Raw genomic sequence first — 51,815 nt, forward strand, 5'->3', positions numbered from 1 at the left:
CTTTTAGGCGCTTTTGGTCTTCGGGTGTCATTTTTTTCCCTCATCTTTTTTCACAGTTTTACTAGCTTTTTCATTTTCGCGCTTTTTTCATATATTTGCAAAAGTGAGATGCACCCATCATAACAATCTACAATTGCCCCTCTAACACCTAGGTGCAAATTAGATTCAGGGAATGTTACTAACAATTCGACTACATCAAATAATTCTGGCACGATCGTGCTTACCTCCTAACGAATGATGAAGAGATTCAATGTATCGCTCAATTTCCTCATCCGTGCAACTAATTCCATTCTGCCAAAGTTCATATTCACTGATATCGATATCTTCATTCCAAACCAGTGCATAACCACCAGGTTCAATTTTAAAATTTCTGAAAAATCCAGGATTGCGTAACGTCGCAAACATCGGATTGTCTAATAACTTAGAGATGTCGTATTTCTTGATTTCAAGATTTGTAAATTTGACCATCAAGGTGCGATCGTCAATAGCTTTAGCAGAAACAATGCGCTCAGGTTTCATAAAAAAAATCACAGTTATTTTAAGGGCGGAAGTTTACTAAATTCTTGGCTATTCCACATATCCAGCAGTTCTTTCTGGTACAACGTAGCCCATTCTATAACCAGCTTTTGGGCCCGATTCGGTAAATCTCCTTCAATAATCTCTAAAGATTCAATGCCGATCAAAGCATTGTACTCACCGTAAACTGCGTGAAAATGAGGAGGTGGGTGATCCCCAAAGAAAATTTTGATGATTATTCCGTAAAATCGTGCAACTTCTGGCATAAAGCTTTTCTAAACGACGATATGAAGATTATTGTATATAACCACGAAGAAGAATGACCAATAACTCATCACTACCACTGCGGCTCAGAAGCCATCAAAGCAGTCGCAGCCTCGCTCGGTAACGGCTTAGCAAAAAAATAACCCTGACCGTATTCGCAGCCGATCGACCTCAACTTAGCTAATTGTGCCGCCGTCTCCACACCCTCAGCAATCACATCCATGCCCAAAGCGTGAGCCAGCGCCACAATCGTCCGCACGATCGCCACATTCTCCCCCTCGCTTTCGAGCTCCATCCGCCCCACAAACGACTTATCAACCTTCAAAGTATCCGTAGGAAACCGACTCAAATAACTCAACGACGAATAACCCGTGCCAAAATCATCAATTCCCAACTTGACATTTAACGCTTTCATCTGCTTCAAAACCGCGATCGCCGACTCCACATCATCCATCACCACACTCTCAGTAATCTCCAACTTCAAACTCTCCGGACTCAAACCAGTTGTTTCCAAAATCACCTGAATACGATCGACCAAATCCGGCTGGGCAAACTGCTTTCCCGACAAATTTACACTCATAATCAAAGGTTGATCGAAATCAAACATTCCCTCCCAAAGCCCCAACTGCCGGCAAGCCTCCTCCAACACCCACTCACCCAGCGGCACAATTGCCCCCGTTTCCTCAGCCACCGGAATAAACTTCATGGGCGGAATCAAACCCCGCAGCGGGTGTTGCCAACGCACCAAAGCCTCAAACCCAATAATCCTCCCGCTTGCCAAAGATACAAACGGCTGGTAGTGCAGCAAAAACTCCTGACGCTTGAGGGCCATCCGCAAATCAGTTTCCAACTGCAACCTCTCCACCGCCAAAGCGTGCATCGAAGCATTAAACACCTGATACCTTCCCGTTCCCAAAGCCTTCGCCCGGTACATCGCCGTGTGGGCATCCCGTAGCAAGTGTTCGGGCTGTTCCCTGACAGTAGCAGCGGGTTCGCCCCCCAGCGCAATTCCGATGCTCGCAGTGACAAACACCTCCTGCCCCTTCAACTCAAAAGGCACAATTAAAGCTTGGTGAATTCGAGCGGCCAAATCCACAGCACTGTCAACATCAATATTCCTCACCAAAATCGCAAAATCGTCGCCCCCCACCCGCGCCACAGTATCCCCGGGGCCAATAATCGCCCTCAACCGCAGCACCACCGCCATCAGCAGTTCATCCCCCACCAAATGACCCAAAGAATCATTAATCACCTTAAACCTGTCTAAATCCAGAAACAGCACCGCAAACAGATAGCTGCGGCGGCCCCTAGTATTGGCGATCGCCCGCCCCAGGCAATCCACGAACAAATCCCGGTTGGGCAAACCCGTCAGAGAATCGTGAAAAGCATCGTAAAGCTTCCTGTAAGCGCTGACACCCACACCAGTCACCACCAAACCCAAAGTCGGCGACACTAACGGTACCCACCCACCCCCAGTAAAAATCCCATAACTAATCCCCAACAGTCCGATCAATCCCGCACCCCCAGCCAATCCCGCCCTCGCAGGATGGTGAATCCGCCAAGCCAAAACCCCGCCAACCATCGCCCAAGCACCGTTCCACAAAATTTCCGCCCATTCCGGCCACACCCAAAAGAGCGCTCGCCCATCCAAAACCGCGCTCAATATTTGGCTGAGCATTTGCGCGTGCAGCAGCACCCCCGGCATTTTCGGACTTTGCTTTTTAACCGGGCTGTAGGGCGTCAGAAACACGTCTCTGCTACTCGGTGCCGTCGTCCCGATCAACACAATCTTGTCCTTAACCCAGCTTGGGTCAATTTCTCCCTTCAATACCTGCCGGATACTGACTTGTCGCGCCACCTCCTTCCCAGACCGGTATTTGAGCAGAATTTGGTAGCCTTTGGCGTCGAGATTTGCATAGCCCCCGCTGTTAGCAGTTAAAGGCAGAAATTCTGCCTTTCCCCAGTTGATTTGGTGGGGATGAACAGGGCTATTTTCCGGCTGCACTCTGTCTTTGAGATACAACAAAGCCACTTGCACAGAAAAAGAGAAAGCAGTATTCTTCTGTGCTTGGGAGACGGAAAGCAAATTGCGGCGCACAACGCCATCAGGATCGAGCACGAAGTCGTTAAAACCGAGCCGAGCGGGCGGTATCCCCGGGGGCGCAGGCACTCCCGGACTTTCTGAATCGTTCAATTTATAGATCGCCACCACATTCGGTGCTTTCAGCGCGGCCAGCAATTCTTCGTGTCCCGGCGCTTGAGGCAAATCCCGGTACAAATCCAAACCGATGACTTTTGGCTGATACTTTTGCAGTTTTGCCAAGGTTTGAGCGATCGCGCCGTCGGAAATCGGAAATCTCCCCAAAGCTTGAATATCGGCCTCAGAAATTCCCACTACCAGCAGTCGCGGATCGGGGCCGGAATCTGGCTGCAAGCGCACTAACGAGTCAAAACTCCCCAATTCCAAGCTTTGCAGGCCTCCCAACTGCCGAACTCCCATACTCAGCAGAGTTACAGTCGCGCCCGCAAGCATTGCAGGCAAAATCCTGACGCGTCGGTTTTGATAACTCAGGTTGAGACCAGTTGCGACAGACATGACATATCGAAGATTTCGAGAGAATTTGGCAGTCACAGAAAAAATATGTCGGTGCAAATTAGCTTTGCACAAGTCTGTTCTTACAGAATTGAGCTTAATATGAGATTGAATGTAATTTTTTCAGAACTTGTGCCACAACCGAGTTTCTTTAAGCTAATTACTCGATTTGGCAAAGTATTTCTCGAATGGGAACCGGGTTTTTGAAGATTTGCCGACAACTCCTGTCTTTCATTCCTTGTTTCCCCAAATTCGTACAAGCGTTAAAATTTAGTCGATCAAACTTTCAGGATATTTTTGAGATGATGGCGAATCAACTTCCGATTCCGGTGATTGTTAACGGTGCTGCAGGCAAAATGGGCCGCGAAGTAATTAAGGCGATCGCCCATGCTAGTGACATGACCTTATTTGGGGCTGTAGACCGCTCTCCTGAGTGCCTCAACGCCGATGCCGGCGAATTAGCCGGATGCGGCCCGTTAGAAGTTCCCATCACAGACGACTTGCAAGGAATGCTGGTATTAGCAGCTCAGGAAAAGCAGTTAGGGGTGATGGTAGATTTTACGCACCCTTCGTCTGTTTATGAAAACGTGCGATCGGCCATAGCTTACGGAGTTCGCCCAGTAGTCGGCACTACCGGATTGAGCAGCAAGCAAATTGAAAACTTAGCTGAATTCGCTGATAAAGCTAGCACTGGGTGTTTGATCGTACCCAATTTCTCGATCGGCATGGTTTTGCTCCAACAAGCCGCCGTCACGGCATCTCAGTATTTTGAACACGTAGAGATTATCGAGCTGCACCACAATCAAAAAGCCGACGCCCCCAGCGGTACGGCAATTCAAACTGCCCAAATGCTAGCAGAAATGGGAAAAACTTTCAATCCGCCAGAAGTTGAGGAAACCGAAAAATTAGCCGGAGCGCGAGGTTCAGTGGCGGATGAAGGGATTCGCATTCACAGCATCCGTTTACCCGGTTTAATTGCCCACCAAGAGGTAATTTTTGGCGGCGCCGGTCAAGTCTATACTTTACGACACGATACGAGCGATCGCGCTTGTTATATGCCAGGAGTCTTGCTGTCTATACGCAAAGTCCTTGAATTGCAATCGCTCGTTTACGGCCTGGAAAAAATCTTGTAGTCATTAATCATTAGTCATTAGTCATTAGTAAGGTGGAATTAATCTAACTTCTAACTTTTGACTTCTAACTTATGATTTTTGACTTCAACATCAATCCGTTAAATCTGTTAAATCCCTTAATCTAATCCGCTTCCGAACAGACAGCCGTTGCATCCCGTACATTGCTCGTTGCCGAACTTCCTATGCTAATTCCCTTAACCCGTGAAACATTTCAAGAACTAATTCCCGCCGTCGCCACAGGAGCGCAATACAAATATATCTGGGGAAAACCGCCCGATTTTTTGAGGCGAATGTTAATCTCTGCAGTCAGCGTAGTTTTCCTCCTGGTAGTTTACAACTTCGCCGGTTCCGATGTCGGGCCGCTAGTTTTAATCACCGGATTGATAGCTGGTTTGTACTGGCTGTGGGGGCCTATTTTGTGGGCGAGTTTGCGGAATGCAGAATGCCGCAAATATAAATACTGCGGTTTTTGGCAAGGACGAGTTTTGGATATATATATTACAGATGAAATCACCAGTCAAGAAGAAACAGTCAATCAAAAAGGACAACTCGTAATAGTTGACAACCTAGAACCGCGCATCAACTTGGAAGTTGGCGACAAAACCGGATTTACTACTACACTTCGAGCTCCATTGCGGAAAGATCACCAAGGAATTGCCCCCGGCCAAGCTGCTTTAATGTTAATTATGTCAAATCAAGAAGATTTAGGCAGAATTGCCAAAGTTTCAGATATTTATATTCCCAGCCGTGACGTGTGGGTGAGCGACTATCCTTATCTGCGTAGGGATTTGTTTGTAGAAATGAGCCAGCAAATTAAAAAAGGCAGAAAAAAAGACCGCGATCGCACTAATCAAAGCAGAGATGTAAAAAGGCGATCGCCCGCTGATTATTAATAAATAAGCGCCACTTGTAAGAGCGATGGCAAGTTAAACCCGGGCAAAAACTTAATTTCTGGAGATGTCTAATAATAGTTAAGCGTCATTGCGAGATTTTCAAGAAATATACCAATTTAGAGAAATCCCTCCTAGAGCTTTTTCGTCATAAACACGCTATTCGGGTCATCAATGTATTCCGCGAAGGGGCCTCGGTACTTGAACCCATACCGTATATACAAGGCTCGTGCGGGGGCGAACTCAGGCAAAGCCCCTGTTTCCAAATTCAGGCAATCGTAAGCACGCCGTTCGGCTTCTTTGATGATGTGTTCAAGAATCTTCGAGGCGATACCTTTACGGCGGTGAGTCTTGGCGGTACGCATTGATTTGACTTCACCACTTCTTGAATCTAGTTCTTTCAGTGCTCCGCATCCGAGTAATTCATCACCCTCCCAAGCCGTCCAGAAAGTAATATCGGGCGATCGCAATGCTTCTAAATCAAGAGCATGAATGCTTCCAGGTGGTGTAATCTCATTCATATTTTCGAGATGTTCGCACAGAAAGTCAGCGATCTTTCTACCTCTGAGGTCATCTTCGCGAATTTGCAATCGACTCATTTCCTTAATTTGCTAGAGAATTCTACTCTATCAAGACTTACGAACTCCCACAAAAAAACCGGGTTTAGACTTCGCTCAATCAGCAGGTTTTTTACCGAATCTGTGGCTGCAACCTGTGTATTTTCGCCCATCAAACCCGGTTTCTGGACTCTCATGCGTCCAGGACGATCTATGATGGTTCACAGAATCCCGCGTTATAAAAAGTAACTTAATTTGTTCACAAAATTCGGAAAAAACCTATTGTGAAAGTAGAGGGTGCCGAAAGCGGGATCTAAAATCTAAAATCCCAGGACTCATGACAATTAACTTATCGATCAACTGTTCCCCTCTTGGCCGTAAGCTTGCCAAGCCAAATCCACCAGCCCGTTAACAATAGCCACAGCTACCACCGCAGAGCCCTTGCGGCCCTCAATCCGAATGTGAGGAATCATCGAATCGTGCAGCCGGGACTTAGCCACGTCCACCCCTACAAACCCAGAAGGCGTCCCAATCACCAAAGCCGGCCGAATTTCCTCAGATTCAATCAAATCTACGATCGCCGACAAAGCAGTTTGAGCCTGGCCCACCACAAAAATCCCCTCAGGATAGCGTTTTGCCAAAGTTTCAATCCCCCAAGCCGCCCGCGTCCTTTCCTTTTGGGGGCGCGTCAAAGCCTCCATCGAACAGTAAACCGGATTCGCAAAGGTATTTTGAATTAGGGGCGTAATGCCCACCTGCACCATCGGCACATCTACCACGATCGTAGTCCGAGCAGCCAAAGCTGCCGCCCCAGCCTGCAAAGCCTGATCGGAAAAACTAATTAAAGACTTGTACTCAAAATCAGCAGTCGCATAAATCACGCGGCGGACTATTTCGTACTCCGCCGCTGAAAAACCGTGGTCGCCAATTTCGTTATCGATTAATCCCAGACTCTGGGCATCGCTTACGTGCCATTCCATTTGTTGGATAGCTGTCGCCTGTGAGTTGTCAGGTATCAGCTTACCAGCTTTTAGTCATTTGTTGACTGTTGACTGTTGACTGTTGACTGATAACTGATGACTGCTTACTGTTGACTGGCAACTGCCAACTGACAACTGCCAACTGACAACTAAGTTTCCGACGACGGAGAAGATTTGCCCAGCACCGGAGTCAGGAATGCCACCAAAGCTCCGATCGCAAAACCCGCCACATTCCGAACCACAGGCAACCAGTCAGAAGTCCGAGTCACCACCGGCCCAAGTCCGAAAGCAAAAAACAGAATGCCCCACAGCGGCGAAAAAATCAGCGCCCACTGCCAAGCCACAACCTGTCCCGGCTTCCGAGGCTGAGCCGCAAACCCGCAGATGACGCCGCCAACCACCGACGTAATTAACGTCAGAACCCACTGTTCCCTCGGCAAACCGGGAACCACGCGGCATCCGCCCTGACGCAAACAGCCTTCTATAGACTCCAAAGATTCAATAATCGCTCGATCTTCGCCATTGTCCCGCACAAAAAATTGATTACCGTAGCGGGTTTGCAGTTCCACCCAAAAAGTGCGCGGCAGCAGTGGATACAGCGAGTCGCCCACATTAAAATTGAGCAAATTGCCCCCTCGGGGGTCAGCAACTAGCAACACACTCTTGTCATCTAGCCCCCAATAACTTTTGACAGCCAAACCGGGCGTGCGATCGTACTGAGTCAGCACTCGCAATTTCCAGCCGGTTTCGGTTTCAAAGGCGTTTAAATTTTTTGCCAAACTTTCTTCTTCAATATCCGTAAGGGCTTTAGCTAAATCAATGATCGGCGTCTGAGTTGACGGCAATAAATCTGGATTATTGAAAGCGTGGGCTACTGGTGCGATCGCCCACACGGACAAAGCCAGAAAAAATGCGGCAACAGAGGCTAGAAATTTTCGCGGGAAAAGCTGTGACATAGGAACTTATAATCCGGTTCTTAATTGTGAATGCTAGCTGGCGGTCTTAACCAGAGGATAAGAGAAAACTCATATTTCTTTACAATTATTTACTTTACAGGAAGCCGAGACCAAGGGGAAGAGGAAAATAGTTTTGAGTTTTGAGTTTTGATACCACACCCGGGCTTTTTAGCCGCTTGATTCTTGAGTCCCTCTCAGTTAAGACTTAGTTTGACTTTATGCGGCGCTTAAAACCGCTGCATAGAGTCAAGGGGATTTCTAGGAGGGACACTCAAGAAATTACCCATTACCTTAAAATTGAGATTTTGCCCCAACCCCCTCACAGAGACGCCGATCGCGATGGCTCACATTAGGATTAGTTCTCAGATAATCTCCCACCCAGTCACAGCCCCTCACCAGCAAATCGTCAAGATCCAAATTCCACAAAATCACCCGATTATCCCGGCCCGCAGAAGCCAGAACCTTCCCATCCGGGCTAAAACTCACACTCATCACGCTATCCTTGTGACCCGTCAAAGTTTTCAGCAAAGTCCCGCTGCGACTCCACAACTTCACCTTATGGTCATAACTGCCCGAAGCAACCAACAAACCATCCGGGCTAAAACCCACGCTAGTCACGCTGTCGCTAGAACCCTTCAGCAGCGTCGCCACCAAAGTCCCGTCTACCTTCCACAGCTTCACGGAATTGTCGTAACCAGCCGAAGCCAGCATTTTGCCATCAGGGCTAAAAGCAACCCCCAACACAAAACTGTTGTGAGCTCCTTCAAAAGTTCTTAGCAAACGACCATCCCGATTCCAGAGTTTGAGAGTACCGTCATCGCTTGCAGAAGCCAGCATCGAGCCGTCGGGACTGAAAGTCACCCCAGTCACCCAGCCTGTGTGTCCCGTCAAAGTCTTAATCAGCCTGCCGTTTCTAGTCCAGAGTTTCACAGTCTTATCCTTGCTCCCGGAAGCCAGAATCTCGCTGTTGGGGCTAAAACTCACGCTCATCACGCTGTCGGCGTGGCCGTCGAGAGTGAACAGCACAGAAGGCGAACACGGGAATAGCGGAGCCGAAGGACAAGGGAGAATATTATTCATGCCATCTTCTGTCAAACTCCAGACTTTCACCGTTTTGTCGTAACTCCCAGAAGCAAGTAGCTGGCCGTCGGGGCTGAAACTGACGCTGGCGACTCTCTGAGTGTGTCCTTCCAAGGTTTCTAGCAAAACTCCCGTGCGGCTCCAGAGTTTGATAGTTTTGTCCGTAGAAGCAGAGGCCAGCCTTTGGCCGTCGGGGCTAAAAGTAACGCCTTGCACCCGGTTTTGGTGTCCGTCGAGAGTTTTGAGCGGCACGTCATCGAGTCGCCACAGCCTGACAGTTTTGTCAAAACTTGCCGAAGCCAAGGTTTTGCCTTCCGGGCTAAAACTCACCTGAGTAACTCGATCAGCGTGTCCCTCAAAAGTTCTCAGTAAGCGACTCTCTGGTTTAATGTTGCTAGCATCGGTTGGGCGCTTGTCGCCAACACCAGCAAGACTCCAGAGTTTGACAGTCCCGTCTGCACTTCCAGAAGCAAGTGTTTGACCGTCGGGGGAGAAACTGACACCAAATACCCACTTGCTGTGTCCCCGTAAAGTTGTTAGCAGTTCACCTTTTTTTGCTTGTCTTGAATTTTCTGTTGGTGGGTGTTTGAGTGCAGCGATGCTCCAGATTTTCACCGTTTTATCTTCACCCGCACTGGCGATCGTTTCACCATCGGGGGAGAAACTGACGGTGTAAATTTTCGAGGGTTGTCTGTTTTCGCTGTGCCACAAATTAGCGATTAACCTGCCGTCAGAACTCCACAGTTTCACAGTACCGTCATGGCTCGCCACAGCAATTATTTTGCCGTCGCGGCTGAAGCTTAACCAATTTACGGGAGCAAATTGTTCGATCGTTCTCAGCAGCGTGCCGTCGGTTTTCCAAAGTTTGATAGTTTTATCTGTAGAGCCACTGGCGATCGTTTGACCGTCAGGGCTAAAAGCAACGCTGGTAACGCTATTAGTATGCCCGTTGAAAGTTGCCAGCAAACTGCCGTCTGTTTGCCAAATTTTGACAGTTTTATCTAAACTTGCCGAGGCTATGGTTTTGTTGTCGGGACTGAACGTGACACAGGAGACGCTGTTAGTGTGGTCCTTTAAAGTGGCCAATAAACTGCCGTCGCGTCGCCAAAGTTTGACGGTTTTATCTACACTGGAAGAAGCTATTGTTTCGCCATCTGGACTGAAGCTAAGACCCCAAACTACATCGCCGTGTCCTTCCAAGCGGTTGCGTTCTTTGACTCCATAAACTGCCTGCTGGAGGGCAGCAGAAATCAGAATTTCGGTGTCTTTGAGAGTATACATTTGTTGGGAGTTTTCGATCTGTTTCCACTTTTTACCAGCTCTCAAACTTTCCATCATGGCGTCAAATTTGTTGTTTGAGAAATAAAGTGCTTCCGAAGCTGCTGTCAGGGTACTGATTTCGGCTCGCTGAGTTTGAGCGACAGCTAGCTGTTTTTGACCTACAGCCCGCCACCAAAAGTTGACGGCGGCGATGGTGGAACTGGTTAACAGCATGACGCCGATCACTGCTAATCCCAGGAGTTGTTTGAGAAAAGTATTGGCTTGGTAGAGCTGTGCTTGACTCATTTTTTTGTCTGCTTCTGCTTTGTGCAGTCTGGCTTCTAAGCCGAATCTTTGGCGGATAGGTCGCACTAAATAGTCGTGTACCAATTGATAGCGGTCTTCGGGCGCTTCCCGTAGCAGAAATAGCAAACCGTGACCAACTAAAATGTCTAAAATTAAGTCGAGGTTGTCGGTTTTCTTTTGTCGGCTTTCAGGGTCTTTTGCGAACTGTCGCTGTAGGGAAATTCTGTTTCTGCTGATCGCCGATAATTCGGTTTCGCGGGCATCTGCTGGCTGCGGACCTGTAACTAACGAGAGTTCGTGTTTGGTTTTTATCAGGCGAACGCCTCTTTCATCTGTCAGGGAAAACAAGATTTTCCAAGCTGCGTCTTCGTTAACCAGGCCACAGTCAGAGATGACTCTTTCGAGCGATCGTTTCACTAATTCCGCTTTGGGATTGTCCCCCAATTGCTGGTATTGGGCTAGACTGGTAATACCTTCTTCTTGCAGTTGCGCTCCTACTACCTGCAATTCGATCGGTCGCACTTCTTGCAGTTCGTCTGCTAAATCTTCTACGAAGGCATCGATCAGTGCCGGCTCTAAATAAAATTCCGCCCGTTCTGTTAAGTGTCCGATGACAGCCCGCGCGTCTTTGATAGAAAAACTCCGCAGTTGGTAGCGGATACTTTTGTCGAGAATATTATTGTTAATAGCGTCAAGATTTGGGAAGCGATCGCAATCTAGTAAGTAGTGCAAATAATCTTCCCGCAAGCAGAGAATTATCTTGACATAAGGCAAATTCAAAAACAAACCCAAAAAATTATAAAAAAGTTGTCTTTGTTCCACTGAAGTCGAAACAAAGAAAAACTCTTCAAATTGATCGAAAATCAACACAGTTAACAAATTATTTGTGCCATTTTCGCGCAACTGATCTATAATAAAAGAAGAGACTTCCGAGCTGCGAGCAGGAATAACCGAGCAACTTTTTTTGTGGATTCCCTGTAGTCCTTTCGATATTAATTTACTTTCCTCTTCGGCTTGTTTGTCGTACAGGGCGCTGTTCAAAGCATTTTCTAACTCTACCAGCCAGTCGGTGTAAACTTTGACTACTACGGGCAATGTATCCCGCGCCCCCGGAGTAATATTTTTTAAAGCTGGTACTAAGCCGGCATTGACTAGAGAACTTTTCCCGACTCCGCTGGGCCCATGAATAATAGTTAATTTATGGTCGTCCCTGCTAATTCTTTCTAGCAAGCTATTTATATCTGTTTGGCGCGAGTAAGCTGTCATGGACGCTGCGATGGCAGCTTGGTTTTGAGCTGAGGGACCTGAAGGATTGACCGCTTGGCGCTGCTGCTGCAATTGGCTGGCTCCGATAAAAGCTCTAAATCCGTATTGATATTCGATCGAACGCTGGGTTTTTTTAATCCGAAACGCTTTAAGATACTCTCCCTGCTCGAAATAAACCGCTTGCAGTTCCGTCAAAATATCGATGTAAAGTCGAGGGTCGTACTTTGGCTCGCTTTGAGATTGAGCCAACTCCAAAGAATGAACCGCCGCTTCCCACTGCCCTAGCTGTCGTAAACTTCGGGCTAAAAGTAAAAGATACGAACTCCTGTCGGATTTAGGATGTTGGATTTTAGATTTGGGTTCATTACTTAACTCGTTAGGGCCCACCAATTCTGGATAATTTCCCTCAAACCCCAATCTCAAATCTTCAATCAGCAATCTCAAATCATGAGGCGTTTGATCCAAAATCGCCAAAGCCAACTCGGCTAGCTGGCGGGCTTGACTCCACCTCGACTGTTGCAGGGCAACTTCAGCCAAAAAGCCGTAATCTTGAGCTAGTTGGCTGGGAGTACCGTAAGTGAAGTGCAACTGCAAAGAATTTTCAGCTAATGCTTGCAACTCTCCCCAAGCTTTCAGGCGCTGCAGCACTTCTCCGAGGTGTGCTGTCACCTCAGCTACCAATTCCGGGCGTGAGGCAAGGGAGAAAGCGTTTCTAGATTGTTCCAGGCTAATCCAAGCTTGTTCCCAGTGCTGGCGGTTGGCTACCGGGTTTCTGGCTGCTTGCAAGCGGTGACACAGGGCTATGTGAAACAGCACTATGCCTTCTCTCTCTAAAAATAAAATTTTGGGGACAGGATTCGACAAGGAGGAGAAGGTTTCTGGGTTTTCGGAATTTTCCAAGTTTGCCAGTTCCCAGTTGCCCGTTTTCTGCTGCCAAAATACTAAACTTTCTTGGTAGTGAATTAAGGCAGTTTCGGTTTGGTCGCTGACATAGTAATCTCGACCGAGAACGAATTGCAGGCTGGCTTTGAGCGCGGGTTCTAATTCTTCACCGCGATTTTGTAAATCTCTTAAAGCTAATTCTAGTTCTCGGCGTGGCAAAGAGCCGATCGCCAAATCGAAGGTATTGCCCGGACTCAATGGGGAATACGAGTGGACATCTGATTGTCGTCGGTTTTGGGGTCCTGAATTAAAAGTTAGAAAGCGTTCTCCAGGGCTGATTTCGCGCTCCAGGCCGCGTTTTTCGCACGGGGTTTCGCAGGTTTCACAATTAGCAATGGTGCTGACGTTGCTGCTGGCGACTTCTTGATTGAGTTCGCCTATTTTAAATATAGTATCGGCCCGCCTAGCGAGGAAATTAATTAATTCGTCAACACCCATTTCAAATTTAATTGTGGCGGCGGCCCAACTTTTGAAATCCGGGGCCAGACGAATCATTTTGGTCACGATGTCATCTGTTACCCACAAAATCACTGGGCAGGAAAAATTTTTGCGAAATTCGTCTCGCACTTGATTGGTAGAAGCCATCAGTTCGTCGATCGCTACTACTGTTTCTAAACCGAATACCATCAAAGCCGAGGCAGAAACCACAGGCGAGTACCCCTCCTGCAAAGTGCTTGCCTGCAGAGTAGTGTAAAGGGTTTTGACTGAAGCTGGCAGGACGAGATCTTGAATTGGAACTGGGGAGACTTCTCGCAGCCGCTCCGCTATTTGCTGCCGCAACTGCTCGTAGTTGCAACGCACCAAAATCAGCGAGAATTGCTGTTGAGACATTGTAATGGATCTGACCAGAGTTTTGAGCGATCGCTCGTTGTAGTTGGCAGTTTCTTGTACCTTAATTAGATCGGTCATGCGTGCACCTCTTTTGCATAAATCAATTACCTAACGCTCACCAATCGTGACTAAAAGCGTATCTACTTAGAGATAACCGTCTCTGTTTGAGGCTTTATCTCTGTAGAAACACGTAGTTTTCCGTACTTCTCCTTTTAATACTTACATAGTTATTAGATCCAATGTAAAGATATCATACCGCTCAATCTCAGAGAATGCTAGACTTCCCCGTCAAATTTTCAGCCCAGCTAAGATTTTCTTATTCCGCTCTATATAAATGACTGCATATCGTAAATAGCCAACCCCTAAATTTAAGATAATACCGACGAGTAGCTATTAGTAAACAACTGCGATATATCTGTAGCAGGCATTTAACACACCAGCAAAAAAAATTGTCGTCCGGGATGGGATTCTTTGAAATTAACAGCAACAGGTAAAAACAGACATAGGGGGTCTGGCATTGCAGATATGAGAGTTGAGAGTGGGGAACGTCCTTGGTGGCGGCAAAGTTTTACGCGACAATAACATTCACCGCATATAGCCAGCATTCAACAGAAATCAGCCAGCGGCGAAAACCGCTGACTGATTTTTGTATTGGATTGTTGGAGTGCGGAGTTTTGAGCGGTGAATTTTAAGTTAAATAGTTTCTATCTCCCTCATGGGTAAGGGTTATTAGAGTCGGGAAGCAATCTCAAAAATCCCAACTATTTTGGCTCAATGCCCTGCCGCCACTCCTTATATTTTCTGGTTTCTGCGAGGGCTGGATTGATGCCAAACCAGCGACCTTCTTGATCGCGGTATTCAAAGACAAACATACTTCGCAACAAGATTTGAGACTCTTCTTCGCCAGTTACACTTTGTCGGGTGACGACTTGAAACAGCAATTCCCATTCCATGTCATTGATGGCTCCCAAAAGGTCATCGCGATATTCTTGAATGACGCTTTCGAGGCATTCGCGAGAGAAGGGAGGGTCTTCGTGCTGCAAACAGCTATACAAAAGCATCAGTAGATTGCGAACGTGACCGCCACTAATCCGGCAAAGCCGATCTAAGGTTTCGGGAGAGTCAAACACCTGGGAAATCAAATCGATGCGTTGATGGGGAGCAACTTTCGGGAAAGCTCGAGCTAATACTAGCTGCCGCAGCAGTGCCATTCCTTCAATGTGGTCGTCCCCCGATCGCATTTGCACCGGTACCATCGGCATCACCTTGGGCTTGACTCCAAATCGACTGGCGAGGCGACCGAAGTCGTTGGAAAAAATCAAAGTCAGGGGAATCGTGTAGACAACATGGCAATTAAGTTTTTTCAACTGTTCGCCACGGTCTAAAAACAAGTATTCTGGCTGGGTGCGTCCGCTGGGTTTGAGGGAGGCATCGAGGCGATCGAGGTTGTCAACGATGACTGCGAGCCCTTTTTTGCCTTGCTGCTTAAGTTCAGCGTTAGCTTTGTTGAGGAGTTCTTCATTGATCGACTGCAAGATGCTGTTGGTGCGGGGCTCGAGATATTGCCTGAGTTGCGATCGCAGTTTGGGAGAGTCTTTAGTTTTAGCAGTAACTCTAGCAATGCCTACAGATAACTCGGCTTCCGCTGACAAATCTATGGGAGTCTGCAAAAATTCTGCCACTTCTGCAAACAGATTGGTAAAATAGCTCGGTCTGAGTTTGATTTTAGCGGATTCCATAGTTTCGCTGACTTGGCGCGCAATGCTCAGCAAAATATCGCTGATGTCTACATCACCCATGTCTAAGTCTTGGGAAGACTCGAAGTAGACGACGCAAAAACCCTCTTGCTCTAACTCAGCTTTTAGTCGAAACAATTCCGTAGATTTGCCACACCCGATATGTCCTGTAAATAGCTGACAGGTTGGCTCGTTGGGGGAGATGCGGGTAATGGTTCGCTGTAAAGATTCAATGATTTTGCCGCCACGCACGGACCCAAAATCAATGTAGTATTGATAATCTCCTGGGTCTCCGGCAACAAGGGTCTTGCTCGGGTTGCAGGCTTTATAGAATCTGTCTAATTCGAGTGCGATCACAATGGAAGCCGAATAAAAGTTAAAAAAGTTAATCGAAAGTCTAAACTTTCTTTAGTTGAGTTTAGTTTGATTTGTAACCTTTTGCCCTGTGGGGTAATGCCCTAAATACCCAAAGAACCTTGATCTGGTAAGGGGTTTTCCCGGCGCTGGAATTGGCAATTTTTAATTAATAATTTTTTATTACTTAGCGGACTCAGTGATATTACTGATATTGGCAGGAGTCTGGGTAAATTTGCGGGGATCTGGTTAAATGGTAGGGGAAAACAGGGTTCAAGAGAGAGATTCAACAGTTTTGAATTTGTGCTAATCCTTAATTACTATATTGTCAAGACGTAGATGGCTAGTTTTGGAGCGGTTTCTCAAACAGAGTTAGGGCGCAGGCGCCAAAAGTTGCGGCAGCAGAGGCGCGCTCGATTGGCGGCTGTTGTGTGGCAAATGCTGGCAGCGAGCGCAATGGCTGGAGGTTTGCTGTGGTGGATTGCTCAGCCGGCTTGGTTAATTGCCCGATCGGAACAAGTGAAGGTGGAGGGCAATCAGTGGCTGTCGGATAAGGCGGTGCGGTCTTTGGTGCCACTGTCTTACCCGCAGTCGCTGTGGGGGATTCAACCGCAGGCGCTGGCCGAAAAGCTGGAGTCCACGGGGCCGATCGCCAAAGCGAATGTGACTCGTAACTTGTTTCCCCCGAGTTTGACTATAGAAGTGGCAGAACGCCTGCCGGTGGCGGTGGCGCAGCCGACTGCGGTGTTGAAATCGAACAGTGAGAAGGAAAAAGTGGGGTGGCTGGACGCTCGCGGAGGTTGGATGCCGTCGGATAGTTATACTGCTGTACGATCGCAGAATAGTTCGATCGGGCCCGGCAGCATTCCGGGAACGCAGCCTCAGCGTTCTTTGCCGACTTTAAAAGTCATCGGGCCTTTGGAACAGTATCGCGCCTATTGGCCGAAGTTTTACCAAGGACTCAGCGGCTTGACGGTGAAAGTGTTTGAGATTAATTGGCAAAACCCGAACAACTTGATCTTGAAAACAGAGATCGGTACCGTACACTTAGGGCCCTACAGTTCCAAGACTGCAGAGCAACTTAAGGTTTTAGACCGAATGCGACAATTGCCAAAACAGCTCGATTCAAGCAAAATAGCCTACATTGACTTGAAAAATCCTGCTTCGCCGATCGTCCATTTGCCAGAACTCCCCCCCAGTTTGGAGAGTTCCACCCCCGCACCCACCCGCGCCCAGAATTGATTCTCTGTCAACAGAAGGTAGAAGGTGTCGATCGATAGGCAGGGCTTGCAATCAGCACAGTTTTTGGACAGCGCCCCACGTCAGGGGCTAGTATCCATTTTTTTTCCTTCTGCCTTGCTTACAACTGCCTTAATCCGGTCAAGTACCTGGATGGCGTCAAGCGAGGTCTGGGCTAGCGAGGTCGGCCAAATCCGAGATTGCTAACATTAAGCATCGACCAGTGTTAGTTTTTCGCGCAACTTAGCCTATAGTTGATTGTGAATTGGCGTTTAGTTAAAAAGCTGTAATCTACTATCCCCGACTCTAATGAAGCTTAATAATAGACAGGGGTCTGACCAAGACAGTCCCCCTTCGGAAGAAGTAAAAAATTTTCCGGTGGCTGCAGATTCCGCCAATCCCTTTAGACGCAAGTCTGGTTATGTAAATGTAGATAGTATTGATATCGATCCTATGGTCAATCCCAAAGACATAATGCCCAGCAGTGCTGCCAAAATCAAAGTAATTGGCGTCGGCGGCGGTGGGGGCAACGCCGTTAACCGGATGATTGCCAGCGAGGTTTCTGGTGTCGAGTTTTGGTGCGTGAATACAGATTCCCAAGCTCTGGTTCTCTCAAATGCTCCGAAACGCTTGCAAGTCGGACAGAAGTTGACGCGCGGTTTGGGCGCGGGGGGCAATCCGGCGATCGGTCAAAAGGCTGCGGAGGAATCTCGCGACGAGGTTGCTAATGCTTTGAATCACGCGGATTTGGTATTTATCACCGCCGGCATGGGCGGCGGTACGGGCACGGGCGCGGCTCCGATCGTGGCTGAGGTCGCTAAGGAAATGGGCGCCTTGACTGTGGGCATAGTGACGCGGCCTTTTACGTTTGAGGGACGGCGGCGCACCAGCCAAGCTGAAGAAGGGATTGCGGCTTTGCAAACCCGGGTGGATACGCTGATCGTAATTCCTAACGACAAGCTGCTGTCTGTGATTTCGGAACAAATGCCGGTACAAGAGGCTTTTCGAGTTGCTGACGATATCCTGCGCCAAGGGGTTCAGGGTATTTCTGACATTATTACTATTCCCGGTTTGGTGAATGTTGACTTTGCTGACGTGCGGGCAGTAATGGCTGATGCGGGTTCGGCTTTGATGGGCATCGGCGTGGGTTCTGGCAAGTCGCGGGCTAGGGAGGCTGCGATGCAGGCTATTTCTTCGCCTCTGCTGGAAGCTTCCTCTATTGAGGGCGCTAGAGGTGTGGTGTTTAACATCACTGGCGGTACTGACATGACGCTGCACGAGGTGAATGCGGCGGCTGAGACGATTTACGAGGTTGTCGATCCGAATGCCAATATTATTTTTGGAGCGGTGATTGACGAGCGGCTTCAGGGCGAAATTAAGATTACTGTGATCGCTACTGGTTTTTCGGGGGAAGTTCCGTCGCCTCCGGCTCCGGGGCGGACGCAAAATGTTAATGCTCCTTGGCGGGCTGCAACTGTGCCGACGACTCCTGCTCAACAGACGCCCGATCCGAAAGCGAAACCGCCGCAGGATTTGGGATTGGATATTCCTGAGTTTTTGCGTAACCGTCGCCCGCCAAGATGATTTTAGATTTTCGATTTTAGATTTTAGATTTGGGATTTGGGATTTTGGATTGAATCTCCAATCTCCAATCTCCAATCTCCAATCTCCAATCTAGAAAATCGAAAATCTCCAATCGAAAATCTAAAATCGAAAATCTAAAATTTCTAGGGTTTGGCCTGGTTCGGGTTCGAGGAGTTGGGTGGAGAGGCCGGATTTTGCTAGTAAATCGCGAAATTCGGGGATGCTACCGACCGATCGCACTAACATTGGTAAAATGCCTGTGGCTCGGATGTCTCCCGCCGCTGTAGGCAGGAAAAACCGAGGTTTGAGAGTTTGGGCGAGGCGGAGGGCTTGCGAAGGGCCGATGATGACTTGTCCGAGGAATGGGAAGATTTGACCGATGACTGGGGCGATGGCTACGTCTACTGTGTCTATTTTCTGTTTGACTTTTTCTAATGGTGGCAGGTGCGGTTCGTAATAAAGTGTCTCGCCGCTGCTTAAATCTTTGAGCAAATAGCCGTTTTCTTGTTGTCCCGGCCCGATTTCGGCTCCGGGTACGGCAGTAATTTGTAACTTTTCTTTAAAATTTAACTCTTGCCAATTTGCTAAAGATGTGATATTAGTGTAGCCTAAACTGCTGAGGACTTTGGCGGCGGTGGGTGAGGCGATCGCGGGAATTGTGCGATCGAGCTGTTCGAGTGTTTGTTTGTGACAGTGGTCGTCTAATCCTTGGGAAATTAGGATGAGGTCGATCGGCGGTAAGGTGCTGGGAGTGAAGGCGACGGGCGTGTTATGGTAGGCGGTGAACAGCCAGGGTTGACCGTAAAATACGAGGGGATCGACCAGCCAGGGATCGACAAGGATTGTTTGGCCTGCGATGTGGAAGATCCAAGAGTTGAGGTCGATTCGGGTGAGTTTCACAGTTATTTGCAATAATTCTTTACAATTGGTTTAATCATAGCTAATTTTGTTTGGGAATTTTAACCGTTTCGGAAGCACAGGCGGGACGCCCGTGCCACGGGGAAGCACAGGCGGGAGGCCCGTGCCACGGGGAAGCACAGGCGGGACGCCCGTGCCACAGATATGATGGGATGTGTCTGGGGAAAGTTTGTGTTTATCTGCGGTTGAAAAAGATGGTTAAATCGAGAATTCCTGTGGCTTTGACTGTGGCTGGATCTGATAGTGGCGGTGGGGCCGGAATTCAGGCGGATTTGCGGACTTTTGCGTTTCACTGCGTGCACGGTACGAGTGCTTTGACTTGCGTGACGGCTCAAAATACTTTGGGGGTGACGCGGGTGGATGCTTTGTCTGCGGAGGCTGTGGGGGCTCAAATTGAGGCGGTAGTTGGGGATATTGGGGTGGATGCTGTGAAGACTGGGATGCTGCTGAATCGGGAAATTATGGCGGCGGTGGCTTCACAGGTGGAAGCTTTGGGAATAGGGAATTTGGTTGTCGATCCGGTGATGGTTTCACGATCGGGCGATCGATTGATTGATGAGGGGGCGATCGCATTTTTGCGGGATGTTTTGATTCCTTTGGCTGCTGTCGTGACTCCGAATCGGTTTGAGGCCCAGATTTTGAGCGGTTTGGAGATTTTTTCTCTAGACGATATGCGGGTGGCGGCGCAGCAGATTTACCGTTTGGGCGCGAAAGCTGTTTTGGTGAAGGGCGGCGGGATGGCGGGAGATTTGCGGGGAATTGATGTTTGGTTTGACGGTACGCGGTTGGATGTGTTGAAGACTGAAAATGTTGATACTGGGAATACTCACGGGACTGGTTGTACTTTGAGTGCTGCGATCGCCGCTAATTTAGCATTAGGGAAAGATTTGTTTACAGCGGTGACATTGGCTAAAGATTATGTTACTACTGCTCTCAAATATGCTTTGGATATTGGGGAAGGTCAAGGGCCAGTAGGTCATTTTTTCCCACTTTTACTGAAGTAAATTGTGAACTCATCCCTTCTCTTCCCTTCTTCCTTCGCGTCCTTTGCGTCTTCGCGGTTCGTTTAGTTTCTTAATTTCTCTGGCGATAGGGCGATCGCCACCAAGTCTTCGATTTTCTTAATATTCGGATCGCCGGCTAAATAACCAATCCCTCGGTGCAAGTGCAGGCGAAATTGTTTGGCTAGAGTTTCTTTTTCTGTGCCTAAATTATCTTGGTGACAGCGCTGCTTGAGGGCCATTATCAAGATATCGGCCATGTCGCCGCCGAAGACATCCCAGCTTAATTCGACGTTGCTGTCGCTGGGAATTGGTACTGGGGATGGGATGCTGGGTTCGGCGAGCGATCGGCAAAATCCCCACCTGCATAGAATATTCCACTGATCGATTTTGGTCGATCGTTTCAGTTTTGATAGTTGGTCTTTGCCTGTTTGGGAGAGGCGGATGCGATCGACTGGTGGTTCCATGAGTTTGAGATTGTTTGGTATATTGTAAAAAGTGTTAATATTGGGGAAGCAAAGCCTCTAGATAACGAGAAATAATTAACATTTTTTTACACGGCGCGACTTGATTAAATCGGTTTTTTTTGGTATTTTGATTGTAGTAGGATTTATCCTTAATAATGGGATGGTGGCAAAAATAAAATTTTCGCAACCATCCCATTATGCTATATATACTACCGCAACTCCCCAGCAAAGTCAAGGGGGTTGCGGCTATTTTTTAGGGCGAATTTTTATTCCCAGAAGTAACCTTTTTCGACGGTGGTTTGGTGTTTGGCGGAGTCGTATTTGAGGAGGTAGCTGTGGGCGATAGCCTCTAATTCTTGGAGTTTTTCGTATTCTACTTTTCTAATTTCGGTGTCGGTAGAAAGCAGGATGACTTGGTGGCTGGCCGAGGGGAAATAGCGTTCGACTAGGTTGTTTCTGTGGGAGGAGTCGAGGCGGCCCAAGGGAGTGTCGATCGCCACTGGCAATTGTCTCCCGGATACTCTCGCCAATCCCCACAAAAAGGCGATCGCCAGCAATTGTTTTTCCCCGGCTGAAAGTCGGTGTTTCGGTACCGGTTTGCCTTCTGGATCGTAAATGGAGAGGCTAAATGTTTGAGTGTCGATCGCAACTCTGTGCACGAGGTCGGTTTTGTGCAACAGGTAGCGGAAACAGTCGGTAATTTCTATTTCGAGTTTGTTGAGTTTTTTGAGGGTGAGTTTTTCTTTAAAGAGTTTCAGGGTGGCTTGGGCTTTGGCGATGGAGGCGATGACGTGTTGGCTGTTTCTGATGGTAATGTATTCGCTGCTGTAGCTTTCTAGTTCTTTTTGGTTTTTGGCTAATTCTCTCTCTAATTCAGCGACGCGGCGGTTGGCTGATTCGCAGGCGGCGGATGCGATAGCGACTGCTTTTTGGGCTTTCCTGACTTCTTCTTCTAGTTTTTCGTAGGCTTCGGGGGAAGCTGCGGCTGCGAGTTGTCTGTCTGTAAAGTCGATTTCTGCTTCGATGCTTTTGATTTCTTCTATTTGGTCGCGGGCTAGAATTTGCTGGGCTTTGATTTGGTAGCTAAGAAGGTTTTCTAGTTGCTGGATGCTGTTGTTGTCGGCGTTCATCCAGGGCGGAACGTCTGTTCCGGCTTGCTGTTCGAGTTCTTGGTTTTCTTGGCGGATGAAGTCTTGAATTTTATCTAGCTGTTGGGGATTTAACGAGATTTCCGCGATGTAGTTGAGAAGGCGATCGCTTCTTTGTTTGATAACATTTTGGGCAATCTTTGCTTGCTGCTGGCTGGCTTCTGTTTCTGCTTGAATTTTTGCTTCGGTTAGCAAGGGCGAAATTAGGGCTAGTGGTAGCGTATTTGATGCCAATTCCATCATGGCTTGACGGTTTTTTTCTGCCTGATTTCTGTAGTCGTTTAGCTGTCTGTCTAGCTGACTGCGATCGGCTGCAATTTTGCCGCCTTCATAAATAAATTTTTCGGATGCTTGTTGCTGATTTTTTTGAGCTTTATCTAACTCGTTTTTAAAGCTGGCTTGTTCTTGCTTAGCTGAGTCTATTTCCTCACTAATTTTCTTAAAAGTTTGTTCGATTTTCTCTAAAGCAGCCAAGTCTTTTTTGCCAGCAATTTCTTTCCGCTTGCGGCCGGCTAAGATTTCTAAATCGACGGCGAGGCGTTCTGCTAATTCTAAACCTAAAAGAGATTTAATCGCCCCGACGACAAACTCTGGCGGTGTTTCGAGTTCAGCCAGTTCTTTTACTTGTTCGCCGTCAAACAAAAATAGGTTGGATATTCCGACGGGCAAAAGGGTTTCGATGTATTCGTCCCAAGTGTTGGTAATTGCTTTGTCAGACCACCAATCGCTGACAATTTCGCTGTATATGAGAATGCTTAAGTTGTCTTTGACATCGGGTTTTTTCCAGTATCTAACTATTTTGAATTGAGCTAGTTTGTCATCTTGGACTTGTTCAAATGTTAGTTCGACGCGGGTATCTTCTAATGGGGGAGTATGGCGGTTGACGCATTGATTGAGAAAGTCGCTGTAGCTTAAATTGCCTCTGGTGGAACATTGGGCGCGGCCACCGTAGAGGGCGAGGCGAATGGCGTCCATGAGGGTGGTTTTGCCGCCGCCATTCATGCCGCCAAATAAAATGACTGGGCAGGGATTTCCGTCTTTTTCGGGGCGGAGATTGATGGTTTGGGTGCCTGCATAGGGGCCGAAGTTTTTGAGAACGAGTTCGAGGAATTGCATTGTAGATGTAGATGTTGTTGGTTGGTGGGGGGGGCGGTTAGCAACGGATTTTGTAGCGGATTTAACGGATGGGTGGTTGGTGGGGGGCGATTAGCAACGGATTTAACGGATGGGTGGTTGGTGGGGGGCGATTAGCAACGGATTTAACGGATGGGTGGTTGGTGGGGGGGCGGTTAGCAGCGGATTTAACGGATGGGTGGTTGGTGGGGGGCGATTAGCAGCGGATTTGGCAATCACCCACTAATCATCCGTTACATCCGTTACAAAATCCGTTGCTAACCGTCCCCCCCCTTGCTACCAATCAATCACATCGGTTGCATCTTCCTCCTGGTTCTGGGGTCTAATGCTGGGAGGTAAGGGGAGTTCCGCATCTGTTTCTTCATAGGTTCCTGAACTTCCTCTTGTCCAACCCCTGCCACTTGTTTTCGGCGTCCACAAGTATGGTTGAATGTGTTTCTGCCAACCTTGTACAGATTTTGGTGGGAGGATGCGGTGATATTCTAATTTGCTCCGTCCAAAGTTTATAAATAAACCTACTTGCGCTCCTGTAGCTGCTACGTAAGCTATTATTTGAGCTTTATCTTTATCGGTCATTGGAAAATTTACGGCTTTATCCTCTACTACAATACCTTCATTCACCCAATGGTCTAGATAGAGGATTCCCATCCAAACTTCACCGTCGTAAATTTGTCTGGGATACTCCATTTCTGTTGTTAAACCGGCTTCTATCATTTCTGCATCAAAGGCTCTTTGGTAATGTTTTTCTCTTAAACCTTTTTGCGTCCTCCGGTGTACTCTCATTGCACAGCCGATGATGCTGTATGTAATATCCTGATGGGGAATATTAGGATTAATCATGGTCGTAAAAATTTTGTAATTTAAACGATGAGGGTTGGGTAATAATGAGGTTAGTTGACAGCCTATTGTATCCGATCGCTCGGCGGGGTGGCTGTCAACAAGTTTGGGTTTAACCGCAGGCTAGCGCGTGCTAATCGCTAGGTTTTTCCTCTCCTGAATTGGGCGGTGAAAATTTAATATCCGCCCAAGATAGCTGTCTGCTTTGATTGCTATTGCTTTCGAGTTCTTCTTTAAGTTTGGCAATATCAACGGTATCGTTTTTGGCGGAACTGTTGGTTTGGGCGATCGCATCTTTGAATTGCTGAATGTTTTCCGTCGGATTTGCTTTAACAGCTTCCACGGCTGTTTTTAAGTTGCGTTGATAGTGGGCGTTGCCTATCGCTTCTTTTTCCGATCGCGAACTGGTTTCAAAGCATTTGTCCAAATCACCGTAAATGCCTGTACGGCGGGATTTGGTGTAGTATTGGCGTTCTGTATCAAGGAGTTTTGCCATCAATTCGAGGTGCATTTTGTCCTCGCTGCAAATCTCTTCGATCACAGCCCATTCGTCGCTACCGAGGAGTTTTCTTTCAGCGGCGGGACGGGAATCTTCAAAAGGTTCGCCCGTAACTTCTTCATAAATCCGGGGCAAACTGTCGTCGAATTCGTGTCTTTCTTCTAGCCAAATACGCCGGATTTCGCTCAGCTCTTCCGGGGAAATTAAGGTGATATCTCGCATTTCTTCTGGTGCTTTAGAACGAATTTCGGTTTGAACAGAAAGAAGTCGCCTCAGTAAATCATCACGCGCTTCTTTACTATAGGGGCCTGGAATAGGCTCAATAGATTTTTCACCCTCTAAATTGCGTTCATAGAGTTGAACATTGCCATTACGTCGCCTAAAGTCACGTCGATCGCGACTATCTTCAACATCCAATTCCACACGGAAATCTAGTAGAGGTTGCAACCACTCTTTTTCTTCATCATTTTGAATCATCGCTGTTAGCGATTTATCCTGACTAACCATTGTACACACCCAGCACCCAAAACGAGAACTACCACAGCTAGGCGTAGAAGTATCGACAACTAGGGGACATTCATTATCAGCACTCGCACCCCGGTACATAGCGAACAAATCTTTGTTGCTGTATCCCCAAGGATTGTCCCACTGCATCAGATAAAGCCAAACTTCATCATCACGCCAGTCTTCAATAGGGCTATAAACCAGAGAGTTCGGTAAGTTCATATTGGGGCTTAGGCGCTCCCGCACCCGTCGGGCTTCCATTTTTTTCATCCTATGAGCGCGCTTTGTGCTTTCAGCTTTACGAGTCCCTAATACAAGTATTGTTTCCCCGCTAGTTCGGATAATATTACGAATAAAACGGTTAGATGGAGAAATTTTTAAGCGATCAGTACACCAGCGAAACTTACCTCTGGGTGCTGGGTATCCTTTGCCAATCAAACCTACCCAAAAAGTATCTGTCCACTCTGGTTGTAACACATGAGTGTTTATGGGCATTTCTTGTTCTGCGGCTGCCCGATTCATTTGCTTAATAGACTTACGAACCCAGGCCGATACGATGGGGTTTTCTACTAGAGTGTCTGTTGTGATGACATCAATTTTCTTTATACGTTTTTCCTGGGGAATCTTAGCAATCGCATTCCAAATTAGCTGTAATACTGCCGTTGAATCTTTTCCCCCGCTATATCCAATCACCCAAGGAATTTCGTCAAGACAATATAACTCTTGGATTTCCTCAGTTAGCAATTCTATATCTTCTATTAATTCGGTAACGGTGCGACTTGGGAATAATGATATCTGTTGAGTTTGTATCATGGTTGAACTGTTTGATTGTCACTATTAAAACTATATGATACAATATAATACTCTCCAATGCTTTACAATATTTTTTTTTTGATTTCTTGTTTGCCTCTTGGCAAAATACTATCCGTGATGGGTTTACACCTCTATGGTTTGTGAGGTATAATTATTTTACAAATGTTTGATAAAATTATATGTCTGACAATAACCCTCCTCAGTCCAATCCCGATCCGGGAAGTGATGGATTACTAGAGCCTTACTTTGCCAAGTACCACCGTAAGAAGTGCTATCCAGGGCTAATTTTCCAGCAGGGGAAGCGGAAGATGGTGCAAATCAATATCCCGGCTGAGGACTTGCCTACCCTCCTCCAAGCAAAACCCTCAACTGGGAATGATCCTGATTCGGGTAAAAATCGTCCAGAGGTAAAGGGTCATGCTGAGGAAATAAAACAATATATTCTTAAACGCGCCAGAAATGATCAACCCTGGATTTTGGGGACACTGACAGCCAATGTCGCTCCTAAAAAAATTGAAATTATAGAATTAGGTCGGGGGATTTGTCTAGTAGTTATTCCTCGTGGCGTTAAGTTAGATATTACTGATGGACAGCATCGCAAGCGCGCTATTCACGAGTTAATTGAAAGTGCTGCTGACGGCGAGTTAATAGGTGATAATGATTTCCCGATTACGCTGGTTTTAGAGGAAGACTTTAACCAGTGTCAGACGGATTTTCGAGATATGGCGCAGACAAGACAACTGGATAAATCATTACTTTTGTCATTCGGTGAGTTTGAAGGTCGAGTGGGAATTACCAAAAGCTTACTTGAAAAAGTAGCAATGTTTTATAAAAAGACCGATAAAATTAAATCGACTCCCGACAGTAAAAGGAATTTGATATATACAACTAATTACATAGCAAGAGCCGTAAGTTGTGCGTTTACTGACGATCCAAGTGATGAACTTAAAAATTATGACGTTGCGGAAGCATCAGAGACTTTGGGTAGGTGTCTTAATAATTTTTTCTCCGAATGTAGTCAGACGAGACATATTTCTGAAACAAGCGTTGAAGAATTGAGAAGTGAAGATGTTGATAAATTTAAAGATTACTGTATCTTGGGTAGAAGCGTAGGACTAGAAATTTTAGGTCGGTTGCTATACTGTACTTATGACAGAGATAGCAGCCAAGATTTTGAAACAGAAAGAGTGTTGCAACTAGCTCAATTGGATTGGTCTAGAAAAAGCCATCTTTGGGAGGGAAATGTAGTTTTGTATAACTCCACCCCAACCAATAATAAATCCTACAAAATTTCATCAAATGCTAGTAGTGTAAAAGCAGCAGTAAGCAAAGTAAAAGCCCATCTAGGATGGACTTAAGCAATCTTATCACCCCTCATCTGCGTGCATCTGCGGTTTCCAAACCCAACATCACCTTCAAATAATCAGTCATCCAACTAACACTCGCCCTCGACTTAGAAATCCCCCCTTTCAACAAAATCCCACCCTCCCAATCAGGATTAGAAATCGACCAATCAACCTGCTGCAAAAGGCTCAAACGTTCCTCCCAACTCTCAGGAAAAACCGACAGCAAAGCGGCCCCAACTTCCCCCAAACTCTCAAGCACAACACTGTGACAGTGTACGCAATCCCGGCGCATTTCCCCCGCCGCAACTTGCTTGTGCAGAACTAATTGCCAATCTGGAATAAAACTGCAAACCGCATTCCAATAACTAACCGCCAGTTGTATTTTTTGAGCAAGTTCTTCCTCTTTCTGTTCTTTTTTGGTGCGAGAACCAGAGGGTTTTGCCTGTTCGCTGCGGTGAATATTAGACAGCAAAGCCATGATAGCACGATCGATCGCACTCAGCGTAAACAATTTGTGCGATCGCCCGTTCAAACTCCCCCTCTCCATCTCAGTCAAACACCGGAAAACCTCAACCTGCTTAACAACAGCCTTCACCACAAAAGCGCGATCGTCCCGGTGGTTGTAAAGTACACTTAGCGACGCCTCCAAAGGAACTTGAAAACTGTTCAAATTAGCAAACATCTGCTGCGATTTTTCCAACCCAATATCGAGAAACAAAATCAGCGCCACCGTCTCATATCCCAACTGCGGATTTTCCCTCAAAGCCATCTCAAAAGCCGCCCGGCGATGCTGTCCGTCATTAATAGTAAACTTAGCATCCATCGGCACCCGCAAGCGACCAATTTTCCGTTCTTCGGCCTCATTTCCCACTGCTTCAAAAGTAATATCCGCATCAATCGAAGCAGCAATTGCCCCACAAGTATAATTTGTAGGATTCTTGACCAAATAATCAGCAATTTCGGGAATCCTAGCTTTGTTAAGCGCGCGTTTCGCCCGCATAGACGGTGGCAAATCTTCAGATTCAAAGGGAAACAATTTCGGCAAAAAACGCACCGGACACATCGACACGTAATATTCGCGGCCCGCTTGAATTCCCCGGATCACCGGCAAAATGTATTCAAAGGAAGGAGTAGACATATTTTAGAATGGGGCATTGGGAATGGGGCATTGAGCATTGGGCATGGGAATTAAGCATTAATAGCTATTGATTTTTTGCAAATTTTATGGTAATAAGGTGGGCGAGTAGGGCATAACTTAAGTATTTCACAATGTTTTTTTAAAAACAAGTGTTGACATAAACTTTAATATATGATATTTTTTGAAAAAATAGCCTAATTATATAAAAACCGCCGATGAATACCAACCCAGCGGATGACCTCGCTATAAAAATTTTAGAAAAAGAAAATAGCGATCGCCAGGAAATCGCACTTTTATTAGATAATTATTTAGGAAAGGACGATCGCATTTTCGTACAAAAAACCCAGATGGGAAATAGCGAAGCATACATCGGTTCAGTCACCCTAGAATGGTTAGACTCTCGCGTCCGTTTCGCCTCCCAGATGCCGCTTTTCCGCCAAAAATTCGACCTCCAAACCAACAACATCGTCCGCGACGACGAAACCATTGACGAAATTATCCAGCGTCCCTTAGATTGGTCGCGCCAAGCCGCCCTAACTCAATATTTAGCAGCCCGAAAATCGCACAAATTCCCCGCAGTTTTAGTAGTCGTCAGTCCCCCGTGGGTAGACAATCCTCTAGCCGAGGAATGGGATAAAAATGGCGTAGCAACGAAATCAGCGACGGAATTTACATCCTTTGATAAAAATGAGAACTTAGGGCTTTTGAATGTTTCTAAAGAACTCTCGATTTTTGCCTTAGACGGCCAGCATCGGCTGATGGGAGTTCAAGGTTTAATGAGTTTAATTAAAACCGGAATCCTGCAAAGATACAACAAAAATAAAAAACCTGTCGGCGCTGCAATTACTCTGGAAGATTTAGCAGAAGAGTATCAAATCGACCCCGAAACAGTGTATAAATTAGCTCACGAAAAAATCGGGATTGAGTTTATCCCGGCGGCGGTAGCGGGGGAAACGCGACAGCAAGCACAACGGCGCGTGCGATCGATCTTTGTGCACGTTAACCTAATGGCGGTAACGCTGAGTCAGGGCCAGCTAGCATTATTGAACGAGGACAACGGATTTGCGATCGCGGCCCGAAAAATTGCCGTCACCCATCCCTTATTAAAAGAACAAGATGACAGAAACCCCCGCGTCAATTGGGACAGCGCCACAGTCGCAGCAAAATCAACTGTGTTAACCACATTGCAAGCGCTGCAAGATATGTCCGAACGGTATTTAGAATACAAATTCCCTCATTGGAAGCCGGAACGAAAAGGTTTAATTCCCATGCGTCCCGAAGATGAAGAACTGAAAGAGGGAATTGAAGAGTTTAAAAAATTGTTCGATCATTTAGCAACTTTACCCAGCTATCAAAGAATAGAAAGCGGCGAAGAAACGGCTGAATTGCGCCGATTTAGTTTTGAAAAGCCAGGGGGCGAGGGAAATATTTTGTTCCGTCCAGTCGGTCAAATTGCTTTAGCTAATGCTTTGGGAATTCTAGTCTTTAGAAAGAAACTTTCTCTGAAATCTATTTTCGACAAACTCCGCAGGTACGATGTCGATGAAGGATTTAGCCACATGGACAATCCTGAGTCTGCGTGGTACGGGATTTTGTACGATCCGAACAAAAAGCGAGTGCTAGTTTCTGGAAAAGATTTAGCGACGAAGTTAATTGTATATTTGGTGGGGGGAATTCAGGACGATATGGAGCGAGCTCATTTGCGGCAAGCGGTGGCGGAAGCGAGGACTTTTGAGGATAAAGCTGTTAGTTTTAATGGCAGGTTTGTGCAGCCGCAAGAGGTAGGATTGCCGCCAGTGCTGAGCTAAGTTTCTATGCTGATAGCTGCACCAGTCAGGGATTGAAATCTACGAAAATTTTAAAGCGCGATCCCTAAATTTTGATCCTAGTTAACGTTATTTCTTGATTATGATTGTTGCTGATTGCGGAAGCTATCGATAATGTCATTGATTTCTTCAACGGCGACCGTTTCTTGGTCAGATTTGGCATAGATGATGAGCAAGATGAAACAAGTGGTTGATGTGACTTGATAAATAATGCGATAGCCTCCACTTTTTCCTTTACTGATGTCGCTGTTTTTGGCTCTTACTTTGAATACGGTGTAGCCCGTACCGGAAATGCGATCGCCTGGACATTCGCCTGCTTGCAACTGCTGTAGGAGAGGTTGCAAGTCGGTTTGAATTTGGCGATAGCGTTTGGCGAGGGTTCGGAGTTGGCGCTTGAATTGATCTGCAAACAGAACCTGGATGCTGGGTGGTTCAGACATCAATACCATCCCAAAGTTCTGCGATCGGGTGAACTTTGCCGTCTTCTACTTCCTGAAGCGCAATCCGGAGGCTGTTGAGGATCTCTTCTTTAGATATATCTTCTTCGTCTTCTTGAAATAGTTGACCCAGGGATTGCAAAATCAGGGTTTCGATCGGCAAGTTGAGTTGGCTAGCTTTCTGAAGAAGCTGCTGTTCTAAGTGATCGGGGATGGTGAGAGTAATTTGCATGGGGTTTGCCTCTGGCTTTTAATAGTATAGACCAATTCTCACAATCTGGCTTCCTTTAACAAAATAAGTTCAGCTCCTACAGGCAAATGATCGGACTCCGTGGCCTCCAAAACGGAACTAGATTTAGCACCCCAATGCTTGGAATACCAAATATAATCAATCCGGAAAACCGGATAATTTAATCTCCAATTCGACCTTTTTACCAAGAATTTAAGTTCCCAACCGTGAGGCCAGGTAAAACCAAACCCCCATCCCGATTTTCGGAAAGAATCTTGCAGAACTTTCTGCACCCTGTCATAGTCTTGAGTTTCGTCTGTCATATTAAAATCGCCCGCGACAATTACTGGCAGAGTTTCTCGCTCAACTCGCTGCACTAAGTCTTGAATTTCAGGCGAACGTTTGTCATATTTGTAAACGGGAATTTTGAGAAAACGCCCTTTTTTAGATAGTTTCAACCACGGCCCGGTAGCTTGCATGTTATAAATAACTACTTCTTGTTCGTTAAATTTAATAATTGCCCGCTGCTGCGTTTCTGGATGGTCGGCTAAGTGCAGTATTTCGCTGGATACAATTGGGTATTTACTGAGAATTCCTACAGGGTGAATGCCAATTTGATAGGGGTAGTCTGCTTTTAACCAGGTAAAAACTCTTTTGGTATTTTCCGGAACGATTTCTTGTAAAAATATAATATCTGGTTTTTGCTGGTTAATCAGTTTTAGTAAAGTAGGTGACTGAGTTTTATGCCAACTGAGGTTATGAGATAAAACTTTGATGCTATGCTGCGAATTTGTGATATTTATTGGTTTGGGGCTAAAGTATTTAATGTGCAGCCAACTTATTAGGATAATGCAGGCGATCGCAGAAATAATAGTGAACCATCTTTTTTTGATAATTGACACTCCGATGATCGGAAGCAAGAAAATTTGGAATAAAATTAAGGGGCTAAAAGTGCTAATTAAGGCAATAATCCACAGTCGATCCCAAAAAATTAATTTGAGAATGAAATAGCAGATAATAAATGCTGAGTAACTGTAAGCGAGAAATTTTGCAGCTTGCTTTAAGCCTCTCTGGATTATATCTTTTGGTATGTGCTTCATTGGGAACCTATTAAAATAAGAACTTGCTTAAATCGAATTCTTCATTTGACCGATGTTGGTGGTCTCTTTCAGAAATCAAAACCAACAAAAGGCGATCGGTATAATCCGCCGCGCCCCGCAACTCTTCGCGCAAAATTTCCAGTCCACCATTAGCATATTCTTCAAAAATTTGCAAGCGTTCTGCTTCCAATTTTTCGTCGAGATGGGAGAGAATTTGAGGATTTTTGGTTTCGGCGATCGCAATTAACTTAATCGCCATATCGTAACCCCTGGAGACAAAAATATCAACATCGATCGCACCCGGTTCTCGTTTAGAAATTTCCCCCAAAGGCGATCGTTTTTTCCGCTGATTTCCCAAGGATGCGGCGAAAGCGATGACATCGGCGTAAGTCTGGAAAGGCGCGGAGTTGTTATCCGATAAAGTTAATGATTTGACTAACTCCGCTTTATCTTTAGCAATTCTAATTTTGTTAGCAGCCATTGGGATTAATATGTAATTTTTAACTGAGTAATTTGATTGAGAGAGTAACCGCAGATTAGAGCCAGATAAACACAGATTAACGCAGATAATTTTCAGAATGTCCGCAACAACATAATTTTTTGGGCAAAACCTCCTCTTGCTTCCCGCCGCTTCATTTGTTCCGCCAAAAGTCGATCGCCCGAAATGCCAAAACTCGCCATCACGGCATCTATCACCTCATACAAATCCGCCAATTCCGCCACCAAATCTTCCTCATCAGCCTCCGCCGCTTCCCCCGCTTCTTCAATCAATTTCTGCCGCAAAGCTTGACGGTATTCTGCATCCGACAAAATTACAACCTCGCATTCATTCCCACTTTGGCGAATAATTTCAGGAATGCGATCGCGCACCAACTTATGATACTCTTTTTCCACGTTAAACTCCCTTCAACCTTGACTAAAAGTTTGAATCAACCAGCGATTAATTGCCCCATCATCTTCTGTTTGACTCCGATTCAAAGCTTCCTCAACTAACCGGATTTCCAGCCCCGGTAAAACCCGCGACTCTTGAATTCTCCCGCTACCTCCGCCATTAATCGCAAACGCAAAAACCTCCCGCGTGTTTGCACGTTCAACCCAATATTCACTAATTCCTGCATTTTCGTAAAGCAACCGCTTACTGCCTAAATCATCGTTAAAAGAAGATGCACCAATTTCTATTACCAAATTAGGCGGATCGTATTCATCCAAATCAACAGGTGAATTGCTGTCATTAGGAGGAACTCTCAAATCTGAACCGATGTAGTAAGCTAAATCAGGTTGAAACTCGCGAATACCTGCTTTCCTAAAACTGGCATTAGCAAATTGAACTACTCGGATATTTCTCAATGTAGCAAACAGAATAACTACATACGGGATGATTGAATTATGACGCGCGTGCAATGGCCCTACTGGTGACATTTCTAGCCTCATGTGTTCTTGATAGTAATAAAACTTGCCCTTTTCCCATGCTGAATCCTCAGCAAAATTTAGAAACTCTTCCCACGTCGCCTTCACCCAAATATCCGTTTCCAAAACCTGCGTAATTGCCGAATTAGAAGTCATAATCCACCTCTACAATTTCCGTATATTCAAATTCATTCGGACTGCGCCTAACTAAAGGATAGCGCGTCCCGCCGAGTTCGATCGCATCTTCTTCGCAATCAGCTTTCGGAGAATTGTACACCAGCACGTATTCCCTGCCGGTGCAGCTTTCCATCTCTTGAGCAACTTCTCCGCGCCACTGAGTTTTTGTTACCAAAACTACCAATTGATTCGCCAATTTCGGCAGCTTATTCGCGATTTGTTTGCGATAAATCTCGTCCAAACTACCAAAGGGAGAATCCATCACAATTGGAAACGTACTGCTATCCGGGCCCATCAAAGTATTCTTTTGACTCCACTCACGGACACCCTCAATAATTCCGCCGATAAACGATAAACTGAGGATTTGATTTTCTCCCGTAGAAGCGGCAACCAAAGATTCTTGTCCCGACGTGTTTTCTACTAGCGTCAGTTCGTATTTATCGCTCAACTTGGGGATGTAAGGAGTAAAAGAAATTTGACTGAAAATATCTTGCACCCGCTTTTCCAACTGAGAACAAAACTGTTTTTCTAAGCGCGCTCGCACTTCAGTTAGGCGATCGATCGCATCCTGAGTCGCAGCAATCCGGCGCTGGGCTAATACTTGCCTTTGCTCATTCACTTGCTGCTTGTCGATTTGCTTGTCCAGATTGGCGATCGACGCCTTCAAACTCTCAATCTGCTGCTGGTTAGAGCCTGTTTCCCGGTGCAAATCGCCAATTTTTGCCTCAATTTCATCCAAGCGCTTTTGCAAGCGGCTGACATCGCCGTCAGGAAAATTTCGCAGCTTGTTGTGAATATCGTCTAACTGCGTTTCCACCCGAGAAAGTTCGGTTCTGTCGCGGCTGATATTGCCTTGCTGTCGGTCAATTTCCTCCCAAAAATCAGCCACTTGCCTATCAATTTCATTTACCCGATCGCTAATCCGAATAGTTGTTTCTTCCACATCCCCAACACCCGCCTTATCCATCCAACCGCTAACCTGTTGGCGAGATTCAGAACCCTCCACTAATTCCGCACCGCAGATACACCGCTGCTGCGCTAATAACTCTTCCAAAAACGGCCGCTGAATCCCCGAAAGCAACTCGCCTTTTTCTCGCAAACTTCCTACTATTACTTCAAATTCCGCCGCCGCCTCTGACAGAAATACCGCGTAACCGCGCACAGAAATTGCTCGTTTTAGAGCATCTGTAGCCTGTACAATTTGTTGCTTCAATAAACTTTTCTGCATTTCCAATTCGTCTCGCAAGTTTTGTAAATCCGCAGCACCGCTAAGTTCCAACAAATTACCATTAACTGCTTTTTTTAACTCCCCTTGGTTCGCCAATTCCCGCTCTATTTCTACTTGTCTGCTCGAAAGTTGCTCAGCTTCTTGCTCAAGTTTTTGCTTGTCTTTTAAAAGTTTCTTCGTTTCAGCATTCCCAATTATATTTAAATCTGTCTCAAGAGATTTTTTTGCTTCTAGTAAATGCCGGATCGATCTATTCAACACTTCCACCCCCAGCAACTCCTTAGTAGCTTCCGCAATTTCTGCCTTCTTGTCATAGCGGACAATTTGCTCGATTCGCTCCCCGTCAAAAAAGAAATATTTATGTAAACTTTCCGGCAAAATCCGCCCGATAATATCATCGGGATGCTGATCCGGCTTCAGCCATAGACCGTTATCTTTTGCTACATTCAGAAACAATTCAGCCTTGCCATGTTCTACAGTATTGTCACTTTTATAAGCGCGACAAATGCGTTTTGCTTGGTAGCGCGTGCTGTCGTGTTCAAAAACAATTTCCGCCCAACAACCTACGGCTTTTCCAATTTCCGCCTCAGCCAGAGCGCGCTTGTTTACTAATTGTTCTTCCGCCGCAAAAGCCGCGCTAAATTGTCCGTAAAGTACCCACGTAAAGGCATTCATCAAGGCCGTTTTTCCAGCGCCGTTATTACCGTGAATTACTGTAATATTTTGCCGACCCCAAGCTAGTTTAATTTCGGGGCTTTTGCCGTAAAATTGACGAAAGTTGCACAGAGTAATTGAGATTAACTTCATACAATTGCTTCCTTAATGATTTTTAAAATGTCATCGTTAATGTGGCGCGGAGCTCTCATGTACAACTTATCTTTTTCAATTTCCAATACCCGCTCAATAATTTGTCGCACTTCCGGTGGCGCGCTAGTAATTGGTTGTTGTACGTCGCTGAATTCCTGATGAGTTTGATAAGAAGAACGCTTTTCTGCTAAAATGCTTGTCGGTACGGCTGCGATCGCACTATCTTCATATCTAAATGCCATAATCAGATTTTCATTCAGATTTTCAGTCATATTTTTTTTGCAAATATTAAAATATACAGGGTCTAGGCTCATGGGCGAGAAACCCGGTTTCTACGAGTTTTGTCAACAGTCACGAGAAATCTACAAAGAAACCTGGTTTCGGAACTCTGCGTGCGATCGCGAACTAAACTAGCAACTCAAACTGCTATCAAATAATTCTATATTCTCAAACATAAACCGAACCTTAATAAATGTCAAATGTCTAATAGCCCGTAACGCTTCTGAAGTTGCAGCAATTTCACTCTAGCTTCCCCAGCATTGTCGGCTAAATCGGCAAATTCCAAGAACCGCTTCAACTCTTTTCGCAGCAAATTGCGCTCGACTTCTAAGGTTTCCCGACCCAAATCTGGAGGCAAAACAATCATGTCAAATAAAGTTGCCCTTTCCTTCCCCGGATGCGGCCGCAAAATCCGTCCCCGGCGCTGAATAAACTGGCGCGGATTGCTGCTGCTTGCTAAAATTACAGCATTGCGAATTGCAGGAATATCCACCCCTTCATCCAAACACCGAATCGCTACCAAACCTTGCAATTCTCCACTCTCAAATTGCTGGCGCAATCGTTCTCTTTCTGCTAAAGGAGTTGCCGCAGTATAAGTGTTAACTCGGTAGCCTAATTCTGAACCCAATAACTTCGCGGTTTCTGTTAGTTGGCGGTTGTTATTTCGGCGCGCACTTCCTTCGATAGCACCGTCGCCGCAGTAAAATAAAGTGTGGGCTGTATCGAGACGGTGAATCATTAATTCTCGCAACGCTGTTAATTTATTAGCCGCCGCTCCAATTAACCGGGCTCGCTGCATTAATAGAGTCGTTAAAGCATCGTTTTCTTCTACTTTTTCATCGCCCCAAAGCGCCCAGCCAATCTTTTGAGTTAAGCGGGAATACTTGCGGGTTTCGGCTTCTGTCAATTCTACTAAAATTGGATAGTATAAATAATGTACTAATGCTTTTTGGCGGATGGCGTCTGCTAAGGTGAGTTCCGGCTGCAAAACAGGGCCGAAATAATCTAAAATAGCTTCGGTTCCTTGTTCGTCGAAATGCCTTTCTGGGGTGGCGGAAAGGGCGAGTCGCAGTCCAATATTGCGCGGCAAACTTTCTCCTAAACGGGGCGCGCCTAAGTTGTGAACTTCGTCTCCAATAATCAGGGTTTTTTCTGGGAAATAGCGCAGTTGCGATCGCAAACTATCTCCCATTAAGGTAGCATTGGTAGTGATGATTGTGAGAAATGCTCGATCGCCAGATCGCACTTCATACAAACCCGCAGCCAGCTTATTTTGCCAACTTCGGGCGCTATCAAAAGCCAAAATAGGTTTTAAACCAAATTTCTCTGATTCGCGCGCCCACTGATTCACCAGGTGGCAGTAAGGGCAAATTACGAGCAGGACTTGCAGGTTAATTTTATTGTATAATTCAGTGGCGATCGCCAGCGCAGTAATCGTCTTGCCGCTACCCGTCGCCATTTTCAGCGTACCGCGCCCCTGATTCGCAAACCAATTAGCAACCGCCGCCCGCTGATACTGCCGCAATTGCAGCGATGGCGGCATCTTGGGAAACCCAAATTGCGAATTATTAGCCGTTGAGCGATTCACCTTTAAATGCCGTTAGATGCAAAATTCCCTATACTCAACTTTAACTCACGCGCGATCGAAACTTAACAGCCCAAACAAATCCGCCGCCGACATTTGCAAATCCGACAGCACATCAATCACAGGTAAAATATCCTGATTCTCCTTCGCCTCTGGTTGTTGCTGCGGTTTAAAAACCAGAACTAATTTTTCCTCCGGGTCAATCAACCAACCCAATTTAGTTTTATTTTTGAGGCAAAACAGAATCTTCTTAATCACGCGAGTTGAACTTTGATCCGGCGATAAAATCTCAATAATCCAATCCGGAGCAATTTCAAACCTATTTTCAATTTCTTCCTGAGAATTCAGAGGAATGCGCGACCACTCAAATACTGCTAAATCTGGAACAACAGCACCTTCCCCAAAAGTACAGCGCAATTCAGGAAAAGCAAAAGCTAACTTTGGCGGTTTGCCAACTTGATTAATAGCGGATGAAAATTTGATTTGTAACGTGCTGTGTTTTCCTTGGGGCATAGCTTTTTGATAAATTTGACCGTCAACATACTCGCTAGCAGGCTTAGTCTCTGGCAATAGCAGAAACTCTTCCGGAGAAATCTTTGACGGAGAGTGAATTGACCTTACCATAAGCCATTAACCCCTCAAGAAATCAACTCCGCCATTAAAAATCTGCATCGCCGTCTGTTTCCCAATCCGCACAACTCTCCGATTCCACACCGGTAGGGTGCATCGCACAAACCAACAAATTTCCCCCGTAAACTTGACCGTGATAGTTGCGACAACCGCGACAAGCCGGCTGCTGCGTCGGGGAAGGGTCTACATAAGTCACCATCGACAAATCTATCTCATCAAATTGCGGGTCGAAGTCGCGGCAAATTTCAATTATCGGTTCGATAAATTCATTCAATAAACCGTCAAATTCGTTGAAATAACCGTCAATGTCGTTAATCAGATTATTTTGTACTTGTTCTGTAAACTCTTCCGACATTTTTGCCAAAACGTCCAGCATTTCGACAAACTCTTCGCCCATTTCGCTGAAAAAATGCTCTACTTCAGAAACAGCATTTTCCATTACTCCAAAAAAATCTTTAGACCAATCTTCCATGAATTTGACAGCTTGCTATTACAAAATATTTTACAGACAAGTGCAGCCAGCCTCATGCGAAGCGATCGCACCTACTTTCAATTCTATTACCTATTGCCTGATATCCGTCCACATCAGACAGGGGAGATATTCAAAAAGGGAACTCAAGAGTATTATCCTGAGTTCCCTTCATGCTTTGCTGAGCGAGCTTTTTTGAGTTTAATCCCGCTTCAGCCGCCGCAATTCCTCTTGTAAATTCTGCACCTGTTCGCGGAGCTTGTCTACGCCGCCTGTCTCTTTAGCATCTTTTGCCGAGACATCTTCTTCCTCAGAAATAATTTCAATCCGCCGAGGTTCAGCGGGTTTTTCGTTCCCAGCCGATGCTACAGGGGGCTGCTGCTGCTGAGCCTGTTGTACCATGTCATCAACAAAGCGGCGAGCTTCTTCCGTTGACATCTCGCCACGCTTGACTAATTCGTCTGCCAGCTTTTGGGCTTCAGTGCGTAATTCAGTTAACTTGCTGCCAGCTTTTTCACCAGCGTAGGAAGCTAGCCCGACACCAAGGTAAACTGCTTTTTGTAAAATATCTCCGAAACCAGGCATAGGAGCTACACCTCAAAAAACTGGGTGAACCGGAGACCACGCCTATTACAAGCATCCCGTGTTGCTGCTACCTTCCGGTCCTGACAAGATTTGGGCGTTGGAATCGCGTGGGTCCAGTTCATAAATGAGTATAACACAGTTATTTATTCTTCAACCACACACCAGTGATAAATTTCATAAATAACGCAACCATTCTTCACCAGCGGGTCTTCAGCGACGATCGCCTTCGCCTCATCCATCGAACCAGCCTCAAACAGCAACATACCGCCGCCCCGCCGCCCCCAGTAGCCAGTTTTCGCTCGGTGTCCTTTAGAAATCAACTCTCGGACATAAGCTCTGTGAGCTGGCACGTATTGGTCAAAGACAGGCTTTTCGACAATTCCTTGCTCAATTTTGACAAACCAAGGCATTTTTATTTGGGATTTTAGATTTTATATTTTAGATTGGGAATGGGCGATCGGCAATCGAGTCTAGGGCAAATGCTCTATATTCCATTTTCCATCATCCTTTCTTAACTGCGATGTTATCCCATGCACCAGTCAAAACAGCGATTTTTCATTGCCTTAGTGCCGCCTCCCGATATTGAACAGCACATTACTGACATTCAACTGTATTTTGCGGCCTCCTACAACAGCCGCAGTGCTTTGAATTCGCCGCCGCACATCACGCTGCAACCTCCTTTTCACTCGTTAGCGGAGGATGTTCCCAAATTAGAGCAAAGTTTGAAGGAGTTTTCGGCAAATCGGCTGTCAATTCCCGTTACTCTATCCGGTTTTGCTGCTTTCGCGCCCCGCGTCATTTACGCTGATGTTGTCAAATCGCCCGAATTGCTGGAGATTCACAAAGATTTGATGAGTTATATGGAGGCAACTTTGGGAATAGTCGATCGAGTTTCTCAAAGTCGCCCATTTGTACCGCACATGACAGTAGCGTTTCGCGATTTAACTAAGCAGAATTTTCAAACGGCTTGGTTGGAATTCTCCGGGCGATCGCTCCACTTTGAGTTTACCGCTTCCGCGTTAACCTTGCTGCTTCATAACGGCAGCCGATGGAACATCAGCAACCAGTTCCCGCTTTCCGCCTAAACTTTCTCCCTTCTCTTTCTTTGCGTCCTTCGCGTCTTCGCGGTTCGTTTTTCCAAAAAAATCTTATTAGCAAATCCTGATTAATATCATGTCCTCACTATAAACCTTTTTAAACTTAAAGCCAGTCATAACTTACCGATCGCTCTTCTTCGGAGTTGCCAGTGCCACAGTTCCATAAACCGAAATTCCCGACAGTTTCAATATTTGAATTGCCGACTTAACCGTAGTACCGCTAGTGTAAATATCATCAACTAACAGCACTCGATCGCGCGGGAGGCGACGACGAAAATCTTTCCCCAAACTTAAAGCATTTTTCATTTCCGCTTGCCGCTGCTGTGGCGTCAGAGCGAATAAAGCCTGAGTATTTTTCACCCGCTCCAAACCGTGCCGCTGCAAAGGCAAACCAGTCAGCTCGCAAAAACTTTCAGCCAACAGTTCTGCTTGGTTAAAACCGCGCTCCTTGACCTTTTCTTTGTGCATGGGAATCGGTACAACTGTTAAATTGTCTATAGCTAATTCCGGAAAACTCAGCCAAGCTTCTGCCAGCCAGCCGCCTAGAGGTTTGGCTAATTGCGGATTGCCGTCATATTTCAAAGCTGCGATCGCCCGTTTGAGAGCCCCGCCATACTCACCCCACACAAAAACACGCTGCTCTGAATGCCAAAATCGACCTGGATCGCTTAACTGACATCGCTGAAGTTGCTTGTGACAGTACGGACAAAACTCTCCGGCGGCCGGCCGCTGACAAAGAGGACAGTTAGACTTAAGAAATAGATTGAGAAAAGATTTGACTAATCCCGTCCATTGTCGCTTGTTCATCCTAAAATTGTGGTAAGTGATTAATGGGAAAAACTCTCAACTTCAATCAGTTTCCACCGACAGGCTCGCAGCGTGAAAAACCTCTACTGGTTAGACAAAATTCAACCTTCAGACCGAGATGCAGTGGGAGAAAAAGCATTTTACTTGAGCTGTTTGCTCCAGAAAAATCATCCCGTTGTACCGGGTTTTGTCGTGCCGGCTCAAACATTTTGGCAGTTTTTAGAGTCGATCGAGTGCCTAGAACCGCTGTTTGCTGACTGGCCCAACTCTTCCCTGCACTTGAATGTCGATGAACCCAGACAACTGCAATCGATCGCCCGCAGCATCCGCCACCAAATCCTCGCCGGCAAACTGCCAGATTCACTGCTCTCCACCCTAGAGTCTGCTGTTTCTCAACTCAACTCAAAGTCAAACTTAAACTCCACAGCCTTAATTTTTCGCCCTTCCCTGACTTCCTGGAACCCGAAAACATTCGGCATTCTGGAATCTCAGGCAGTACGGGCAGAACCCGAAGCCATTGGGGCCGGACTCAAACGAGCTTGGGCAGAAATGTTCAGAGCCCGAAGTCTATTTTACTGGCAGCGGTGCGGCCTGCGGGTACAGCAAATCAATCCCGCAGTTTTGGTGCAGCCACTTCAAGAAGCGATCGCCGCAGGCGAGGTGAAAACAAAGGCGGGCGCACAGTGGGAAATCCAAGCTACCAGCGGTTTGGGATTGTCCCTCGCTAGGGGAGAAACCATCCCCGATTACTATCAAGTGCAGCCGGAAACAACCGCCGTTAAATTCCAGCGCATCGGTTACAAAACATTAGCCTACAATCTCAAAGTCGGCGATGGTGAACCGAAAAAAAAACTGCATATCGGCAAGTTTTCTGCTTTCCCAATTCCCGATTCTCCCTTTCTAATTCATGATTTTGGTGACTGTTGCGTGCAAGTTTTAGCCCTAGGAGAGGAAGCACAAACAGAATACATTTTAGAGGAAGCGCAACTGCGAGAAATCATGGAATTGAGTAAAAAAGTGAGCGCAGAATTTGACTCGGATTTAATTTTGGAGTGGACGCTAAACCAGACAGCAAACAGCGGCGAATCGCAGTTTTATTTCACTCAAGTTCGTCTTGTCAAAGGGGAAAAAGTCGCGCCGGTAGAGGAAAATCCGATCGCCCTCCTGCAGCCAAACTCGATCGCCCCAGCCAGAACTCCTGCGATACTCAGAGGTGTGGGAGCAGCATCAGGAAAAGCCGAAGCAATTGCCCAAGTTATGACTAATTCCCACCCAGAAAACGCGGAATTCTTAGCCGGAGGCATTTTGGTAGCCCGGACAATCGATCCGAATTGGCTGCCTTGGCTGAAGGTTGCTGCTGGGGTGATTGCGGAACAAGGAGGCATGACCTGCCACGGCGCCATTTTAGCTAGAGAATTGGGGATTCCCGCCGTTGTGGGAGTGGCAGGGGCCACTCGGGCGATCGCCTCGGGCGATTCCGTGTTGGTAGACGGCGATAGCGGAGAAGTTTTTGCCCTCGCCCAACACGATGCGATCGAGACAGGAGACAGCGGCCGACTTCGGGACACAGCAAAAAAGGCAGATATATACAGTACAGCAGCAAAAATGTCAATAGCCAAGCACCAATCTTCTACCTCCGATCGATCGTCCAATTCCGCACCTAAATCTCGACAATCTGAGTCTACTCAATATGTTTGGGGCCCACCAACGGCCACTCAACTGCTAGTTAATGTCAGCCAAACAAGTTCGATTGACCGCCTCAAAAATCTGCCAATAGACGGCATAGGATTGCTGCGATCGGAATTAATGGCATTAGAAGCTTTGGACTGTCAAAACCCCAAAGATTGGCTGCAAAACGGTCGCCAATCGGAATTTGTCGATCGCATGGCGGATTGCCTCAGCTTATTTGCTGCTGCCGTTTCGCCGCGGCCAATATTTTATCGCTCTCTCGATTTACGGGAGTCAGGCGCCCACGGCAGTTTCAGTTATACCTTTGAACCGGAATTATTTGATTGGGAACTCTGCGTACTTCAAAAAGTCTGCGAGTCAGGCCATACCAATGTTAATTTAATTTTGCCTTTCGTGCGCTCGGTTGACGAGTTTATATACTGCCGCCAGCGCTTAGAAACTGTTTGGAAAAACCGCTCAACCGAGTTTCAAATGTGGATTATGGCGGAAGTTCCTTCGGTGTTATTTTTATTGCCCGATTACGTAAAAGCCGGAGTTCAAGGAATTTCGATCGGCACTAACGATTTAACCCAATTGCTATTAGGAGTTCACCGCAACTCCGACCATGTAGCAGGTGCTTTCAACGGGCGCGATCGAGCAGTGATGAGGGCGATCGAACAATTAATCAAACAGGCCCGGGCCGCCGGCATTCCTTGCTCAATCTGCGGCGACGCTCCCGCATTGTATCCCGAGACAGTTGAATCCTTCGTGCGGTGGGGAATTTCGTCTATTTCGGTTAATGTCGATGCTGCAGAACAAACTTCCAGGGCGATCGTCCGCGCCGAACAGCGCATACTCCTAGAACTCGCTCGATCGATAATTAACAATTAATCACTCCCAGACTCACTTGACCCCAGAAATCCGGTTTCTACTCTAAATCATAGCTTTGGCAAGCAGCCACCCGCTCAGAAATCGGATTTCTAGACAACCCGTGCGTCCAGGAATATTAACAACTAGAGAAACCCGGTTTCTGAGTAGATAGAGCAACCACCCTGACGGTTAGGAAATTCTTAATTTCTCAAACCCTTGCTTTGATTCCTTTTATTGCTTCTTCCTTCTTCCCTCTTCCTTCTTCCTTCTTCCTTTTTCCCTCTTCCTTCTTCCTTCTTCCTGACATCCGTTACATCCGTTACATCCGTTACATCCGTTAAATAATCCGTTGCCGAACTTCCTTCTTCCTTCCACTAACATCCGATTTTAAAGCTAGGATAGAAATATCACCAAATCTTGACCCGGAGGTACAAACCGTGAAATCAAAAATTATTGCAGCCGCAGCAATACTTGCCGCCCTGGCCTTTCTGCATCCTCACCCAGCATTATCTCAACCTGCAACTGACGGTGGCAAAAAACCCGGATTCTGGCAACCTCAAGCGCAGGTTGACAATACTCGCAACATAACCCTCAGACTGTTAAATGAAACTGGATTAAACCTAGAATACGGTCAATCAGGTGCCAACTTGTCATCCTTGCCCGTCGGAACCAGCAAAAACATCATTGTTCGTATCAGCAATCGCACCGGCGACATTGCCAATATTCCGATTAATGCCACAGGAGGAAGCACAACTTTGAAATACGACTATAACGTTGACTCGCAGACAAACCTTGTGACGATTCGCATCACCAGATCAGACGCCAGCACTCGGCAAGATCGATCAGTTTATATTGATGAAAAAGGGCGAGTTTACTCTTTCTAAGAGTAACGCTCATCAACCCGGTTTCTCCTGATAAATTTTGCTTTTAGCAGCGAGGTATCGCGGAAGAAATCGGGTTTCTAGACTAGCGTGCATAAATTCTGTCTTTCTCAAAAAGTTATCAAAAACTTGGGTTTGAAACCCTGTCCTTCTAGGACGGCTTTAATTTCTTAAAACTTCTTTCAAAAAGTCCAGTAAGTTCCTATATTTGTGATTGACTATAAAAGTCAAGGTTGAATTCCTTTACCATCGTGAAACAGTTAAGACACACTTTTAGGTATAAACCGGGGGACGCAGAGCAGCGAAAACTCTTTAAACAGCTAGAGGTTGAATTAAACCTTAAACCAGTTAAAACAAACTATTCTTTTAGGATTGTTAAGTAGGGTAGGGCATACCCAAACTCTAGGTAAATATCCTAGTACGCTTTTGGAGATAGACCCGCTGGGGTGGCTGCGAATCAGGCTCGTTAATTGGTAGTTTTCTACGGTTAAAAGGTCTGAATATTGCCGAAAGGACGCAACACTTAAAGGTTAGTCGCTGAATTAAGAATCCTCGCACCTTGATAGTCGGGGAGTGTCAAGAATCAAGTGCAGCCCATAAAGAAGCGATATTTTTGTGCAGCGGATTTGACATTGCATCCCCAAAATCAACTGCTGCTTGCAATTCGGCGCTAGTGGCGTACTGGTGCATCAGGTGGGTTTCGAGAGGATGTCAACCGCCGCATCGCGGACTAATATCCGTCGTTTCTCTTGATACCTGCGCCTCGATTTCCCTCTTCTTTCGGTTTAGCTTTGTTCACTCGCAAGGGGCGCCCCATCCACTCTGCACCGTCTAATTCGGCAATTGCAGCGTCTTCTTGGGCATCCTCCATCATCTCAACAAATGCAAAACCGCGCATCCGACCGGTTTCCCTGTCGGTAGGCAAGACAACTCGCTTGACTGTGCCGTATTCTGCAAATACTGCTGTCAGGTCTTCTTCGGTGGCGCGGTAAGACAGATTTCCAATGTAGATAGTCATGTCGATCGAACTGAACTTGTTGTGCTATACATAATAACCTGTTAATTTAACTGTCAAGTGCTATCTACCATACAACTGGGCTATCGACTTTGACTAAAAGGGTTTGCCGCACTGACCAACCCTTGGTACTGGCTGCAATAGTTAGCTTAATCAAAACTCATATCCTCACTCGCCCTGCGGATGAGTGAGAATATGAGTTTTGGGGTGGCGAGGACTCCTACCCCTGAACAATATTTGATTTTAATCAGATCACTGATGGGTGGGCGACGAATCACCAACCATCTTCGGAAACAAAGCGACTAACAAGGTATAATATATTAGGTTGCTTTGGATCGCGAGCGTTGATATAGCGGTTCTCAACTTTCGTGAGGTACTTGGCAGTTAATTACCAATTCCCCAATTCTTCCATTCTTTAATCTACAATTTAAATCTGTACCTCATTCACTTGAGAATTGCTATACACATCTAGACAGGCCTTTGAGGAAACCTACTTCACCTCTCCCCAGCCCTTTCCTAAACGGGGAGATGTCACCTTCAATCCTTGGGCCAAATTTGGAATGGCAAATTGGAAATGAGGAATAGGACACATTTTCTCTCCATCTCTTTAATCCCCAGTTTAGGATATTACTTTTCTCAATTAAACTAAGGATGTGAGATTTAAAGCAGCTTTGTTAAGTGTTTGAGTGCCAATTCGAGTTTGGGTAATACCGCTGGCTGTTTCCGTTGCTCCTTTATTCAGAACATTCATCGCATCTACCACTTGCTCAATAGCGATAGCCTGCTGTTTGGTATTGAGATAAATTTGCTGACTGCTGACAACAACACTGTTAATAGCATTAGCAACATTGCTAAAATTATCCGCCGTACCTTCAGTCAATTTCAGGCTATTATCTAAAGTTTTTTTGCCCTCATCTGTTACCATCACTGTCTTATTAATGGCATTCTTAATATCGTTTACTAAATCATTAATCTGAGCAGACGATTTTTTGCTTTCATCTGCGAGTCGGCGAATTTCCCTCGCCACCACCCCAAACCCCTTTCCTTGTTCTCCGCTGCGTACAGCTTCCACTGTAGCGTTAATTGCCAGCATATTAGTTTGATTAGCCAAATCGCTGACTAAATTGGTAATATTAGCAATCTGATTGGTTTGCTGGCTCAAATGTAAAACTTGCTCGGCGATAGCTCCGACTTTTTGCGTCAAACTCAACATTCCCTGCTGGGTTTTATGCACTACTTTACTGCCTTCTGCTGCCAGGTTTAAGACATTACTGGCATTCTCAAGGGCTGACTCGGCTTGCATAGCTGATTGCCTCGATGATGCGCCCAATTCATCCATTGTGGTAGTTGTTTGATTAACAGAAGCAGCTTGTTGTACAGCAATACGTTCCTGTTGCTCAATTGTCGCAGCGATCTCGGTAGAAGAACTGACAATCATATTAATAATACCTTTCAGGGCTTTATCTAAAGGTTTGGCGATCGCTATGCTTAAAGCTATTCCTAAACTAATCGCTGTTAGCGGTCCAACTGTCATAGCCAATAATACAGCTACTTGAGTATTTCTAATATCATCTTCTGCGGTTTTATAAGCGTCGTCGGCTTGCTTTCTGTTGGATGCAGCTACGGCTAAATTTGCTTTTTCTGCTTTTATAAATTCAATCCGAATTACCTTAGATTGCTGACTAAGTTTATTCAAAAGGTTACTAGCTGTTTTGGCTCTTGCCATTTCTGGCGAATTACTTTTACCTTGATTAATTAGGTTTAGCTGCAAGCCCAAAGGATCCAAAATTCCCACTTTCTCAAATTCTTGATTAATTCGCAGGAGTTCTTGATCTTCCTGCTTCCACTTCTCCCAATACTTAAGCATTTGTTGATATAGTGCGTTTTCATCTGCGGTACGTGGAGTGGCTTCGTATGCTTTAAACCCATCTTGAATCTGCTGCCAAGCCTTGTCCATTCTGTTTAAGGCATCTTGTCTTTCTGTTTGACTGAGTGCCGGATTAATTAGCGCTCTCTCCGATGACTCAATTTGGGTTTGTCCCTCGTTAATTTTCCATAATGCTTCAATACTCGGTAAATTATTTTTACCTATAGTATCTATGTGTTGACTGAGATTAGATGTTGAGTTCCCTCCTACCCAGGCAACTAAAAATACTAAAAGTCCCATAATCAGAAAGGCGCCGATCAGTCTGGTTTGTAAATTCATTTTTCTCAACATACTATTTCTGCTTCCTTCTACTAAAGTTATCCTCGCTGCCATCCTCAACATATCTGGTATATTATAGCTTTTCTCCGGTAGATCAAGTACCTATTAGGATTTTACCTTTGAGATTTTACATTTTAAAATTAGTAATTAATTGATCGGTAACTCCCGATCCTGAAAGTCGCTATCGATTTTGGGTGACGACGCAGTTACGGTAGCTTTTTGGTTGGCATCATGCTGAATTCATTTTTATAAACCCCTTTAGTCTACAGCTTAAAACCTGGCTTTACACAAACCAAGCCTGCCCACGCCAATTATAAAAAGTGGTAAGATTATAATTAAGTTTGGAGTTCAGAGATAAAGCCTTTGTGAGGCAGATGAGGTATCATATTGTTGACTAATTTATAACGGTAAAATATAAAATATAAGATAAATGAACTATAATTCGCTCAAGAGTCACAGCATCACCATAAGTGGAGGAGACGCCCCCTCCACTCACAGCACGTTTGTTTGCCAAGCATTGAAAACATCATACATTACTAGCAATGAAAACTGATTATCTTGATTTTAGACAAGAAATTATCGATGTTTATCATTACGGAAGCAATCTCACAAAAATTCATACCTAACTGTTTTTGGGGAGTTCTCAGTTTTGTAAAAAAATTACTTAAACAGGCTCCTAAAACCAAAAATATTGCTCGGCGAGCTAATTTATGCGCTCGTGCAAAATTAATACCGAACAACTGATAATTTTAGAGCCGATTGAAAATAAAAATGATTCAATCTTGAATAACTTCATTCTTAACTCTTGAATAAAAGATTCAAGGCCGATAAATAAAACGAACAAACCTGTAAAAATATTTTATACAAACAGTATATACAACGCTCACTAAAGTTATAAGATAAGTTAATTTAAGAAGTAAAATGATACAATTAGATTTCAGGCTATTATGCTCCGGAAATCTACCATAACTAAGGGAAAATGCTTGGGTAGTGAGGGAGAATGGTCATAGAAACAGACAAAATAAGTAAAGAAAGTAATCAAGAAAAAGGGCGAAACTAATATACTTGTCGCCCCCTTACCCCGATTTATCATAAGCCTAAAAAATTATAGTCAAAACTTAAAAATGTTTTCAGTTTTATTAACACAACAAATTATTAATAATTAGGAAAGGCGATAGAGTTTGCATTCCGTCAACTTTCTAAGGTCAACTTTCTAAGCAAGATATTGGGAACTACTTTACACACTGCTGTTATTGTACTTTATCTATCTGAGAAAGGCTATACGGGAATCGAAAGTGTCTGTGCAGACTTTCTAGCGGGCACTGAGAAATTAAGTCTAGCCAAGTGTGCAAATCCCGTAAGGGAAAAACGCGAAAAGCCAAACTGTGAAGTTTGGAAGCCCACGCCATAACTGTAATCAGTTTGGCGTTGGGAGGATATTACTGCTTTTCCTTAGTCGATCGAGATTGACTGAGGCCCCGTGCTTTTACCGTTGGTGGGTTCGGCTGGGGGAGTAGTGTAGGAAGTTGAACCAGCTTGCTCGTCGATCCAGCTTTTAACGGGATCTTCGTGAAGGTTGAGTCGAAGCAGGCCAGATAAAAATCCGCCCGCGAAGGCGATCGGCTGTTGGATCAATTCTTGGGCCATTGGGATGAGTTCGTCGAGGAACATTCAAGAGTCTCCTTTTGCTGCAGGGGTTCTACCTTAACTGTATCGTTTGTACTGCGATGCTGGCAGCGGGCTACAAAAAACCTTGTTCCCAGCGCTGAAGATGCCCGCTCGGGCAATTTTTCGGCTAATGATTTACAATGCTAATCACATTGCTGCAAAAATTTTATGTGCCGTTTGCTTGGCTACCTCGGGGAGCCGATTTTACTCGATGCTATTCTGTACAAGCCGGAACATTCCCTAATTGTGCAGAGTTACGAGCCCCGCGAAATGACTTCTGGCGTACTCAATGCTGACGGTTTTGGTCTTGGTTGGTATCACCCGCACCTAGATACTGACCCGTTCACCTATAAAAATGTACAGCCAATTTGGAGCGACGTTAACCTTCCGAGTATCAGTCGATACGTTGAATCCCGATGCGCGATCGGATACGTTCGCAGTGCAACTTCAGGACAAGCTGTAGATTTGAGCAACTGTCAGCCGTTTCAGAACGATCGCCTGCTGTTCGTACACAACGGCTTCGTGAAGAATTTTCGGCAAACTCTTTACAGACCAATTCGCGATCGACTCAGCGATACCATTTATCAATCAATTAACGGCACTACAGATTCAGAGCATATCTTCGGCTTGTTCGTCAATGAATTGACAGCCGCCAATATGACTCTAGAAGCTGCTTTGCAAAACACGCTGAAAACTGTGGCAGAGCTAGCCAACTCTCACCAAGTAGAATTTTCAGCTAATATCATTATCAGCGACGGACACCAGCTCGTTGCCTCTCGCTTTGCTGCCCAAAAAACCCCTCCTTCCCTCTATTGGCTGCGGGACGATTTAAATTTCCCGAATTCTGTCATCATTGCTTCTGAACCTTTATTTGCAGGCAATTGGCACGAGTGCCCAGTCCAGAGCATTATCAGTACCGGAGTAGATCGTGATATCCAAATCTATCCAATCTTGTAGAGAGGCAATATATCGCGATTTGCAGCAGTGTCGGCGCGGCACTTTCAAGCTATTTGCAGACATCGATTATGATACTTTTTGCCGCCAAGCTCATCCTGATTTTAGTCCGGTTGGCTGGCACTTAGGTCACATTGCTTATACTGAGGATTTGTGGCTGTTGCAACGGTGTGCTGGCTTGGAACCTGTCTTTCCTCAGTATCACCAACTGTTTGCTGCTGATATTTTGCCGAAAAAACAACGGGTTTTTCTGCCGACGTTACCTGAAGTTGAATTATATCTGGACGCGGTGAGAAAAAAGGTGTTAGATTATTTGGAAGTAGCGCCGATAGACGAGCAAGAACGTCTCTGGCGGTTTATTATTCAGCACGAAAGCCAGCACTGCGAAACTGTTGCTTTCGTGTTGCAAATGCACAGGAAGAAGGAAGAAGGAAGAGGGAAGAAGGAAGAAGGAAGAGGGAATGAGGAAGGAAGATTAATTTCCAATTACCGATTACCAATTGCAGATTACCAATTAGAAATTACGGATTCCCAGGCGATTGAAATTCCGCGCGGAGAATTTTACATGGGAAGCGATGCTGCTGAGGCTTTGGATAACGAGCGATCGCGCCACCTGTGTTATTTAGAAGCATACTCGATCGATCGCTATCCCGTCACTTGCCGTCAATACGGAGATTTCATGGAATCCGGCGGCTATCAAAACCCTGATTGGTGGTCAGCGGACGGCTGGAAATGGCTGCAAGGCGAAGCCGTCTCTCAACCGCTTTACTGGTCAGAAAATCCAGCTTTCAACAACCATCCAGTCTGCGGCGTGAGTTGGTACGAAGCCGAAGCTTACTGCAACTTTATCGGCAAGCGTTTGCCATCGGAAGCAGAATGGGAAAAAGCTGCGAGTTGGGAGGCCACAAATCAAACATATCGCATCTATCCTTGGGGAGAAGAACCGCCAAACGGCAGCCTGTGCAATCACGGCAATAATATTGCCAATACCTCGCCAGTTGATGCCTTTCCCAAAGGAGCAAGTGCGATCGGCTGCTGCGATATGTTGGGCAATGTTTGGGAGTGGACTGCTTCAACCTTTGACGCCTATCCGGGATTTGAAAGTTATCCTTACAGGGGCTATTCTCAAGTTTATTTTGATGGAGAACACCGGGTTTTGAAAGGGGGGAGTTGGGCGACTTTTCCGCAGGCACTGCGATCGACCTTTCGGAATTGGTACTATCCGGGTGTGCGGCAAATTATTGCTGGTTTTCGGTGCGCTAAGTAGTTCCCTATGTAATGATAACTGCAATCAAATTGGTTCGTAGTGATGACTAAAGTCCTCGCACTTTTCAGATGACTTTAGCCCTCACTACTTGCCTTATAACGCTTATTTTACGGACATCCTATAAATGCCTGGAGAGGGTATTTGCAACGAAATGTGTTTGCGAAATGCCTAATTTTTTTCCATGTAACAAGGTCAAATAAAACAAGTTTGGTTAATTATTTAATAATTTTTGTGGAGAAACTTTAAGTTTTAATCTGGCGGGGTGACAACCCCGCCAAAACCCGGAGCGGGTGAGGGGTTGACCGACTTGTGGTAAAAAAAGATAGGTCAG

The 51,815-nt window shown here is 45.9% G+C and carries 46 protein-coding genes and 1 other RNA gene; 13 read left to right on the forward strand and 34 right to left on the reverse strand.

Annotated elements, in window-relative coordinates; all coding sequences use genetic code 11:
- Positions 1-50 precede the first annotated feature (50 nt).
- The 4 genes from QUA47_RS31050 to QUA47_RS19950 all read right to left on the reverse strand — a co-directional run bounded on the left by QUA47_RS31050 (position 51) and on the right by QUA47_RS19950 (position 3,376).
- On the reverse strand, positions 51-212 hold the full coding sequence (locus QUA47_RS31050) for a DUF4926 domain-containing protein (protein ID WP_445302528.1): 162 nt from the start codon (positions 210-212) through the stop codon (positions 51-53).
- The gene (locus QUA47_RS19940; protein ID WP_333432031.1) at positions 196-519 is read right to left on the reverse strand and encodes a DUF2442 domain-containing protein; all 324 of its coding nucleotides are present in this window, start codon (positions 517-519) and stop codon (positions 196-198) included. Before QUA47_RS19940 ends, QUA47_RS31050 begins: the two co-directional genes overlap by 17 nt.
- A 14-nt stretch (positions 520-533) precedes the next feature.
- Positions 534-782, reverse strand: a complete 249-nt coding sequence (locus QUA47_RS19945; protein ID WP_106332426.1) for a DUF4160 domain-containing protein — start codon at positions 780-782, stop codon at positions 534-536.
- Between the two features lie 71 nt (positions 783-853).
- Complete coding sequence (locus tag QUA47_RS19950) at positions 854-3,376, reverse strand: EAL domain-containing protein (RefSeq protein ID WP_333432032.1); 2,523 nt, start codon at positions 3,374-3,376, stop codon at positions 854-856.
- 302 nt (positions 3,377-3,678) lie between these two features.
- Here QUA47_RS19950 and dapB point away from each other — a divergent pair, with 302 nt between their 5' ends.
- Positions 3,679-4,506, forward strand: coding sequence for a 4-hydroxy-tetrahydrodipicolinate reductase (gene dapB / locus QUA47_RS19955; protein ID WP_333432061.1), 828 nt, complete (start codon positions 3,679-3,681; stop codon positions 4,504-4,506).
- Between the two features lie 182 nt (positions 4,507-4,688).
- Positions 4,689-5,399 (forward strand): phosphate ABC transporter permease, encoded by a 711-nt coding sequence (locus QUA47_RS19960; protein ID WP_333432033.1) that lies wholly within the window; start codon positions 4,689-4,691, stop codon positions 5,397-5,399.
- Positions 5,400-5,530: 131 nt separating this feature from the next.
- Here QUA47_RS19960 and QUA47_RS19965 read toward each other — a convergent pair whose 3' ends face one another.
- From QUA47_RS19965 to QUA47_RS19985, 5 genes are all read right to left on the reverse strand, one after another.
- Complete coding sequence (locus QUA47_RS19965) at positions 5,531-5,995, reverse strand: GNAT family N-acetyltransferase (protein WP_333432034.1); 465 nt, start codon at positions 5,993-5,995, stop codon at positions 5,531-5,533.
- A gap of 314 nt (positions 5,996-6,309) precedes the next feature.
- Positions 6,310-6,933 carry a precorrin-8X methylmutase gene (locus tag QUA47_RS19970; RefSeq protein ID WP_190660590.1) on the reverse strand — a complete coding sequence of 208 codons (624 nt, stop codon included), beginning with the start codon at positions 6,931-6,933 and terminating at the stop codon, positions 6,310-6,312.
- 149 nt (positions 6,934-7,082) lie between these two features.
- Positions 7,083-7,889 (reverse strand): TPM domain-containing protein, encoded by an 807-nt coding sequence (locus tag QUA47_RS19975; protein WP_333432035.1) that lies wholly within the window; start codon positions 7,887-7,889, stop codon positions 7,083-7,085.
- Between the two features lie 291 nt (positions 7,890-8,180).
- A complete protein-coding gene (locus QUA47_RS19980) occupies positions 8,181-13,652 on the reverse strand; it encodes a WD40 domain-containing protein (RefSeq protein WP_333432036.1) in 5,472 nt (1,823 codons plus the stop codon).
- A gap of 683 nt (positions 13,653-14,335) precedes the next feature.
- Positions 14,336-15,667, reverse strand: coding sequence for a P-loop NTPase fold protein (locus QUA47_RS19985; protein WP_333432037.1), 1,332 nt, complete (start codon positions 15,665-15,667; stop codon positions 14,336-14,338).
- Positions 15,668-16,003: 336 nt separating this feature from the next.
- On the opposite strand from QUA47_RS19985, the gene QUA47_RS19990 reads away from it, so the two are divergent.
- Both QUA47_RS19990 and ftsZ read left to right on the forward strand, forming a co-directional pair.
- Positions 16,004-16,906 carry an FtsQ-type POTRA domain-containing protein gene (locus QUA47_RS19990; protein ID WP_333432038.1) on the forward strand — a complete coding sequence of 301 codons (903 nt, stop codon included), beginning with the start codon at positions 16,004-16,006 and terminating at the stop codon, positions 16,904-16,906.
- Positions 16,907-17,212: 306 nt separating this feature from the next.
- Positions 17,213-18,487: a cell division protein FtsZ gene (gene ftsZ / locus QUA47_RS19995; RefSeq protein ID WP_333027130.1), complete on the forward strand. Its 1,275-nt coding sequence runs from the start codon at positions 17,213-17,215 to the stop codon at positions 18,485-18,487.
- Positions 18,488-18,607: 120 nt separating this feature from the next.
- On the opposite strand, the gene QUA47_RS20000 is transcribed toward ftsZ, so the two are convergent.
- On the reverse strand, positions 18,608-19,387 hold the full coding sequence (locus QUA47_RS20000; RefSeq protein ID WP_333432039.1) for an MBL fold metallo-hydrolase: 780 nt from the start codon (positions 19,385-19,387) through the stop codon (positions 18,608-18,610).
- 212 nt (positions 19,388-19,599) lie between these two features.
- Between QUA47_RS20000 and thiD the strand changes: the two genes are divergently transcribed.
- Entirely contained in the window at positions 19,600-20,409 is an 810-nt protein-coding gene (thiD, locus tag QUA47_RS20005) for a bifunctional hydroxymethylpyrimidine kinase/phosphomethylpyrimidine kinase (RefSeq protein WP_333432062.1), read from the forward strand.
- Between the two features lie 62 nt (positions 20,410-20,471).
- On the opposite strand, the gene dndE is transcribed toward thiD, so the two are convergent.
- Entirely contained in the window at positions 20,472-20,873 is a 402-nt protein-coding gene (dndE, locus tag QUA47_RS20010; RefSeq protein WP_015179042.1) for a DNA sulfur modification protein DndE, read from the reverse strand.
- A 266-nt stretch (positions 20,874-21,139) separates the two neighbouring features.
- Positions 21,140-23,137, reverse strand: coding sequence for a DNA sulfur modification protein DndD (dndD, locus tag QUA47_RS20015; RefSeq protein WP_333432040.1), 1,998 nt, complete (start codon positions 23,135-23,137; stop codon positions 21,140-21,142).
- A gap of 68 nt (positions 23,138-23,205) precedes the next feature.
- Here dndD and QUA47_RS20020 point away from each other — a divergent pair, with 68 nt between their 5' ends.
- Positions 23,206-23,355, forward strand: coding sequence for a hypothetical protein (locus QUA47_RS20020; protein WP_333432041.1), 150 nt, complete (start codon positions 23,206-23,208; stop codon positions 23,353-23,355).
- Between the two features lie 76 nt (positions 23,356-23,431).
- Here QUA47_RS20020 and QUA47_RS20025 read toward each other — a convergent pair whose 3' ends face one another.
- Both QUA47_RS20025 and dndC read right to left on the reverse strand, forming a co-directional pair.
- The gene (locus QUA47_RS20025; protein ID WP_333432042.1) at positions 23,432-23,995 is read right to left on the reverse strand and encodes a GxxExxY protein; all 564 of its coding nucleotides are present in this window, start codon (positions 23,993-23,995) and stop codon (positions 23,432-23,434) included.
- A 130-nt stretch (positions 23,996-24,125) separates the two neighbouring features.
- Positions 24,126-25,808: a DNA phosphorothioation system sulfurtransferase DndC gene (gene dndC, locus QUA47_RS20030; RefSeq protein WP_333432043.1), complete on the reverse strand. Its 1,683-nt coding sequence runs from the start codon at positions 25,806-25,808 to the stop codon at positions 24,126-24,128.
- A gap of 179 nt (positions 25,809-25,987) precedes the next feature.
- On the opposite strand from dndC, the gene QUA47_RS20035 reads away from it, so the two are divergent.
- Positions 25,988-27,166: a DNA sulfur modification protein DndB gene (locus QUA47_RS20035; protein WP_333432044.1), complete on the forward strand. Its 1,179-nt coding sequence runs from the start codon at positions 25,988-25,990 to the stop codon at positions 27,164-27,166.
- Between the two features lie 16 nt (positions 27,167-27,182).
- Here the strand turns inward: QUA47_RS20035 and dndB are convergent, their stop codons facing one another.
- Positions 27,183-28,292, reverse strand: a complete 1,110-nt coding sequence (dndB, locus tag QUA47_RS20040) for a DNA sulfur modification protein DndB (RefSeq protein WP_333432045.1) — start codon at positions 28,290-28,292, stop codon at positions 27,183-27,185.
- 215 nt (positions 28,293-28,507) lie between these two features.
- Between dndB and QUA47_RS20045 the strand changes: the two genes are divergently transcribed.
- The gene (locus QUA47_RS20045) at positions 28,508-30,100 is read left to right on the forward strand and encodes a DGQHR domain-containing protein (protein WP_333432046.1); all 1,593 of its coding nucleotides are present in this window, start codon (positions 28,508-28,510) and stop codon (positions 30,098-30,100) included.
- A gap of 98 nt (positions 30,101-30,198) precedes the next feature.
- Here the strand turns inward: QUA47_RS20045 and QUA47_RS20050 are convergent, their stop codons facing one another.
- The 14 genes from QUA47_RS20050 to QUA47_RS20115 form a co-directional block, all read right to left on the reverse strand.
- Entirely contained in the window at positions 30,199-30,558 is a 360-nt protein-coding gene (locus QUA47_RS20050) for a type II toxin-antitoxin system RelE family toxin (RefSeq protein WP_242723688.1), read from the reverse strand.
- Positions 30,551-30,787 (reverse strand): hypothetical protein, encoded by a 237-nt coding sequence (locus tag QUA47_RS20055; RefSeq protein ID WP_333432047.1) that lies wholly within the window; start codon positions 30,785-30,787, stop codon positions 30,551-30,553. Before QUA47_RS20055 ends, QUA47_RS20050 begins: the two co-directional genes overlap by 8 nt.
- Positions 30,788-30,825: 38 nt before the next feature.
- Positions 30,826-31,686, reverse strand: a complete 861-nt coding sequence (locus QUA47_RS20060; RefSeq protein WP_333432048.1) for an endonuclease/exonuclease/phosphatase family protein — start codon at positions 31,684-31,686, stop codon at positions 30,826-30,828.
- Between the two features lie 208 nt (positions 31,687-31,894).
- Positions 31,895-32,365 carry a DNA phosphorothioation-associated protein 4 gene (locus QUA47_RS20065; RefSeq protein ID WP_333432049.1) on the reverse strand — a complete coding sequence of 157 codons (471 nt, stop codon included), beginning with the start codon at positions 32,363-32,365 and terminating at the stop codon, positions 31,895-31,897.
- Positions 32,366-32,457: 92 nt separating this feature from the next.
- Positions 32,458-32,778 (reverse strand): nucleoside triphosphate pyrophosphohydrolase, encoded by a 321-nt coding sequence (locus QUA47_RS20070; protein ID WP_333432050.1) that lies wholly within the window; start codon positions 32,776-32,778, stop codon positions 32,458-32,460.
- A gap of 12 nt (positions 32,779-32,790) precedes the next feature.
- A complete protein-coding gene (locus tag QUA47_RS20075; protein ID WP_333432051.1) occupies positions 32,791-33,447 on the reverse strand; it encodes a Uma2 family endonuclease in 657 nt (218 codons plus the stop codon).
- Positions 33,437-35,503: an AAA family ATPase gene (locus QUA47_RS20080; protein ID WP_333432052.1), complete on the reverse strand. Its 2,067-nt coding sequence runs from the start codon at positions 35,501-35,503 to the stop codon at positions 33,437-33,439. The genes QUA47_RS20075 and QUA47_RS20080 overlap by 11 nt, the downstream gene beginning before the upstream one ends.
- Positions 35,500-35,775 carry a hypothetical protein gene (locus QUA47_RS20085; protein ID WP_190660639.1) on the reverse strand — a complete coding sequence of 92 codons (276 nt, stop codon included), beginning with the start codon at positions 35,773-35,775 and terminating at the stop codon, positions 35,500-35,502. Before QUA47_RS20085 ends, QUA47_RS20080 begins: the two co-directional genes overlap by 4 nt.
- A gap of 203 nt (positions 35,776-35,978) precedes the next feature.
- Positions 35,979-37,325 (reverse strand): DNA phosphorothioation system restriction enzyme, encoded by a 1,347-nt coding sequence (locus tag QUA47_RS20090; RefSeq protein ID WP_333432063.1) that lies wholly within the window; start codon positions 37,323-37,325, stop codon positions 35,979-35,981.
- Positions 37,326-37,415: 90 nt separating this feature from the next.
- Positions 37,416-37,991 (reverse strand): Uma2 family endonuclease, encoded by a 576-nt coding sequence (locus QUA47_RS20095; protein WP_333432053.1) that lies wholly within the window; start codon positions 37,989-37,991, stop codon positions 37,416-37,418.
- A gap of 34 nt (positions 37,992-38,025) precedes the next feature.
- Complete coding sequence (locus QUA47_RS20100; RefSeq protein ID WP_190660643.1) at positions 38,026-38,469, reverse strand: hypothetical protein; 444 nt, start codon at positions 38,467-38,469, stop codon at positions 38,026-38,028.
- A gap of 198 nt (positions 38,470-38,667) precedes the next feature.
- Positions 38,668-39,051, reverse strand: a complete 384-nt coding sequence (locus QUA47_RS20105) for a phasin family protein (RefSeq protein ID WP_006632990.1) — start codon at positions 39,049-39,051, stop codon at positions 38,668-38,670.
- A gap of 23 nt (positions 39,052-39,074) precedes the next feature.
- An RNA gene (gene ffs / locus QUA47_RS20110) (signal recognition particle sRNA small type) lies at positions 39,075-39,171 on the reverse strand.
- 23 nt (positions 39,172-39,194) lie between these two features.
- The gene (locus QUA47_RS20115; RefSeq protein ID WP_006632991.1) at positions 39,195-39,461 is read right to left on the reverse strand and encodes a YciI family protein; all 267 of its coding nucleotides are present in this window, start codon (positions 39,459-39,461) and stop codon (positions 39,195-39,197) included.
- A 120-nt stretch (positions 39,462-39,581) separates the two neighbouring features.
- On the opposite strand from QUA47_RS20115, the gene QUA47_RS20120 reads away from it, so the two are divergent.
- The gene (locus QUA47_RS20120) at positions 39,582-40,136 is read left to right on the forward strand and encodes a 2'-5' RNA ligase family protein (RefSeq protein ID WP_333432054.1); all 555 of its coding nucleotides are present in this window, start codon (positions 39,582-39,584) and stop codon (positions 40,134-40,136) included.
- Positions 40,137-40,268: 132 nt separating this feature from the next.
- On the opposite strand, the gene QUA47_RS20125 is transcribed toward QUA47_RS20120, so the two are convergent.
- Entirely contained in the window at positions 40,269-40,955 is a 687-nt protein-coding gene (locus QUA47_RS20125; RefSeq protein WP_333432055.1) for a ComF family protein, read from the reverse strand.
- A 72-nt stretch (positions 40,956-41,027) separates the two neighbouring features.
- On the opposite strand from QUA47_RS20125, the gene QUA47_RS20130 reads away from it, so the two are divergent.
- Complete coding sequence (locus tag QUA47_RS20130) at positions 41,028-43,514, forward strand: putative PEP-binding protein (protein WP_333432056.1); 2,487 nt, start codon at positions 41,028-41,030, stop codon at positions 43,512-43,514.
- Positions 43,515-43,724: 210 nt separating this feature from the next.
- On the opposite strand, the gene QUA47_RS20135 is transcribed toward QUA47_RS20130, so the two are convergent.
- Positions 43,725-43,874, reverse strand: coding sequence for a hypothetical protein (locus QUA47_RS20135; protein ID WP_190660655.1), 150 nt, complete (start codon positions 43,872-43,874; stop codon positions 43,725-43,727).
- 56 nt (positions 43,875-43,930) lie between these two features.
- Here QUA47_RS20135 and QUA47_RS20140 point away from each other — a divergent pair, with 56 nt between their 5' ends.
- The gene (locus QUA47_RS20140) at positions 43,931-44,377 is read left to right on the forward strand and encodes a hypothetical protein (RefSeq protein WP_333432057.1); all 447 of its coding nucleotides are present in this window, start codon (positions 43,931-43,933) and stop codon (positions 44,375-44,377) included.
- A gap of 727 nt (positions 44,378-45,104) precedes the next feature.
- On the opposite strand, the gene QUA47_RS20145 is transcribed toward QUA47_RS20140, so the two are convergent.
- From QUA47_RS20145 to QUA47_RS20155, 3 genes are all read right to left on the reverse strand, one after another.
- The gene (locus tag QUA47_RS20145; RefSeq protein WP_006632996.1) at positions 45,105-45,392 is read right to left on the reverse strand and encodes an RNA recognition motif domain-containing protein; all 288 of its coding nucleotides are present in this window, start codon (positions 45,390-45,392) and stop codon (positions 45,105-45,107) included.
- Positions 45,393-46,029: 637 nt separating this feature from the next.
- On the reverse strand, positions 46,030-47,595 hold the full coding sequence (locus QUA47_RS20150; protein WP_333432058.1) for a methyl-accepting chemotaxis protein: 1,566 nt from the start codon (positions 47,593-47,595) through the stop codon (positions 46,030-46,032).
- A gap of 1,452 nt (positions 47,596-49,047) precedes the next feature.
- Positions 49,048-49,266, reverse strand: coding sequence for a hypothetical protein (locus QUA47_RS20155; protein WP_006632999.1), 219 nt, complete (start codon positions 49,264-49,266; stop codon positions 49,048-49,050).
- Positions 49,267-49,431: 165 nt separating this feature from the next.
- Here QUA47_RS20155 and egtC point away from each other — a divergent pair, with 165 nt between their 5' ends.
- Together egtC and QUA47_RS20165 are read left to right on the forward strand one after the other, a co-directional pair.
- Positions 49,432-50,220 (forward strand): ergothioneine biosynthesis protein EgtC, encoded by a 789-nt coding sequence (gene egtC / locus QUA47_RS20160; protein ID WP_333432059.1) that lies wholly within the window; start codon positions 49,432-49,434, stop codon positions 50,218-50,220.
- Positions 50,192-51,484, forward strand: coding sequence for an ergothioneine biosynthesis protein EgtB (locus QUA47_RS20165; RefSeq protein WP_333432060.1), 1,293 nt, complete (start codon positions 50,192-50,194; stop codon positions 51,482-51,484). Before egtC ends, QUA47_RS20165 begins: the two co-directional genes overlap by 29 nt.
- Positions 51,485-51,815: the final 331 nt, after the last annotated feature.

The organism is Microcoleus sp. MON2_D5 (genome assembly GCF_036701905.1).
Lineage (GTDB): Bacteria > Cyanobacteriota > Cyanobacteriia > Cyanobacteriales > Microcoleaceae > Microcoleus.

Coding starts and splice junctions, on each gene's coding strand:
- QUA47_RS19940 (WP_333432031.1), bottom strand. CDS start 519: ATGAAACCTGAGCGCATTGTTTCTGCTAAAGCTATTGACGATCGCACC.
- QUA47_RS19945 (WP_106332426.1), bottom strand. CDS start 782: ATGCCAGAAGTTGCACGATTTTACGGAATAATCATCAAAATTTTCTTT.
- QUA47_RS19950 (WP_333432032.1), bottom strand. CDS start 3,376: ATGTCTGTCGCAACTGGTCTCAACCTGAGTTATCAAAACCGACGCGTC.
- dapB (WP_333432061.1), top strand. CDS start 3,679: ATGGCGAATCAACTTCCGATTCCGGTGATTGTTAACGGTGCTGCAGGC.
- QUA47_RS19960 (WP_333432033.1), top strand. CDS start 4,689: ATGCTAATTCCCTTAACCCGTGAAACATTTCAAGAACTAATTCCCGCC.
- QUA47_RS19965 (WP_333432034.1), bottom strand. CDS start 5,995: ATGAGTCGATTGCAAATTCGCGAAGATGACCTCAGAGGTAGAAAGATC.
- QUA47_RS19970 (WP_190660590.1), bottom strand. CDS start 6,933: ATGGAATGGCACGTAAGCGATGCCCAGAGTCTGGGATTAATCGATAAC.
- QUA47_RS19975 (WP_333432035.1), bottom strand. CDS start 7,889: ATGTCACAGCTTTTCCCGCGAAAATTTCTAGCCTCTGTTGCCGCATTT.
- QUA47_RS19980 (WP_333432036.1), bottom strand. CDS start 13,652: ATGACCGATCTAATTAAGGTACAAGAAACTGCCAACTACAACGAGCGA.
- QUA47_RS19990 (WP_333432038.1), top strand. CDS start 16,004: ATGGCTAGTTTTGGAGCGGTTTCTCAAACAGAGTTAGGGCGCAGGCGC.
- ftsZ (WP_333027130.1), top strand. CDS start 17,213: ATGAAGCTTAATAATAGACAGGGGTCTGACCAAGACAGTCCCCCTTCG.
- thiD (WP_333432062.1), top strand. CDS start 19,600: ATGGTTAAATCGAGAATTCCTGTGGCTTTGACTGTGGCTGGATCTGAT.
- dndE (WP_015179042.1), bottom strand. CDS start 20,873: ATGGAACCACCAGTCGATCGCATCCGCCTCTCCCAAACAGGCAAAGAC.
- dndD (WP_333432040.1), bottom strand. CDS start 23,137: ATGCAATTCCTCGAACTCGTTCTCAAAAACTTCGGCCCCTATGCAGGC.
- QUA47_RS20020 (WP_333432041.1), top strand. CDS start 23,206: ATGGGTGGTTGGTGGGGGGCGATTAGCAACGGATTTAACGGATGGGTG.
- QUA47_RS20025 (WP_333432042.1), bottom strand. CDS start 23,995: ATGATTAATCCTAATATTCCCCATCAGGATATTACATACAGCATCATC.
- dndC (WP_333432043.1), bottom strand. CDS start 25,808: ATGATACAAACTCAACAGATATCATTATTCCCAAGTCGCACCGTTACC.
- QUA47_RS20035 (WP_333432044.1), top strand. CDS start 25,988: ATGTCTGACAATAACCCTCCTCAGTCCAATCCCGATCCGGGAAGTGAT.
- dndB (WP_333432045.1), bottom strand. CDS start 28,292: ATGTCTACTCCTTCCTTTGAATACATTTTGCCGGTGATCCGGGGAATT.
- QUA47_RS20045 (WP_333432046.1), top strand. CDS start 28,508: ATGAATACCAACCCAGCGGATGACCTCGCTATAAAAATTTTAGAAAAA.
- QUA47_RS20050 (WP_242723688.1), bottom strand. CDS start 30,558: ATGTCTGAACCACCCAGCATCCAGGTTCTGTTTGCAGATCAATTCAAG.
- QUA47_RS20055 (WP_333432047.1), bottom strand. CDS start 30,787: ATGCAAATTACTCTCACCATCCCCGATCACTTAGAACAGCAGCTTCTT.
- QUA47_RS20065 (WP_333432049.1), bottom strand. CDS start 32,365: ATGGCTGCTAACAAAATTAGAATTGCTAAAGATAAAGCGGAGTTAGTC.
- QUA47_RS20075 (WP_333432051.1), bottom strand. CDS start 33,447: ATGACTTCTAATTCGGCAATTACGCAGGTTTTGGAAACGGATATTTGG.
- QUA47_RS20080 (WP_333432052.1), bottom strand. CDS start 35,503: ATGAAGTTAATCTCAATTACTCTGTGCAACTTTCGTCAATTTTACGGC.
- QUA47_RS20085 (WP_190660639.1), bottom strand. CDS start 35,775: ATGACTGAAAATCTGAATGAAAATCTGATTATGGCATTTAGATATGAA.
- QUA47_RS20090 (WP_333432063.1), bottom strand. CDS start 37,325: ATGCCGCCATCGCTGCAATTGCGGCAGTATCAGCGGGCGGCGGTTGCT.
- QUA47_RS20095 (WP_333432053.1), bottom strand. CDS start 37,991: ATGGTAAGGTCAATTCACTCTCCGTCAAAGATTTCTCCGGAAGAGTTT.
- QUA47_RS20100 (WP_190660643.1), bottom strand. CDS start 38,469: ATGGAAGATTGGTCTAAAGATTTTTTTGGAGTAATGGAAAATGCTGTT.
- QUA47_RS20105 (WP_006632990.1), bottom strand. CDS start 39,051: ATGCCTGGTTTCGGAGATATTTTACAAAAAGCAGTTTACCTTGGTGTC.
- QUA47_RS20115 (WP_006632991.1), bottom strand. CDS start 39,461: ATGCCTTGGTTTGTCAAAATTGAGCAAGGAATTGTCGAAAAGCCTGTC.
- QUA47_RS20120 (WP_333432054.1), top strand. CDS start 39,582: ATGCACCAGTCAAAACAGCGATTTTTCATTGCCTTAGTGCCGCCTCCC.
- QUA47_RS20125 (WP_333432055.1), bottom strand. CDS start 40,955: ATGAACAAGCGACAATGGACGGGATTAGTCAAATCTTTTCTCAATCTA.
- QUA47_RS20135 (WP_190660655.1), bottom strand. CDS start 43,874: ATGTTAGTGGAAGGAAGAAGGAAGTTCGGCAACGGATTATTTAACGGA.
- QUA47_RS20145 (WP_006632996.1), bottom strand. CDS start 45,392: ATGACTATCTACATTGGAAATCTGTCTTACCGCGCCACCGAAGAAGAC.
- QUA47_RS20150 (WP_333432058.1), bottom strand. CDS start 47,595: ATGAATTTACAAACCAGACTGATCGGCGCCTTTCTGATTATGGGACTT.
- QUA47_RS20155 (WP_006632999.1), bottom strand. CDS start 49,266: ATGTTCCTCGACGAACTCATCCCAATGGCCCAAGAATTGATCCAACAG.
- egtC (WP_333432059.1), top strand. CDS start 49,432: ATGTGCCGTTTGCTTGGCTACCTCGGGGAGCCGATTTTACTCGATGCT.